We start from the raw sequence: 51,939 nt of genomic DNA on the forward strand, positions 1-51,939 counted from the left end.
CATCGGGAGATACCGCAGCAACCCAGCCCATCGGATGGCCGCCTCGATGGGACGATAGAACACCTTTGATGTTGAAATGTCCTTGTGCATGTCTTCGTCTCCTTTCGGGTGCGCTACATCACCGGCTCCTTTCTTGCCCAAGGGCTGTTGTGTCGTTATGGCCTGCGACGGACGCTTGAGGCGATGCCCTAAGCGAAGGCGGAGGAGGCCATTGGCGTCCGCCGCAGGTGGCCTTGTCTTGCTTGATATGCAAGAATCGATCAGTTGCCGGCCCATCGAGCGATGAGGACGCAAGCTCGATATTGGCGCTCACGGTACCAGCGTCATAGGTGGCGCAAAGCCCATCAAGACCGATTTGGTATGGTCTGATATCCAGACGGTTCAAGACCAGCGAGTTGAAGCGTTCGACGCCCCTACGTCCAGTTGGGGACTGGAAATCAGCGGTTAGTGATGCATCGCTCCACATGCTGATATATCGACAAAGTATCTGCCGCAGTACCAGTGACCCTGCCAGGTTGCCCCAGCACATAGGAGACGGAGATGGCTGAACATTCCCATGAACATCAACATCACACATCCGGTCAGATGGGTAAGCACGGCCGACCATACGCCAAGTTCTGGGTGAACATGGTGTTGGGCCTCGTCGTCATGTACTTCGTAATGTTCAGCATGATCGACGGCGCCAGGGACTTCAGAAACAATCTCAACATGCTCTACATGGCGGTCACTATGTGGGCGCCAATGGGCATCTTCATGCTAGCGACAATGCCCGGCATGTTTCCAAACCGGCGGCTCAATCTCGTGCTGTACGGCTTGTTTGCCGTTCTCACACTCGGTTCTTTTGCCGCTACCCGTGCTCAAACCGGAATCGGCGATCGACAGTTCATCGCGTCTATGGTCCCGCACCATTCGGGAGCGATCCTCATGTGCCGCGAGGCGCAGCTCTCAGATCCGGAACTCGTCAACCTATGCCAAGCGATTTCCGATGGCCAGCGCGCGGAGATCGAGCAGATGAACCGGATTGCTGCACGCCTTCGTTGAGGCTGGCTGCCACTACACTGGCGCCGCGTTGCGCTCCGGCGAAGTTAGCCGCAGCGATGTAAAGATGAGTACTTGCGGTGTTCCGATGCCGGCGGTTGTGTCCTACAGCCGTCCAGGTGCCAGGTAGTCCACGCGACACCACCCCGCGCTGCCTGCGGAGCGAGCGCAAGTCATGATCGTCGCAAGTTGGAGTTCGATAGCGAACCCGCTCAGCAGCTGGACGCATCAGGCGTAACGACGGGTGGATGGATCATCCTTGGACGCTGGTGGAAGTGGTTGGATGAACTTTGTTGCCGAGGGCGAAAAACAAGGCTATAATTGAGTTCTTCGCTGATCACCACAGTGGAGAAAGTGATTGGGAAACAGAGACTTAGCGCTCTAGTGCATGACTCGTCTCCCGCTCCAGATTTTGATGATTCGCCTTGAGTCATCCGTGTCATGGCTGAGTAGCAGAGTGGTTATGCACCGGATTGCAAATCCGTGAACGCCGGTTCGATTCCGACCTCAGCCTCCAATAGAAAAGCCCTGTAAATCGAAGATTTACAGGGCTTTTTCTTTAACTGCCCGCTGCAGGAACTGCGAGCTTCAGCAGCTTGCGCGGGGAGAGTAGGGCTGTATATAGTCCTGCCCTTTCCGGGCTTACCCCGGAAACACTGCAACGCGCTGCCGCCCGGATGGCGAAATCGGTAGACGCAGGAGACTTAAAATCTCTCGCCCTTTGGGCGTGCCGGTTCGAGTCCGGCTCCGGGCACCATTTAAAATCAGGTACTTGCGGAACCACTGGCGCACAAGTGAATTTCCGCAATCCTGAAGTTATTCCGCAATTCCTACCGAGTAGGCTTCACGGCCTTGCCTTTCCGGTCCCGGATGTACTTCTCCGTCATCACCACCGTGGTGTGGCCGAGCTGGTCCCGGGCCTGCAGAATGTCGCTGCTCGATTCAGCCTTGTCGGTACCTGCCTTCGCCCGAAGGTCACGGAACTGGAAGGCTGACTTCTCAACTCCAGCCGCCTCCCTGGCAGAGTCAAAACGTCCCCGCAGCATTGCCGCCGACATTGGCGAGCCATCCTCAGCAACAATCAGACGAGTGGACCTGACCTTGTGGCCGGCTTTCCTCGCCTTGATCCTGTCCAGCAATACTGCCAACTCCCCAACTACCTCAATACGCCGCTTCGCCTTGGTCTTCGCCTGCTTGACCCAGATAAACCCATCCCGCACATCGCGCTCGTCCATCAGGCGCGTATCGGTAACGCGTTGCCCGGTGAGGTAGGCGAGGTCCATCGCATCGCGCAGGCCGATCTCCGCTACGTCATAGACAGCCTTGTATAGTGAGTCTTCGATGTAGACGTCCCGGCCCCCTTGATGCCGGTGCACGGGTTGGCAAGGGCGGTGTAGCCCATGTCACGCGCATAATTTCAGATGTGGCTGAGCAGGGCCTTCTCCCGGTTTGCGCTGACTGGGGCACCCATCCGCCAGTTCAGGTACTGGCGGACGTGCTGTGGCTGGATGGACTCCAGTGGGCCAGGCGGGTCGTCGAAGAACTCCATGAGCTTGGCCAACTGCTGAATGTTCTTTACCTGGCTGCTGGCAGCCTTCTTCGGGATGACGTCGATCTGGTACCGTTCCGCCACGTAGCGGAAGGTGATGACTATTGCTGCGGCCTCGGTCGCCGTCCTGGAGCGCTCAAGCTCGGCGTACTTCATGATCGCCAGGCCATAGTCTTTGCCGAGCGACACTTCCTTCCGGGGCTTTCCGCCCAGGTCGTAGAAGTAGTAGGTAGTGTTGCCGCGTTTGCGTTCACGCAGCCTGGTGATCGCGCCGGGGTACTTCGGTCGTCTTCCCATGTCATCCCGCCTTACGCGGCTTCCAGCCTGTCGGTTCTTGGCGCACCTCGACGGTGCCGGTGATCGCTGATGCCAGCACACAGGGCCAGCCGTTACGCTTGATGGTGTGCCTGATCCCATTGCGCTTCAAGACTAGTGCCTGGCCGGCCTTCGTCCTGGCGCCGGTGAGCTGGCAAACCTCCTCATGCGCGAGGAAAACGATAGGTTCCATGGGCGACTCCTCTCTACGCCGGCTGGCGCCGGCGAAGGTTCAGACAGGTGATAGGGATGCGGCCTGCATACGCCGGCCTGAGAATGTGGTTAGAAACGAGCGTGCGTTAACTCAAGGAGAGGGTTATGGACAACGCTTTGATTGCCATGCTTCGGGTTTGCAAGCTTGTTGTGGCGGTGATGCTGATTCTTTCGGCGTGCTCAACACTTCCGCTTTGGGTCGCCGGACGGCCGTTCCAACAGCCAGCGCTAGTGATCCTTGCGTTCACTACGCCAATAGTCGTACTGATAATCGCTGTCCAAGGCTTTTTACTGAGCAGGTGGTGCTAGTTCTTAACGGGGTCAGGACCCTTCGGCTTGGGGACATCCACCCCGTCCGGGGCATTCCCAGAACCGCCGCCATGATCAGGATCGGGCGTTGGGTAATACGGGCCACCAGGCTTGCCCTGCAGGACCGTTGGTGCATAGTCGTGCGGCTTCAATTGCTTGGGCTGCTTCGGAATATCGATACCGCTTGGAATATGAATTACTGGGCTGTTCGAGGGAGTTAGCTCTGCTGTGTAAGCAAAGCTGGGCAGAAGTGCTAGCACTCCGATGGTCACAGGCTTGAAGAGCTTCATGCTATTCCCCTCGAGTGGGCGGCATATCTTGAGAATGCTAGCCGGGCCATCAGAAGAAAGAATCTCAGTGCGATACCGTCCGTCCGCGGGGGAGTGGATCTTGGAGGGCAGGCCTGCAGCGCAGGCAGTCGCATTTCTCGGATCATTGGCCGGTGCCGCGGCAGAAGGTGGGGCGGGTCATGCTGCAACCTTCCGGCGATACTCCGCTTCCCACTCTCGCTGCCGAGCGATCATCTCCGGCACTGCCGCCAGGTAATCCCGCTTGGTGCGGAAGCGCTTGCGAGGCAGGACCGGGTCAGGAATGCCGTGTTCGTCCCGTGGTCCGCCATCCCAAGCGGTAAAGGTGCTCCAAACCATGCCGGTGAAGGAGACCCAGGTGCATTCCTCTTCCCACTCCGGCTCGTAGTAGCCCTGCATTGAGCCAACCATCGGCGTCCCCTTCAGTGGGTGGCACGGATATTCGAGAACTACCCAGCGCTCCCCGTGCCGAGGCATGTATTTGCGGTCCTTCTCAAACGGATAGATGGTGCTACGGCGCAGAAGGGCCTTACGCTCCCACGCGCCATAGAACCCGTGGTAGTTGTCCCAGCGCACTGCGGGGAACTGCTCGGTATCGATTCCGATGCTCGGGAGGATCGGCGCGATGCGCTTGCACAGCTTCTTCAGGATGCGGGGATTCATGCCGCCACCTTCTGGTGCTGGAGCTCCAGCGCCTGCTGCACCGCACCGACGATGCGGGCCAGGTACTGGCGCTTTGGGTGAGGGACCATGGCGTGCTCGCTGACCGCGTAGTGCCATTCCTCGCCGAACAGCTTGGTCAGCAGCTCGCTGGCTTCGGCGCTGTAAATCAGCTCTTCGCCGGTTTCGAAGTTCGACAGATTGTCCGCCGCGTCGTACAGCTCTCGCGCTTCCTCCTTGTCCAGGGAGAAGCACTCCTACTGAGAGGTGCGCCCGCCGGCAGTCGAGGATGCAGCGGCGGGCGGCAGCCTCTAGGGCCCTTCCGTCGAAGACCTCGCGGTCGATCTCAGCGCCGCGTGCGAGGCAGCCGACCAGGTAGTCGACGCTCGCGCCGGTAACGAATTGGGACACGAAGCCAGGCCCCATGCTTCCCCAATACGCGGACCAGGAGTCGCCGAAGCACTCGATGGTGATCTTGCCGGCGCGGGTGATGTAGTCGGGGTTGTCGGGCAGTTTGACGTTGCGCCCGCCCAAGTCCTCGATAAACACCGTGATGGGGTCCAGGCGGTCGGCGCCGGTGATGGTCAACTTCGTGACCTGGATTGCGTCGACTTTCATGCTGCGCTCCTTGCTGGTTCGGTGATCTGGCTGGCGGTGAATACCTGCATTCCCAGCTTGCTGGCGACGTGACACTCGAGGCGGGCGCCTTCGGAGTTGTGCCAGCCCGGTAGCATGGCGATCGAGTCGCAGGTGATCAGTTGGGCCAGGGCCAAGCGCAGGTAGCCGGACCCGGAGGTGTCGGCTGGTGCGTTGTTCTCGGCGGGGTTCTCGACGTGGTAGCCGAGCTGGCGCAGGCGCGTGGCCTCGGCGTGGAAGGCCGGGTAGTTGAACTCCGGCAGGCCGGTCATGGGGCCGGCGAGGTAGATTCGCTGCATGATCACTCCCACCCGCACAGGTAGGCGGGCTCGGTCAGTTCGGCCATCTCTTCGCGCAGCGTCTTGTCGACCTTTACGACCTTGCCTTCGTCGGTATCAAAGGCTTCGCGCGAATCCAGATAGCGGTCGCCGACCAGTTGCACCTCCTCCGACGTGTACTCGTTGTCTGGATAGCCGCAGTAGTCGCACAGCACCTTGATTGCGCCGGCCTCGTCGTAGGCGGCCACGATGTCGTTGTCGCCTACCTGGCAGGCCTTGAGGGTTTGTTCGGGCATGACGAGTCCTCGCGCCGTGGTGGCGCAGCGAAAGAGGGTGGGATAGGGTGCGACGCACCACATCGAGGAATTCAGGGATGAAAGCAATAACGGTTCTGTTCGGCCTGATGATCATAACTCTGGGGCTATTCGCGGACGATTGGCATATCAAAGGACTGATAGCCCTGTTCGGCTCGTACTTCGTGATCTATGGCCTTCGCGATGTCCCCGCAGTCCGGCGCCGCTTCCCTGACTTCTTCCAAAGAGTCGGGAGTAAGCGCAGCGAGCTGTAGTGGCGCAATGAAATCGAAAGGTGGTATTTCTTCTGCTCTTTCGTGAAGGTGTTTCTGCTGCTTGGGCTGTTCGGCTTCTGCGTGATGTTCATCGATGCGGCCGGCGAGGAAATCAGAAAGAAGATCCCCATTTCGGTCTTCGGCTCCAGGGAGGAGGCTGCTGCCTTCGCGACGAAAGTGGAGTCAGCCCTGAAGGACGAGAGCGTTGGGTTTGAGGAGGCAAAGCGCCTTCAGCTGGAGTATTCAGAGCGGGTTGTGCCGCGCTACAGGCTTCTGTTCTGGGGGCAAGTCGCGGCCTACGCCCTTGTCGTGCTGACGGCGATGCTGCTCTATCTCCGATCCACGCCGAAACGCGCTAACACGGAGTCAGCATGAACGCCAAGGAAATGGCTGAGTCGGACCGGTTGTATGCCGAAGTCAACGCGAAGATCCGAGCCCTGGATGAGTTCGTTGAAAGTAATGACGAGAACTCGCCCGACTTCCTCCCGCAGTTGAAAACTCGCCAGGAAGCGCTTGAGTTAGCTACCCAGCGTTGGCGCGAGGCCTCAAAGCCATCCCGATTCTGGCTCTTCCTGGCGAAGCTCTTCAGGAAGTAGCCCGCCGCGCCGCGAGTGCAGCGGATGGCTACGGATTGGAATAGAGGAGGAACCGGATTAGCCTGTCGCTATCGGTTCATGGTGAGTGGGAAATGGAGCGGTGCGAAGCGTGCTTACTGATGGCAAGCGAACCCAACCAGGCGGCACGTCGCGTGCACGGCATGGTGGTGGACATTTGCGTTGAGCGGGAGCCAATCGGAAAACGATACACCCGAGCTCGTTGCCTTGAGTGCGAGGCGGAATGGCTCAGGGTCGAGCTGACCGCAGCGCCGTGGACGGAGTCCTGGGTAGAAGGCTAGCGGCAGGCGCTATCGTCTAGCCTGTCGAGGCGTTCGGCCTCTTGCCGGCCGAGCCTGTCGAGCTGGCGCGCCACAAATTCGGATGGTGTGAAATCGTGGCGCGGGATAGCGAGGAGGGGCGCCGACCCTTCCGGGCCCAGGTCATGCGCATGCATGATCAGCAGTTGGATCGCCTCGGCCTGTTCCTCGATTCCGTGCCAGCGCATCAGGCACTCCAGCATGGTGCGGGTACCGCGGCGCACCCGGTGGCGCAGCTCCGTCTCGTCCAGGCGCTGGCGCTTCGCAGCGGCTGCCGCTGAGCGTTCTTGCTGAGACTTGGCCATCACTTCATCCCCTTCATGGCGATGCCGTTTTCTCTGGTGATCCTGCGAACGTGCCTGTCGCTGATCTTCAGTAGGACCGAGCAAGCAAGGACTCCCAGGTGCGCATACTCGGAAACCTTGGGCGCCAACTGGTCCCGCTTCGCCCGGCACTCGATCGCCTTCTTCTTGTTGGCGGTCTGCCTGGCATCAGCCGGGGGAATGAACTTGGTGTGGTTCTCGAAGCAGAGCGCCACGAACAGGGTCTGGCTGATGCCCAAGGCCTGGTAGGTTGCCTGCTGGGTGAGCCCGCCGAGCGCGGCCTGTTTGATCTGAGCAATCAGCACCTGCTCTGCCTCGATGGTCATCTTGTGTTTCTTCGGCATCCCACGCTTGCGCTTCAGGGGCCTGGGAGACTGCTTCACCTCGCGCCGCTGGCGGTGGGGCGCTGTACCGGTGAATCCGTCGAGCTGCAGCACTTCTCCACTACCGGCGAGAAAGGCCGCCACGGCTCCCGCCAGGTCGTTCCTGTCCATCAGCCTTCCGCTCCTATGTCATCCCGCTTGCGGATGGTCAGGCGCTCGGCGTAGGCCATGGCCTCACCGTAGGAGCGGCGGAAGCCGGCGGCCTTCTCGGTGGCGGTGTCGATGATGTGGAAGAAGCCGCGACCAGTCGGGCGGATCTGGTAGGCCGGCTTCTCGACCACGATGGTGCGGCGTTCCTCGAAGGCAGCGCGGGCGGCGGCGGACTGGACCAGGAGCTGGGCCAGCTTCGGGTGAATGTTCAGCTGTTGCATGGAGATCACCTCATCGACAAGTTTTCATCCGTTTGAGTGATGTGAAAGTGCCAGTTCCCGCATATGCTTCGGCGGACATTCCCGGGGAGGGGACAAATGATAAAAACTGGTCTGAAAATGCTGGTCGCCTCTGGGCTTGCGACCATTGCAGGAAGCGCGTTTGCGGCTGGGTACAACTGTGATTGCTCGCAGATCGTGGGCTCATGCGCTGCCAGCATCTCTGTGAAGCCGACTGAGTCAACGAAGGGTTCGTATGGTGCCGAGCTGACGATCACGTCATCGTCGCCCATCTGCTCGAAGGTCGATTACTACATCGACAGCACGCCTTACTTCACTGTGCTCAGCCAAGGGAATACGGCGTCCGACAGCACCTATGGGCTCAAGCCGATCTTTCGCGAGAACGTGAAAATTGAGAGCTGCAAAGTCTGCAAGCAGGTCGGAGGAGAGCAAGGCACCAAACCCGGGAAGGCTGATCAGCAGCAGGAAAAGCCTGCCGACGTCGATTACTCCGGTACTTGGTCGCTCACCGGTACCTGCTCGTGGGGTAGCGGTTCTTCCAGCATTACTCTCACCAAGGCTGGTGAGGGACGCTATCGAGTGTCAGGAAGTCTTCCGAATCACTCGATCGATTCAGGGATTGTGGAGGGTACGAGCATTACGGTTCATGGCAGCCACTGGCTGGGGAACACGTCGACGTACTCAGGGACAATTACCGGCCCCACATCCATGCAAGGCACCTTCACCCAAGGAAACACTGCAGAGGTCTGCAACTGGACTGCTCGTAAGTGAAGTGAAAGGCCGGATCGTCCGGCCTTTCCTTCTCACAAACACCGCCGTATGTGAGTGTTTCGCGGCTCGCCCGGCTTGTTGCAGAGCTGCCATGGCTGTCGGTTACATGGCTGCGTCCTCCGTGTAATCTGCTGCGTCTAATTTCGAACTAGGGAACAGTCGATGTCTCAGGCCTTCATCATTGCCTTCAAGGTTCTGCCCAGCGAAAACTCGATCATGCCGCCGGCCATGGGTGCCGCTTACGTCTCTTGCTTTGCCACTGGAGCGACGGCGGAGGTGGCCGCCGAGAAGGCCGTCAATCACCTCGCGAGTGACGGCCTGTACCCTGAGGACTTGGTATCTGCCCACTTGCTCGACATCAGCGATTGGGAGCAGTACAAGGGCGATAAATGGCCGGAGCAGGCTAGCCAGCTGATTTCACAGAAGGCCTTCGAGGAGGCAATGGCCGCCGGCCAGGTCGTTTACGGTCCCTTTGGCGGTTACTCCGGCTAGGGGCCCGCTGCCCACCTTCAATGCAGTGATTCGAGTCAGGCGAGGGAAAGCCGTGAAGAAGCTGGGTCGGCTGATCAACATGCTGTTGGTTGCAGCAATGGGGCTGTGCAGCTCTTACATTCTGATTCGGGTGGCCGCTTACGATGACTCTTGGGTAGCCACGCTTGTCGTGATGGCGCCGATCTTACTTCCGATCACTTTTGCCCCGGCATGGCTGATGTGGAGAGGCGTTCGAGATCGGGACGGTGTCAGTCTGCTGCTGATTTGTGTCTTGGCGGCTATCAAGTTCGCGCTATTATCGGTTCCGCCGGATCGGGAAATGCATCCAGAACAGTCCATGGCGGTCGGAGGATACTGGGCCGTCAGTTTTCTTTTGGCCGGTGTCGTTGCTGCTTACTATTGGTTTCGGCGGGCCCTGAAAAGACATCATGTCCTTCGTGAGCAGGAGCTGATGGAAGCTGCGAGGGAGAAGAAAAATCCGGATGCGCAACGACCTGTAGTTGGTCTATCTGGGGGAGATGTGGAGCTTAACGCTCTCTCACCCATCCCTCGCCGGCGCGCTTGGCGGCATCGAGGCTTTCGAAGTTGTCGGTGTCCGGAGTGAGCCCGCAGCCAGGCTGCCAGCGGCTGAGGACATGCAGCGTTTTCGCGTAGCTGCTGACTGTGGCCCAGCGTTGGGCGCCGGGTGTGCCAAGGCGGCTGATTTGAGGGAAGGGCTGCGTCCTGGCTTGGACGTTGGCTCCGTGCATCGTCATCACGACTCAGCCTCGGTAAGTGCTTCGTCTGCAGCGCGGACCAGGTCGACCAGCCTTTCAACCTGGCTGGCTTTCATGGTCAGGGTGATCACCTCGGCACCTTCGCCGATCGCGGCGCGCACTTGAGGTGGGAAGGACTCCGCAATCGATTTGCAGAGCCTGTGCATGTCGTCGAGTAGCGCGCGCGGCACCTGCGGATCACGGATGGCCTTGGGGGTGACCTTCGACCCGCCGGCTACCTGAACCTGCTTCAGCTTGTCGCCGAGCACCTTGCCGGCCTTCTCGCCGTGCTGGCGCACAGCCTTGACTGCCGTAGTGGCTACCACCTCGCCGGAGGCAACCATGCGTTGCACGTCGGTGTTCGCGTTGCCGATGACCATCACCTGGTTGACGTGCTGGCGGGTGCGGCCCATCTTCTTTGCGATCTGCTCGTTGCTCCAGCCGAAGGCGGCGAGGCGCTTGTAGCCCTCGGCGAGCTCCAACTGGCTGAGCTTGCGCCCCTCCTGGCTGGTGATGATCCGCAGCACGCGCTCGGCGTCGTTGCCGTCGAACGCGGTGATGGCGAGCGGAGGCGGCGCTGCGCCCCGATGTCTGGTCATTTCCTTGCGGGCGCCCCTGCGCGCCCCAGCTACCGGCGTAGCTGTCGCCCATATTCACCCAGCAGGCACCGTCGTCCCGGAGCGCCCGCCGCACTTCGCGGAACACCTCAACCAGCCGCGTGATGAACTCGGCCGGCGTCTCCTCAAGACCGATCTGGCCCTCCACCCCGTAGTCTCGGAGACCGTAATAGGGTGGGCTAGTGATGCAGCAGTGCACCGAGCGCTCAGGCATTGTCCGGATCAGCTCCAGGCTGTCGCCGACCAGAATCTGGTGAGCGGGGTGTCATGGTCTCTCCAGGTCGAGCGCCGCCTCGCTGATGTTTGGGAAACGTCCTATTGCGGCGGCGTTGGCAGGCCGTCAGGGTTCCCGCTCCAACCAAGGAGCGGATTTAGATGCGGATGTGGTGCAGGGCGATGGGGCTTGCTGTTGTGGTGCTCAGCACGAATGGCTGTGCGAGTTCGCTGGGGCATATGTTCGGTCCATGCCCCTATGTGGGGGTTCAGCTGGACGCGAAATCTTGGGATGTCGCCGGCCCCTTGATCTTCCTTGATATGCCGTTTTCTGTGGTGATGGACACGGTGCTTTTGCCTCTAGACCTTGCCTCCGGGAGGAGTTGCAGCGGCTGGTAGAGCGCCGCCGCGCTGTTGTCGTAGACTCGGCGATCTTTTGCGCTGCTTAGGGATGGCGGTGATGCGATTCGTGAAGGTGTTTCTGCTGCTCAGCTTGCTGGTCTTCTGCACAGTGCTGATCGGCGGCGTAGGTGGCGTTCTAATGAAGCAGTTTCCCAGAGCGGTGTTCAGCTCTGACGAGGAGAGGGTCGCCTTCGTGGCGAAACTGGACGCCGGTTTAAAGAATGGCGGAGCTGCAATGGAAGAAGCCAGGCGGCTGAACGAGGATTTCAGCGCCAAGGTCGTATGGCGCCAAAGAGCTGTGTTCTGGGGAGAGATATTTGCCTATGTCCTCGTCGTGTTGACGGCGACGCTGCTGTATCTCCGGTCTACACCCAGAAAGAACTGAGCGCTGCCGCGCCGCGAGTGCAGTGGAAGGGTTGGCTGCTGAAATCTTGACGTAAGAAACCCGGCATATAGCCGGGTCTCGGTTGAGGAGTGTCGAGGGGTTATTCAGGCTTCTGACCGCGCTACTTCTCGACTGGCTTCTGGGGGCTGCCTGTGCCCGGATCCTCTTCCTCTTCTTCGTTATGGCGACGCATCGGATCGTTCGGATTCTGCCGATGCGGATCGTTGGGGCTTTGTTTGCTGGGGTCGTTGGGGTTCTGACCAGCATTTTGGTTTTGTGTCTGGTTCATACATCACCTCTCAAGGAGACCAGGCAGTGGTCTCACTCGGTAGAGGAGTGTGTTGTGCACTCGTTCAACCTTTCGCTGCCGCTGGCGTTGCCATTGGTCGGAGCGGTGTTTCGCGTCGCCGAAGGGACTCATCGCTCGGTAGGTTAGTAGTGGAGTTCCCACGGTCTCAACGAACTTGTCTTCGAAGACATCACCCGTAGGATCAACGGCGGCCTAAATGGCCTGGCCGGCCCTCTTGACTAGAAGTGCACGGCACTGGGTTTGTCTCTACTTCATGGCGTCTCGGTGCTGGCCATCGTCTTCGAACTGCTGGCATTTGAGTTCGGCGCTGGCGAATGCCTGATCGGGTGTTTGGTCGCCGCGGTAGCCGAAGCGCACGAAGTATCTGGCGATCAATCGAGTGTCCGGGTCGAGTTTGCTGCTGCGGGCGTCGACGGCCGAGATTGCTTGTTGCTCGGTACTGCCCTGGTCCCTGTAGGCGGCGCCTGCATGGGCAAACAGACCCACGCCCTTGCAGAAGTCCGATGCCTGGCCACTGGTGGCCAGGGATGCGAGCAGGAACAACGCCGTGAGTCTCAGCATGCGACCTCACCAAGCCTGCGATTGAGTGGCTGCTTGAAGTATGGTGCCTGCTTCGAGCTTCTGCCTGCTCGCCAGCTGTCGATGGCGACTGAAAGTCATCACGCTCTGTCGCAAATTACTGGAAGGACACGGCATCTGAGATAGGCGTGATCGAACCAATGCCTAGCGGTGTGCTGCGGGCGTTGAGACCTTGGGTGTTGTCAGCATCCACGAGGATCGCAGCCTGTCTCTCCCAAGCCATTGCGAAGTGCCGGTCTGATTTGGCGAGCGTACAGGGCATGAAAACCTCGGCCAGGCCCGGGGTTTTCATCATTTCCAGCGTTTCAGGCGCCAACGTTGGCCATCGAGCGCAATTTCGCCCCGGCCTTGACGATGCGGCGCTGGCGCAGCGGCCCGGCAGCTTCATAGAAGTTCTGCAGCGGTACTTCTTCCTTGAAGTGGTCGGCATCGTGTTCCTGCAAGGGACCGTATTCGGTTGCCAGATCCCGTCGAATGCGACTAACCAGGCTGGTGAGCAGTGCTTCGTTGCGTTGTTCTTCCAGGCGCACTACGCGGCAGGCGATGTGTTCGCCGGCTTCCTTGCTCAACGTCATGATCAGATTGCCGTCCGGTCGAGCCGTGAAGCTCACGTCGAAATCGGAGAATACCTGGCAGAGGTATTGGGCGGCAGGCAGGCGGTCGATTGGCATGGTGTCGTCCTCAGCAGTGAATGGGCAGTTCCTTCCCTTTCAATGCAGAGTGCATACCAATTCGGACTAAATTAAAAACTCTTTAAAATCAATCTCTTATGAGCTGATGTCGTCTCGCTTGCCTTGCAGCTTGCATGGAGGGACGCAAATCGCAGGGCATTTTGCACGACGATGATTTCAGTGCGGGAGAGGGTGGTGCCGTGATGACTCGGCTTTGGCCTTGTGCTTCTGCAAGCGAGCCCGGCGCATTGGCACCCGCAGGATGGCCCAGAGGGTAACCAAGGCCAGCAGGAACCAGCCGAAAATCATGAGCGTGACGAACGTGCCTGGATTCATATCGATATCCTCACCCCTCCCTAAGGGTAGTCCACCGCCATCGGTGCGCTGTCCTTTCGGTTGAGCGGCATTTCTCCCTGTAGGTTCCATCCAATGGCTTGTCGGGCTTGCGAGTATCTGTTATCTGTATGGATGTACAGTATTCGAGGAAGCGTCATGCAACAAGCCATTCTGGAAGTCAGCGACGTGGTGCAGCCTGGCGGAGTAATCGCGGCTATGTCGCTTCACACCTACATAGTCCGCGCATGTGGCGAAGGCATGACGCAGGCAGGGATTCACGACTGCGACCTGCTGCTGGTCGACCGTTCCGAGCTGGCGTCGCCCGGTGAAATCGTGGTGGCAGCGCTCAACGGCGAGGCGCTGATACGTCGCCTGGCGATCATCGATGGGTCGTTTGCGTTGCAGGCGGCAAGCGACGGCTATCCGACGCTGAAAGTCGAGGAGGGCGATGAGCTGTCCATCTGGGGCGTGGTGCGTCAGCGGCTTGCCGTTAGCGATGTGGCGCAAGCCGCCTGGGTCTAGGTCTGGCGCGGGATGCTGACCATTTGCCAGTAAGCTGGCGAACTAATTGAGGGCCCTGGTGGTCAGATTGCGAGTGCCATCGGTTTCGCAAGACCTCACAAGAGTCGTGCAGCTTGCAATCCGGGGCATTGTAAGGCGGGCGCAGCCTGATTAGACTGCGCGCAACTCGCACCCCTGTCCCTCTCGAAGGACTCCCATGATCAAGAAATGTCTGTTCCCGGCCGCCGGCTACGGTACCCGCTTCCTCCCGGCCACCAAGGCCATGCCCAAGGAAATGCTGCCGGTGGTGAACAAGCCGCTGATCCAGTATGCCGTTGAAGAGGCACTGGAAGCCGGTCTCGGCGAAATCGGTATCGTCACTGGCCGCGGCAAGCGCTCGCTCGAAGACCACTTCGACATCAGCTACGAGCTGGAGCACCAGATTCGCAACACCGACAAGGAAAAGTACCTGGTCGGTATTCGTCGCCTGATCGACGAGTGCACCTTCTCCTACACCCGTCAGGTTGAAATGAAGGGCCTGGGCCATGCGATCCTGACCGGCCGTCCGCTGATCGGCGACGAGCCCTTCGCTGTCGTACTGGCGGACGACCTGTGCCTGAACCTGGAAGGCGACAGCGTCCTCAAGCAGATGGTCAAGCTGTACAACCAGTTCCGCTGCTCTATCGTGGCGATCCAGGAAGTACCGCCGGAAGAGACCAACAAGTACGGTGTGATCGCCGGCGAGATGATCCGCGACGACATCTACCGCGTGAATACCATGGTCGAGAAGCCCAAGCCCGAAGACGCCCCGTCGAACCTGGCGATCATCGGTCGTTACATCCTGACCCCGGATATCTTCGACCTGATCGAGCAGACCGAGCCGGGCAAGGGCGGTGAAATCCAGATCACCGACGCCCTGATGAAGCAGGCCCAGGACGGTTGCGTACTGGCCTACAAATTCAAGGGCAAGCGCTTCGACTGCGGTAGCGCCGAGGGTTACATCGAGGCGACCAACTTCTGCTACGAGCACCTCTACAAGACTGGCAAGGCCTGGTAACCCCGAGTCTTTCCACTCTGGAAATAGCCACCTGCGGGTGGCTTTTTCTTTTCCGGCCTACATGGAGCGCGGAATCGGCAGGGCTTCCGAGCCTGGGCCCAGTGGTTGGCCGTAGCTGAACTCGACGTAGTTGCCGGCCGGGTCGCGCAGGCCGCAGTAATAACCCACGGGATAGGGTTCCTGCCGGGGTGGCCAGATCAGGCAGCCGGCAGCCTCGGCCTCCTTTGCGATACGGTCGACCGCATCGTGGGAGTCGACGGCGAAACCGAAGTGGCTGTAGTCGTCGACTGCCAGGTGGCGTTCCTGACCGCCAGGCATGATGACGAAGATGAAACGATGCTCGTTGCCTGGTTCCGCCATCCAGACGATGCGCGAGCCCTTGCCTTCACGCTCGTGGATGACCCGCATGCTGCAGAAGCGCTGGTAGAAGTCCACGCAGGCTTCCAGGTCCGGTACATGCAGGGCCAGGTGGGTCAGGGTCGGGTGCATGGCGATTCCTCCTTCAGGGCCGGCACTTGGCAGGATAGGTCAGGCGCCATGAGGTATGCTGGCTCGCATATCCAAGCGGAGAACCATGATGTCTTTCGATTTTGACCTGTTCGTCATCGGTGCGGGTTCGGGCGGTGTGCGTGCCGCGCGCTTCGCTGCCGGCTTTGGCGCCAAGGTGGCTGTGGCGGAAAGCCGCTACCTGGGCGGTACCTGCGTCAACGTCGGTTGCGTGCCGAAGAAGTTGCTGGTGTACGGCGCACATTTCCATGAAGACTTCGAACAGGCTGCCGGGTTCGGCTGGACCCTGGGTGAGGCGAACTTCGACTGGTCGACCCTGATCGCCAACAAGGATCGCGAAATCCACCGGCTCAATGGCATTTATCGCAACCTGCTGGTGAACAGCGGCGTCACGCTGCTGGAGGGCCATGCCAAGCTGCAGGATGCGCATACCGTTGAGGTCGCCGGGCAGCGCTTCCGCGCCAGGCATATCCTCATCGCCACCGGCGGCTGGCCGCAGGTACCGGACATTCCGGGCAAGGAGCACGCGATCACCTCCAATGAGGCCTTCTTCCTCAAGGAGTTGCCGCGTCGAGTGCTGGTGGTCGGCGGTGGCTACATTGCCGTGGAGTTCGCCGGCATCTTCCATGGTCTGGGAGCGCAGACTTCGCTGCTGTATCGCAAGGAGCTGTTCCTGCGCGGCTTCGACCGCAGCGTGCGAGAGCACCTGCGTGACGAACTGACCAGGAAGGGCCTGGACCTGCAATTCAACAGTGACATTGCGCGCATCGAAAAGCAGGCTGACGGCACGTTGGCTGCAACGCTCAAGGATGGCCGTGTGCTGGAAGCGGATTGCGTGTTCTACGCCACTGGCCGTCGCCCGCAACTGGACAATCTCGGGCTGGAAAACGTCTCGGTCGAACTGGATGATCGCGGCTATGTGAAGGTGGATGAGGCTTATCGCACGAGCGAGCCGTCGATCCACGCTATCGGCGATGTGATCGGTCGTGTGCAGCTGACCCCCGTGGCGCTGGCCGAAGGCATGGCGCTGGCGCGCCAGTTGTTCCGCCCGGAGGAGTACCGTCCGGTGGACTACAAGCTGATTCCCACTGCCGTATTCAGCATGCCCAACATCGGCACCGTGGGCTTGACCGAGGATGAGGCCCGCAGCGCCGGGCATCGAGTTAAGTTGTTCGAGAGCCGTTTCCGCCCCATGAAGCTGACACTCACCGAGTGCCAGGAGCGGACCTTGATGAAACTGATCGTCGATGCCGACACCGACAAGGTGCTGGGTTGCCACATGGTTGGCCCGGAAGCAGGGGAAATCCTGCAGGGCATCGCGATTGCGCTGAAGGCCGGGGCGACCAAGCGGGTCTTCGACGAAACCATCGGTATCCACCCGACCGCCGCCGAGGAGTTCGTCACCCTGCGCACGCCGGTTGGTGCCTAGCGGTCGAAAAGAAAAGCCGGTGCATCTGCACCGGCTTTTTCATGGGCGGCTTTCGCCTGGCTGTGCACTCAGTTGGCACGTTCCAGCGAAGCGTGGCCGTCCTCCTGGCGCTGGTGGTAACGCTGGGCGAGCACCGCACAGACCATCAGCTGGATCTGGTGGAACAGCATCAGCGGCAGCAGTATCACGCCCACGGTGCTGCTGGCGAACAGTACCGAGGCCATCGGTACGCCGGTGGCCAGGCTCTTCTTCGAACCGCAGAAGATAATGGTGATCCGATCCTCTAGGGAGAAGCCCAGCCAGCGTCCCAGCAGGTTGGTGGCGACCAGCGCCAGTGCCAGCAGTACACAGCAGGCGACTACCAGGCCGGCCAGCGCGGGCAGCGGCACCTGGTGCCACAGGCCCTGGATGACGGCGGCGCTGAAGGCGGTGTAGACCACCAGCAGGATCGAGCCCTGGTCCACGTAGCGCAGGACCGGCTTGTGCCGCTCCACCCAGGCACCGATCCACGGCCGCAGCAGTTGGCCAGCCAGGAACGGCACCAGCAATTGCAGGGTGATCTTGCCGATGGCGTCCAGCGTCGACATACCGGTATCGCCATGGGCGCCGATCAGCAGCTGTACGAGCAGCGGGGTGACGAACACCCCCAGCAGGCTCGACGCCGATGCGCTGCAGATGGCCGCCGGAATGTTGCCTCTAGCCAGCGAAGTGAAGGCGATGGCGGACTGCACGGTAGCGGGCAGGGCGCAGAGATACAGCATGCCCAGGTACAGGTCCGGGGTAACCAGCGGCGACAGCACTGGCTTGAGTGCCAGGCCGAGCAAGGGGAAGAGGATGAAGGTGCAGGAGAATATCAGCAGGTGCAGGCGCCAGTGCGTGGCGCCGGCAATGATCGCCTGGCGTGACAGCTTGGCGCCGTGGAGGAAGAACAACAGCGCGATGCCCAGGTTGGTAATCCAGCCGAAGATGACGGCAGCGGTGCCTTCGCAGGGCAGCAGGCTGGCAACGGTCACGGTGGCGATCAACGCCAGGGTGAAGTTGTCGGGGAGCAGGCGTGGGCGAGCCATGGGCACATCTCTCATCGTTGTTGTGTGAAGGACCACGAGGGTCAGGTTCGCACTCTAAGCCCGGGAGCATGTGCCGGCTAACGCCAGAAAGTCAGCTTATGTCGCTGAAAGGACAAATGCGTCAGCGCCAACGTGCAGATCGACTGAGCAGACACTGACCATTCCCCGCATCCGCTGCGCTATGACTTCCGCGCGATAGCGCGGCAGCGTGTTCACCCGCAAGGCGATGTCCAGCCAATCCTCGCGACGGGAAGCTTCAACTTCTGCCGGCACATGACCCTGCAGCGCGAACTGGTTGAGCAACCGGCAGAGAATGTCGGCATCGATCTCTGTGCGGATCAGGTAGCGCACGTCGGCGGCTACTTCGGTGGGCACCGGGCGTTCCTGTTGGTCCAGGGGGAATTCGGCGAGATGGAGTACGGGGAGTGTCATGGCAACTGACCGAGGCGGGGAAGTGAGAAATATTCTGCGGTCCATGCGGAGGATTTATTTGCCTGTTTTTAGCCATGAATGCCGTACATGTGCATTAATGATTCTCTGAAGTTACTCATGGTGAATCATTTATGCCTGTTTTGCTGGATGCTCAGGACCGCAAGATCCTTGCCTTGCTGCAGGAGGAGGCCACTCTTTCCACGGCAGAGATCGCCGAACGTATCGGTCTGTCTCAGTCGCCGTGCTGGCGCCGGATTCAGCGGTTGAAGGAAGAAGGGGTGATCCGCAAGCAGGTCACCCTGCTGGATCGCAAGAAGATCGGCCTGAACACCCAGATTTTCGCCCAGGTGAAGCTCAACGCCCACGGGCGTAACCACCTGACGGATTTCGCAAAGGCCATGGAGGCGTTTCCTGAAGTCCTGGAGTGCCACGTCCTGATGGGGGCAGTGGACTTCATGCTGCGCATCGTCACGGAGGATGTGGAGGCTTACGAGCGCTTCTTCTTCGAGCGACTGTCCCAGGTGCCGGGTGTGCAGGAGATCAACTCCATCGTGGCGCTCTCGGAGATCAAGTCCACCACCACATTGCCGTTGCCGCGGGGCTGAAGGGGCGCCGGGAGGCCGGCGCCCTGGCCGGTCAGACGCCGCCGAGGTAATCCATCTTGCCGACTTCCACGCCGTTGTGGCGGAGGATGTCGTAGGCCGTGGCGATGTGGAAATAGAAGTTCGGGTTGACGAAACCCAGCAGGAAATCCGCCCCCTTGAAGCTGACCTCGCGGGTGCGCAGCTTCAGTTCGATGGTGCGGTTTTCCGCGCCCTCGAACTGCTCAGGCTTGAGGGTCTTGAGGAAATCGACAGTCTTCGTGATGCGTGCCTGCAATTGCTCGAAGGTGGTCTCGTCATCGGCATAGCTCGGCACGTCGACGCCGGCCAGGCGGGCACCGGCACCCTTGGCGGAGTCGGAGGCGATCTGCACCTGGCGCGCCAGGGCGAACATGTCCGGAGCCAGGCGGGCGTTGATCAGGACGGATGGATCGATGGACTTGGCTTCGGCATGGGCGGCAGCCTTGGCGAGAATCGCCGAGAGATTGCCGAGCATGCGGATGAACACGGGAACGGAAGCCTGGTAGATCGAGAGGGACATGCTGCGTACTCCAGACAGATAAAGGTGGGGCTCGTCACAGCTGGACGGCTGTCGGAGTCTACTGCTGGCGATGGCGGCTGTCGCCAGGCTTCAGCGCCTGGCTACTTTCGGTGCGGGGCAGCGGTCGGTCTCGATCGGGCCGACATAGGGGTTGCCCCAGCCCATCACACAGCCAACCATCTGGTTGCGCTGGCGCTCCCAGGCTTCCACCGGGTACTGCTTGCTCCAGGAGGTGAACAGTTGGCGGTCCTGCCTGGACAATTTCAGACCGTAGCGGTCGCTCATGTAGAAGTAGGTGCGGGCAATCATGCCGCGGATCTGCGGGCGCGGCATGGCCTTGCGCGCCTTTAAGTCCACCACCATCGGGCAGGCGCCGTACTGCGAAGGCTTCTGCTGCAGCCAGGCAAAGCTGTAGTTGGCGCGATCGCCGTTTACCTCTCCGATGCTCGGCACCAGGTTATGCAGGTCGGCTTCGGCCTTCTGGTACACCCGGTCATTGCGCGAGCAGTTCTTGCGTCCGCCGTTCTGCCAGCACTGGCGCTGATGGCCGATCACCCAGGCGGGGACGATGTGCTCCCATTCGATGCGCGAGGCACGATTGGCGTTCTTGCGCGGGGTGTAGCCGCAGCTCTTCAGATCGACCTTGGTGCCGTTGTAGCGGCAGCCGCAATAGAACTCCACCGACTGGCGAGCATACAGCTTGCGCCCGACCTTCTTCGCCTCCTCGAAGGTGCGCGGGGCGGCGGCGGTGGCAGCGGTGGGAATGGCGAGGATCAGCAGCAGGGTCAGGCAGCGTCCGAACATGAGGCGTTCCTTACGAAAGTCGCTGCATCTTACTGATTGAGAAGGAAATGCCAATCGTGGCAATGGAATGGCAACGCTCGAATACGACGAGCGAGGCGATGGCGCGAAGATTGAGTCCTGCAGCCGCTGGGAATGCCTCGCATCAGAGTCCGCCATCCTCCCGCTTTACTTCATGAAGAGTACGCAAGCTATTGTTTATAAAGTAAATTTTATTCTATAAATCACTTTAGAAAGCGACGCTATCATGATGTTTTGGCGAGCTTTGATCCTGTCGATGATGGCTATTGGCGATGCGCCGTACCTCGATGGCTGATAATCGGCGTATCCACATGAGGTTAGCGTTATAAGCTATTGATTTATAATTGTTTAAATTCAGATATCGATGCTGCTGCACGGCGCAAACAAGGCTTGCTAAGCTGGAGCCTTTCCATCATTCGGGAGATCGTCATGATCAGTCCCAGAATCCTCGCGCTCATTGCCTGTCTTGCTGTGGTGATGCCAGCTTCCGCGCAGAAGTTCGGCGCTCAGGAGACGCCATCGCAAGCTGCGCCTCGCTACTCGAACCCGTCGCAATGGCAGCAATCGCCGCCTGCAGTCCAGCGCATTTACGTCAGTCCTGGTGCCAGCGGCAGTGTGGACAGCTCCTCCAGCTGGCAGCGCTATGACGGTTACGGCGGCGTTCAGGTACCGCGCAGCTACGGTGAGACACGCTCGGGCACGGTTATCATCGACCAGGGCAGCGGCGGCATCCGCCAGAGCATCGAGTATCCCAACGGCGCGGTTTATCCGCGCGGCAATGGCTATTACCAGCAGCAATAGGCTGGATCAGTCGATCAGGTCGTCGCGGGTCAGGCGGGATTTGCGCAGGCCGCCGTGGCTGTAGAACAGCCCGGTGTCGCCGCGCCAGTGGAAGAGTGTGGCGAGAAAGGCGGAGCTGACCCGGCCCACATCCCAGCTACGGAGTTTGCGGTAGGCCCAGAGCCAGCTGTCGTCGGAGGAAGAGTCGCTCATGGAATCGTCCTTGATTCGGCAAGCGGGAAAAGTGCATGGGACATTAGTGCGCCCGCCAGGCCTTCGCAAGTCGCTGCTCCCGCAACCGCGTCCTGCGAAATAATGGCCCGAGCGCTCAGGCTATGCTGGCTGCCTTCGACTCCTCGACGTACTCCTTCAGCCAGCGCAGGACTTCCACGGCATCCCAGCGGCTGGGATCGAACATGGCGTAGGCCTGGCCCTGGTAGCCCACCACATCCAGCGGGCGGTGATAGCCGGCGCGCTGCATCAGAGCCTCGATTTCCGCAAAGCAGACATTGAAGTGGGTGCGGCTGAAGGGCGTCTTGCCCTCTGTGACCAACCCCTCAAGCAGCAGTTCCGAAACGGCCTCGCTGACTTCCTCGATGGCCATGTGATTCACGGTGTATTTCAGCTGATGGATACTCACCATCGCTTGCTCCTCAATGGGTTTCAGGCCCATGCCCGGTGGTTCGAGGTAATCGACGTAGCCAATGGACTGTGGCCTTTCGTCGAGGTTTAAAAAATTTTCGCAAAATACTGTATGCATGAACAGTATTTTCTCCTAGTATCCCTCTCGCGGTCAGACAGAAAACCTGAAGTGCCCGCCGCCTCTGGGCTGGCGGGCATTCCTCGAACGACAGGAGCGATGGCGATGCTGCAGAAACTGATGCTTTGCGCAGGTGTGGCGATGCTGGCGGGTTGTGCCCAGCCCCAGGCGGACGTACCGCGCGCCAATGGCGCCTACCTCATCATCGAGGGCAAGGAGGCCTGGGCCGTACTGGTGGCCGACGGCAAGCGCATCGAAGAGCGCGGCACAGTGCGCGACGCCATTCGTCTGCCGAAGCAGCGTTCGGCGATCGCTGCCAGCTACGTGATCGACACGCCCAACTGCGGGCGCTTGCAGTGGCTGACCGAGGGCGAGGGCGACTCGACCGTGCGCCTGTCCTCGCGCGGTGAAGCGGATGATCTGTCGAGCTGCCAGATCAGTGACGGGCTCAGCCGTGTCTGGACCGCACTGGATTATTCGAGCTGAGCTCCAGCCACTGAAGAATGCGATCTCCAACAAAATGTTTCGAGTGCCCCTCGCTTCACATTTTTTTCACACCCGCGGGCAGAGGATGAAAGTCAGCTAAGGGATTAGCTCCCCATCGAAAAGCCCGCTTGATTGCGGGCTTTTTATTGCCTGTCGACCAAGGACGGCTCGCCTGCATGACGCTGCACGGCTAAGGTGACACTCCACGGAAAGGTCGGAGATAGAGATGCAGCGGGTTCTTGCGGAACGACTTTGGACAGCCCTGGGCGGCCAGGCCGAGCGCCTGAGCCATCTGGCCTTTCGTAGTGAGGGCTCACTGCCTTCGGCCTTCTTCGTTACGGAATTGGCCGCCGCCAGCATCGCCAGCGCCGGCCTGGCGTTGGGCGAATGGCTGGAGCCAGACTCCGCTGCCGCCACTTCGCTGGTCGTGGACCGCCGGCTGGCGTCCTTCTGGTTCTCCACCTCCTTGCGCGCGCAAGACTGGACGCCAGCCGATTTGTGGGATGCCATCGCCGGCAACTATCGCACCCGTGACGGCTGGATTCGCCTGCATACCAATGCGCCGCATCATCGAACGGCCGCCCTGCGCGTATTGGCAGCCGAAAATGATCGTGAGCGGGTCGCTGCCGCCGTGGCCAACTGGGATGCGAGCGAGCTGGAACTAGCGATCGTGAACGAGGGTGGCTGCGCCGCCCAGATGCGCTCCTGGGATGCCTGGAAACAGCATCCGCAAGGTATCGCGGTAGCCCGTGAGCCGCTGGTATTGCGTGATATCCAATTGGTCAGCGCAGCGCCCCTGGATATCGAGATCGACCGCGAGCGTCCGCTCGCCGGCTTGCGCGTACTTGACCTGACTCGCGTGCTGGCCGGGCCGGTCGCCACCCGATTTCTCGCCGGCTTCGGAGCCGAAGTCCTGCGCATCGACCCACCGGACTGGGATGAACCCGGCGTGGTGCCGGAAGTCACCCTGGGCAAGCATTGTGCGCGCCTGGATCTCCGTCAGCCGGCAGACCGTGAACGCTTCCAGGCGTTGCTCGCCAGCGCCGATGTTCTGGTCCACGGCTATCGGGCCGATGCCCTGGATCGCCTGGGGTTCGGCACTGACGTGCGGCGGACCATCGCCCCCGGGCTGGTGGACGTCAGCCTGAATGCCTATGGCTGGTCCGGTCCCTGGAGTGAAAGGCGCGGTTTCGACAGCCTGGTGCAAATGAGCAGTGGTATCGCCGAAGCAGGGCGCGTCTGGCAGGGCGGCGACACGCCTGTGCCATTGCCCGTGCAGGCGCTCGATCACGCTACCGGTTACCTGATCGCGGCGGCCGCTTTGCGCGGCCTGGCCGAGCGCCGGCGTAGCGGCCGGGGCAGCCGCTGGCGGCTATCGCTGGCACGCACGGCGCAATGCCTGCTGGAGGCGGGAGTTTCGTCGGTAGGCTCCCTGGGGCTGGCGGCGGAGACTGCGGCCGATCTGGCTCCCGGTATCGAGACGACGCCCTGGGGCCTTGCGCGGCGTTTGCGCCCACCGTTGCACATCGCCGGCTCGCCGCTCTACTGGGAATTACCGGCCTGCGAGCTGGGCTCGCAACCGGCCGCCTGGCAGCCGGTCAGCCCCGACTGACCTGAAACGCCTCGCCGGTGGCGAAGAAGGCGCCGCCCGCCTGATAGTGGATGGTGCGCAGCTGGTCGTCGGAGAAATGCCAGCGGCCATTGGAGAAGGCGCGCTCATCGGCGTAGGCGGCAACCACCTCGGCGATGAACAGGTCGTACTTCTCCTGGTTGTGCGGCTCGCTGATCACCTTGCACTCCAGATAGGCCACGCAACCATCGACGATCGGCGCCGCGATCTGCTTCGCCCGCGAGGTGCGGATATCCAACTGCTCGAACTTGTTGCCTTCGCCGCCGTTGCTCGAGCCCACTGCCAGGGTCAGTTCGGCCTGCTGGCGTGTCGGCAACTGGATGACAAAGGCGCCCGAGCCTTCCACCAGGTGGCGCGACCAGGTGTTGCGGTCCAGCACCAGCATCAGCTTGGGCGGATCGAAGTCCAGTGGCATGACCCAGGCGGCGGCCATGACATTGGCGACGCCTTCGTACTCGCTGGTGACCAAGGTGCTGGGACCGTGGTTGAGCAGCAGGTAGGCCTTGTTCAGCGGCACGTCTTTCAGGTGGTTCATTCAGGGGTCCTCAGGGCCGGTTCAGAGCAGCAGGCCGTCGACGGGTTGCAGCGCTTCGGGCAGATCGGTGTCGCCGAGAATTTCCAGTACGGCGATTTCCACGTTGCGGCTCATGGCGTCCAGCGGCAGGTCGTTGGGTTGGGTGTCGAACGGGTCGGCGATCTGGTCGCCGAGGGCGTCCAGGCCGAAGAAGGTGTAGGCCAGCACGCACACCGCCAGCGGGGTGAACCAGCCGATGCTGTCCACCAGGCAGAAGGGCAGCAGGAAGCAGTAGACATGCACGATACGGTGCAGCATCAGGATGTAGGGGTAGGGGATCGGCGTGTTGCGGATGCGCTCGCAGCCGCCCAGCACATACGACAGCCGGGTCATCTGCTGGTCGATGGCAGCCAGGGTGATGTCGCTGGCGCCGCTGGCGCGGCCACGCTCGGCGAAGCGCTGGCCGAGGCTGGCGAGCAGGGCGTTGGTCGGGCTGCGACTGGCGGCCAGGGCGACGGCTTCCTCGCCCAGAAGGCGGCGCACATCGTCGCTTTGCGGGGTGTCACGCAGTTGATCGCGCAACGCGTAGCTGAACGCGATCAACGGATTGCACAGTTGGCGGCGGCTATCGGCATCGAGGTCTGGCAGCAGCGAGCGGGTCTGCCGCGCCAGGTTGCGCGTGACGATCAGCAGTTCACCCCAGAGCGTGCGGGCCTCCCAGAAGCGCTGGTAGGCGACGTTGTTGCGAAAGCCGAGAAAGATCGCCAGCGTCAGGCCCCAGAGGGTGAAGGGCGTAGAGGTGATGATCACCTTGTAGTGGTAGAGCGTGCCGTGGGTGGCAACTACCAGTGAGCTGAGCAGCACCGTGTAGAGCACCTTGCGCCAGATCGCCGGGATGATCGATCCCTTGAGCGAGAACAGCAGGACCCAGAGTGTCGGGGTTTGCGGGCGGAGGATCATGCGGCGGCATCCGGTGGGGCGGAGCGCGCATGATAGCGGAGATAGGCGGGTTGCTGGGGGCGGTGTAGGAGCGGACTCCGTCCGCGATAGGTCCGCATCACGCCGGAGACCATCGCGGACGAAGTCCGCTCCTACGCAGGGTTTCAGTTCTGCTCGTACAGCTTGACGATCGCAGAGAAGTCCAGTTGGCCGTTGCCCTGGTTGCTGAAGGTCTGGAACAGCTGTTGGGCCAGCGCGCCGAGCAGTACTGGCTGGCGCACCTGGCGGGCGGCCTCGCTGGCCAGCCCCAGGTCCTTGAGCATCAGGTCGGTGCCGAAACCGCCGCTGTAACCGCGCGCTGCCGGGGCGCCGGTGAGCGGATTGTTCACTTCCGAACTCCAGCAGCGGCCGCTGGAGGTATTGATGATGCCGGCCAGCACCTCTGCGTCCATGCCCAGCTTCACGCCCAGCGACATGGCTTCCGCTACGCCGATCATGGAGATGCCCAGCAGCAGGTTGTTCGCCACCTTGGCCACCTGGCCGTTGCCGGCGCCGCCGCAGTGCACGAGGTTCTTGCCCATGGCTGCCAGTACCGGGCGGGCGCGCTCGAAATCGGCCGGCTCGCCGCCGACCATGAAGGTCAGGGTGCCTGCGGCAGCGCCAGCGGTGCCGCCGGAAACCGGCGCATCCAGCATCGGATTGCCGTGGGCGATGGCGGCGGCGGAGACCTCGCGGGCATTCAGCGGGTCGATGGTGGACGAATCGATCAGCAGTACACCGGGCTGCACATTGGCCAGCAGGCCGTTGTCGCCGAGGAACACCTGCTTCACGTGCGCTGCGGCGGGCAACATGGTGATGATGACTTCGACGTCGTCGTGCGCCACCTCGGCGGGGGATGCCAGAGCGCGGGCGCCGAGGGCGACCGCCGCCTCCACGGCCTTGGCGGAAAGATCGAAGACGCTCAGGTCGAAGCCAGCCTTGAGCAGGTTGGCGGCCATGGGGCCGCCCATGTTGCCGAGTCCGATGAAACCGATGCGCATGGGGATTTCCTCTTCTTCTTGTGCGGGAGCGCCCAGTCGAGCGGGCGCCAAAAGGGTGCCCGCCCGCGTGGTGCCTGGTCCGGCCAGCATCCTTGCTGAAATCCGGGGCGGCTCGGGGCAGGCGGGCGGGCAGGCGTTTCTAAGGGATCACTTGAGGTTGATGGTGGTGTTCACTGCACCGCCAACCTCATTCTCGTCGAACCAGCGCTCGGTGACGGTCTTGGTCTGGGTGTAGAACTGCACCACCTGCTTGCCGTACGGGCCGAGGTCGCCGAGCTTGGAGCCGCGCGAGCCGGTGAAGGAGAACAGCGGCACCGGCACCGGGATCGGCACGTTGATGCCCACCTGGCCGACGTCGATTTCCTCCTTGAAGTGCCGCGCGGCAGCACCGGAACGAGTGAACAGCGCGGTACCGTTGCCGTTGGGGTTGGCGTTGATCAGCTCGATGGCCTCGTCGAAGGTCTGCACCGACACCACGCAGAGCACCGGGCCGAAGATTTCCTCGCGGTAGATGCTCATCTGCGGGGTGACACCGGAAAACACGGTCGGGCCGACGAAGTTGCCCTTGGCGTAGCCGGCCACCTGCGGGTTGCGGCCGTCCAGCTCCAGCTTGGCGCCTTCCTGGGTGCCGCGCTCGATCAGGCCGCTGACGCGGTCCAGCGCCGCGCAGGACACCAGCGGGCCGACGTCGGTGTTGGCCTCGGTGCCGCCGCTGACCTTGAGGGTCTGCGCCTTGGCTACCAGGTCCGGAATCCACTCGTTGGCTTCACCCACCAGGATCGCCACCGACACCGCCATGCAGCGCTGCCCGGCGGCGCCGAAAGCTGCACCGGCAATGGCGTTGAGGGTCTGCTCCTTGTTGGCGTCGGGCAGCACCACGGCGTGGTTCTTCGCCCCCATCATGCACTGCACGCGCTTGCCGGCCAGCGAGGCGCGGTTGTAGACGTGGGTACCGACGCGAGTCGAGCCGACGAAGGAAACGGCCTTGATGTCCGGGTGGTCGCAGATGGCATTCACCACGTCCGGGCCGCCGTGGATCACGTTGAGCACGCCGGGCGGTACGCCGGCCTCATGGGCCAGTTCGACCAGGCGCATGGTCACCATCGGGTCCTGCTCGGAAGGCTTGAGGACGAAGGTGTTGCCGGTGGCGATGGCCATCGGGAACATCCACAGCGGAATCATCGCCGGGAAGTTGAAGGGCGTGATGCCGGCGCACACGCCGATGGGCTGCAGGATGGTGAAGGTATCCACGCCGCCGGCCACGTTGTTGGCCAACTCGCCCAGTTGCAGGTTGCCGATCCCCGCTGCGTGCTCGACCACTTCCAGGCCGCGGAACACGTCGCCCTCGGCGTCGGGCAGGGTCTTGCCCTGTTCGGCGGTGAGGATCGCCGCGAGTTCCTTCATATTCTCGCGAATCAGTTGCTGGTACTTGAGGAAGATGCGCGCGCGGGCGCCGATGGGCGTCTTCTTCCAGGTCTTGAACGCGGCCTTGGCGCTGGCCACCGCGCGCTCGACTTCCTCGGGCGTGGCGAACGGCACGCGGGCGAGGACTTCCTGGGTGGCGGGGTTGATCACCTCGCGCCATTCGGAGGTGGTGGACTCGACGGGCTTGCCGTCGAGGAAGAGTTTGACGGTCGGGACGGCAGTTGCGGTCATCGGGGTTCTCCCAGCCTGAAGGCCTTGTTCTTGTGTGGTTCGATCCTAGCAGTGCATTTTTGATGTGCTCAATGAGGTGATGTGCAAGTATGGTCTGCATTTTTGCAGATAGAGAGCGCATACAGGAGCGCGCATGGACTGGGACAACCTGCGGTTTTTCCTCGAGCTATCCCGTGCTGGCAAGCTCACCGTCGCCGCGCGGCGCCTGGGCGTGGACCACACCACGGTTGCCCGCCGCCTGCAGGCGTTGGAAAAAAGCATCGGCGCACAATTGCTGGTGCGTGAGCCTGCCGGCTATCGGTTGACCGAGGCGGGTCACGGCCTGTTGCCCCAGGCCGAAGCGATGGAAAGTGCGTGCAAGGTGATCGAGAAACGCCTCGCCGGGGCCGAGGACAATCTCTCCGGCAAGGTGCGTATCGGCGCCACCGAGGGCTATGGCTCGACATTGCTGACCTCGCAGCTGGTGGAGCTGAACCAGCGTCACCCGCACCTCGGCCTCGACCTCCTGGCGGTGCCGCGCGCGCTGCAGCTGTCGCGCCACGAGGCAGACATCGTCATCACCCTGGAGCGCCCCGGCCGAGGGCCCTACATCATTACCCGACTCACCGACTACGTGCTGCGTCTCTATGCCTCGAAGGATTATCTGGCCGAACGCGGGCCGATCCGCAATCGCGACGACCTGCGCGAACATGCCCTGGTCGGCTACGTCGATGACCTGCTGTACAGCAAGGAGCTGCAGTATCTCGACGAGATCGGCCGGCCGCTGCACATGGCGCTGCGCTGTACCAGCATCCTCGCCCAGCAGCGCGCGGTGGCGCAGGGGGCCGGGTTGGCGATCCTGCCGGCGTTCGCGGCAAGCGAAGACCTCTCGTTGCAGCCGGTGCTGGCCGGGGAAATCGAGTTCGTGCGCACCTTCTGGATGCTGATGCCGGCCGAACTCAAGGACATCGCACGGATGCGCACGACCTGGGATTTCCTCCGGGAAAAGGCCGAGGGCAGCCAGGACAGATTGATGGGCCGCGCCGTGTAAGCGCTGGTAGGCAGTATCAACAGTGACAGGGGCTCGCCGGGACAGCGCGGGCACGTTTCAGGAGAGGGAAGAATGGCCGTCATCATTCCGCTGTCGGCGGAGCTGCAACAACAACTGGAAGACCTGCAGCAGCAGGCGCTGGCGCTACTTCGACTGGCGCCAGAGCTGCCACCCCATGAGGTGGTCGCGGTGATCACCGAGTACGTGCGCGATGCCAAGGCGCAGCGGCGCGAAGTGGACGACGACGCGGTGTTCGCCCTGGGTGCCCTGCTGGGCCGACAGTTCGTGCTCGGGTTGGGGTGGCACTGGGGCGACGTCACCTGGGATGACGATCCCGACACCGCGGCCATCGGCGTACTCAACCCGGATGATTCGCTGTTCAACAACCCGATCGGCTGGGTGAGCCAGGCGCTGGCCAGCGAGGGCGGCGTGGCGTTCATGCTCAGCTACAACATGATCCAGGCCAATCAGACTCCGGTCTTCGAGCCGGGAAGCGCGACCGGGCTGTACTGAAAATGCCGCAAGGGGCTGGCCATGGCCGGCCCCTTGCGGCTGCTGGTTGCTGCGGAACGGCGCAAAGCTTCCGTGCGCCGCCATGTTCAGCGCGTCACGCGCGCTTGAGCACCAGGGTGAGGATGTCGTAGCTGGCCACCAGCTCGCCGAGCTGGTTGGTCACTTCCACGTCCCAGGCCACCACGCCCTGTGGCTCGCCCTTGGGGCTCTTCTTGCCCTGGTCGATCTTGCGCTTGCAGGTCAGCCGCGCCTGGATGGTGTCGCCGATGCCCACCGGGTTGATGAAGCGCAGGGTGTCCAGGCCGTAGTTGGCCAGCACCGGGCCGACGCCGGGCGAGACGAACAGGCCGGCGGCTGCCGAGAGCACGAAGTAGCCGTGGGCGATGCGCTTGCCGAACTGCGAGTCCTTGGCTGCCAGCTCGTCGAAGTGCATGTAGAAGTGGTCGCCCGACAGGCAGCCGAAGTTGACCAGGTCGGCCTCGGTGACGGTGCGGCGGTGGGTCAGCAGCGATTCGCCGATCTTCAGCTCGTCGAAGTAGCGGCGGAACGGGTGCACCTCGGTCTCGTAGACCTTGGCGCCGCGCACGTACTCGCCGGTAACGGCCATCAGCATGGTCGGCGAGCCCTGTACGGCGGTGCGCTGCAGGTAGTGCTTCACCGCGCGCACGCCGCCCAGTTCTTCACCACCACCGGCGCGACCCGGGCCGCCGTGCTTGAGTACCGGCAGCGGCGAACCGTGGCCGGTGGATTCGGCGGCGGACTCGCGGTCGAGGATGTGCAGGCGGCCGTGCAGGGCGCCCATCACCGGGACGACTGTCGCGGCGACCTGCGGATCACGGGTGATCAGGCTCGCCACCAGGCTACCCTTGCCGCGCGCGGCCAGGGTGACGGCTTCGTCGACGTCGTCGTAGGCCATCAGGGTGGTCACCGGGCCGAACGCCTCGATGTCGTGGGCGCCGCCTTCGGCGTGCGGGTCGCGGCTGCGCAGCAGGGTCGGAGCGAAGAACGCGCCTTCGCTGACGCCATCGCCACGCGGGGTGAAGCCATCTTTGGCACCGAAGAGCAGTTCGCTGGATTTCAGCAGGGCTTCCACGCGCTCGGCGACGTCGGCCTGCTGCGCGTGGGAGGCCAGGGCGCCCATCTTCACGCCTTCCACTGAGGGATCGCCAACCACGACCTTGGCCAGGCGCTCGCGCAGGCGTTCGGCCACGGCATCGATGTGTTTGGCGGGCACGATGGCGCGGCGGATGGCGGTGCATTTCTGCCCGGCCTTGACGGTCATCTCTCGGGCCACTTCCTTGACGAAGAGGTCGAATTCCTCGTCGTCGGGGGTGACGTCCGGAGCGAGGATGGCGCAGTTCAGCGAGTCGGCCTCGGCGTTGAACGGCACCGAGTTGCGGATCAGGATCGGATTGACGCGCAGCTTGGCGGCGGTGTCGGCGGAGCCGGTGAAGGTGACGATGTCCTGGCCTTGCAGACGGTCCAGCAGGTCGCCGGTGCCGCCGATGATCAGTTGCAGGCTGCCGGCCGGGAGCAGGCCGGATTCATGCATCACACGCACGGCGGCTTCGGTGATGTAGCTGGTGGCGGTGGCCGGTTTGACGATGCAGGGCATGCCGGCGAGGAAACTCGGCGCGAACTTCTCCAGCATCCCCCAGATGGGGAAGTTGAAGGCGTTGATGTGCACCGCGATGCCGCCGCGCGGCACCAGGATGTGGCTGCCGGCGAACTTGCCGGTCTTGCCCAGCGGCATGGCCGGGCCTTCGTGGACCACGTTGCCCGAGGGCAGCTCGCGGCCGCCGACGCCGGCGTAGGCGAACAGGGTGCCGGCGCCGCCTTCGATGTCGATCCAGCTGTCGGCGCGGGTGGCGCCGCTGTGGCGGGAAATCTCGTAGAGCTGTTCCTTGCGCTCGGTCAGGTACAGCGCCAGGGCTTTCAGGCGCTGGGCGCGCTGCTGGAAGTCCATGGACATCAGTTCTTTCAGGCCTTGCTCACGGGCGTGGGCGACGGCTTCGGCGAAGTCCAGCGTCTCTTCGTGGGTGCGCGCCACGGTCTGGCCATTGAGCGCGCTACGCAGCGCCTGGGCGCCGTGCTGGCCGACCCAGCGGCCGCCGATGAAACTTTGCAGGATAGGCTCTTGGGCCATGGTTGTTGTCCTCCGGATCGCTACGCAAGGGGGCCGGCTGCTGCCGGTGACCGCCGCGCCGGGTGGGCGTCGGCGGCGCATTCTTCATTGGCGGGACGATGCCGCCGGATTAGGGGCGCCAGGGGCCTTGTGGGCCGCTGGCGGTGAAACGTGAACGACTCTTCGTGGGGCGTGGCCGATCGCGGACGGAGTCCGCTCCTACGGGGGGATCGGCCTTGGGTAGGAGCGGACTCCGTCCGCGATCGATTTCGCCGCCACGCTGGCGTCGATCGGTTCGCGAGCAAGCTCGCTCCTACAAAGAGCTGGATCAGAGCTGGTCGAAATCGAGGACCACCTTGTCGCTGAGCGGATACGCCTGGCAGCTCAGCACGTAGCCCGCCGCCACCTCGTAGTCCTCCAGCGCGAAGTTGCTGTCCATTTCCACCTCGCCGGACACCACCTTGCACTTGCAGGTCGAGCACACGCCGGCCTTGCACGAGTACGGCAGTTCGGCGCCCTGGGCGTTGCCGGCGTCGAGCACGCTGACGCTGTTGCGGGCCAGCTCGAAGGACAGCTCGCGGCCGTCGCTGATCACGGTGATCTGGCTCTTGGCGCTGTCGACAGCAGCGGCAGCCTGGCGCGCTTCGCGCTTGCTCTCGCTGCCGGCGGCGGCGAACAGCTCGAAATGGATGCGCTCGGCCGGCATGCCGTTGCCCTTGAGCTGGTCGCGCACCGTCTCGGTCATCGCCTGCGGGCCGCAGATGAAGGCGGCGTCCAGGCTCTTCACGTCGAGCCAGCGGCTGAACAGCTGGCCGCACTTGTCAGCGTCGATACGGCCGTTGTAGAGGTCGACGTCCTGCTGCTCGCGGCTGAACACGAAGATCAGGTTGAGGCGTTGCAGGTAGCGGTTCTTCAGGTCTTCGAGCTGCTCACGGAACATCGCGGCGTTGCTGGAGCGGTTGCCGTAGAGCAGGGTGACGCGGCTGTGCGGCTCGGTTTCCAGGGTCGTCTTGACGATCGAGAGGATCGGCGTGATGCCGCTGCCGGCGGCGACCGCCAGGTAGTTGCCATGGCGCGCAGGGTCCAGTTCGACATTGAAGTGGCCAGCTGGCGGCATGACCTCCAGGCTGGCGCCGACCTTCAGCGCCTCATTGGCGTAGGCGGAGAAGCGCCCGCCCGGTACGCGCTTGATCGCCACGCGCAGCTCGCCGTCATTCACGCCGCTGCAGATCGAGTAGGAGCGGCGCACTTCCTCGCCGTCGAGCTGGGTGCGCATGACCAGGTGCTGGCCGTGCTGGAAGCGGAAGCTGTCGGCCAGCTCCGCCGGGACGTCGAAGGCGATGGACACGGCATCGCGGGTTTCGGCGCGCACTTCCTTGATTGTAAGGCTGTGGAATTTGCTCATTGTTGTTCTCCTGCGGTTCTACCGCACGGAGGGCGAATACAAACGTCGCGAGCGAAGGTCGGACGAGGCGGAAGCGGCTTCGGAAGCGCAGTTCACATTGGTGAGTGAGCATTTCGAAGTCGTCTCCAGCGACGCATGGCCGAGCGCAGCAGTTTGTCTTCGTCCTCCTAGATGCACTTGAAGTAATCGAACGGTTCGCGGCAGTCGATGCAGCGGTACAGCGCCTTGCAGGCGGTGGAGCCGAACTGGCTGAGCTGCTCGGTGTGCAGGCTGCCGCACTGCGGGCAGCGCACTTCCGGGGTCTCGCCAAGCAGGCTGCGCTTGCTGGTGCTGCCGGCCGGCGGGGCGATGCCGTAGTCGCGCAGCGCCTGGCGGCCGCTGTCGCTGATCCAGTCGGTGGTCCAGGCCGGGCTCAGCCGGCGCTCCAGTTGCGGCGCAGCGAAGCCGGCGTGCTCCAGGGCGTGCTGGATGTCCTGCTCGATGACTTCGGTGGCCGGGCAGCCGGAGTAGGTGGGGGTGACCACCACGTGCAGGTGCCCGTCCTGCCAGTCGAGCCCGCGCACGATGCCCAGCTCGACCACGCTGACCACCGGCACCTCCGGGTCCATTACCGCGCCGAGCACGTTCCAGGCACGGCTGAGGTCATCAGCCGTGCCGGCGCGCGCGCCGCGATCGCTGGTAATCAGCTCACCAGGTTGCATCGGGGTAGGCCCGCTGGAGGAACTGCATCTCGGCCAGGAGAATGCCCAGGTGCTCGGTGTGCAGGCCACGGCGGCCGCTGAGGTAGAAGTTCACCGCAGGCTCCGGCAGCGGCAGGGTCGCGACGGCGAAGATGTCGGCAACCTTGGCTTTCCACGCGGCGGCCAGCTCTTGCGGGTTCGGCGCGACACCTTCGGCGGACAGGCGTTGTTCCACTTCGTCGGCGTTGCACAGCTCGACGGTGAAACGCCACACCTGCGGGATCGCCGCGAGCATGCGCGCATGGCTCTCGTCGGTACCGTCACCCAGACGCTGCATCCACTCGGAGGAGCGGCGCAGGTGGTAGGTGACTTCCTTCAGGCCCTTGGCGGCGATGGCGGCGATGCGCTCGTCGCTGGAGCTGCTCAGGGCGTGCAGCACATGGAAGTGCCAGGCGTCATAGAGGAACTGCTTGGCGATGGTCACGGCGAAATCGCCGTTGGGCTGCTCGACCAGCAGGAGGTTGCGGAAGGCGCGCTCGTCGCGGCGGAACGCCAGGTGGTCGGCGTCGCGGCCGTCGTCCAGCAGTTCTACGGCGTACTCGTACCAGTTGCGCGCCTGGCCCACCAGGTCGAGGCCGACGTTCATCAGCGCCAGCTCTTCTTCCAGGGCCGGGGCGTGGCCGCACCATTCGCACAGGCGCTGGCCCTGGATCAGGGCGCTGTCGGCGAGGCGCAGCAGGTATTCGATCTTGTCAGAGTTCGGGTTCATCGCACGCGATCTCACATGTGGCCGACTTCGGGCGGCAGCTCGTAGAAGCTGGCGTGGCGGTAGACCTTGTCCTGCGCCGGGTCGAACAGCGGGTCCTTCTCGTCGGGGGAGGAGGCGGTGATCAGCGCGGAGGGCACGACCCACAGGCTTACGCCTTCGTTGCGGCGGGTGTACAGCTCGCGGGCGTTCTCGATGGCCATGGCGGCGTCGGCGGCATGGACGCTGCCGACATGCTTGTGGTTCAGGCCGTGCTTGCTACGGACGAACACTTCAAAAAGGGTCCATTCGGACATGGCTTCTGTCTCCTCGCGACTCAGGCTGCGTCTTTCTTCTGTTGTTGTTTGCGGGCGTAGGCGACCGCGGCTTCGCGGACCCAGGCGCCGTCTTCGATGGCTTTGCGGCGGGTGGCAACGCGCTCGGTGTTGCACGGGCCGTTGCCCTTGAGCACTTCGTAGAATTCTTCCCACTGGATGTCGCCGAAGTCGTAGTGGCCGCGTTCCTCGTTCCACTTCAGGTCCGGGTCCGGGGCGGTGCAGCCGAGCAGTTCGAGTTGCGGCACGGTCTGGTCAACGAAGCGCTGGCGCAGTTCGTCGTTGCTCTGCCGCTTGATCTTCCAGGCCATGGACTGGGCGCTGTTGGGGGAGTCGGCGTCGCTGGGGCCGAACATCATCAGCGCCGGCCACCAGAGGCGGTTGATCGCGTCCTGGACCATGTCCTTCTGCGCCTGGTTGCCGTGGCGCATCATGGTCAGGAGAATTTCGTAGCCCTGCCGCTGGTGGAAGCTCTCTTCCTTGCAGATGCGGATCATCGCGCGCGAGTAGGGGCCGTAGGAGGTGCGCTGGAGCACCACCTGGTTGACGATCGCCGCGCCATCCACCAGCCAGCCCACCGCGCCCATGTCGGCCCAGTTCAGCGTCGGGTAGTTGAAGATGCTCGAGTACTTGGCCTTGCCGCTGTGCAGCTTGGCGATCTCGGCGTCGCGGTCGGCGCCCAGGGTTTCCATCGCGCTGTAGAGGTAGAGGCCGTGGCCGGCTTCGTCCTGGATCTTCGCCATCAGCTGCAGCTTGCGCTTCAAGGTCGGCGCGCGGGTCACCCAGTTGCCCTCGGGCAGCATGCCGACGATTTCGGAGTGGGCGTGCTGGGAAATCTGCCGGATCAGCGTCTGGCGGTAGGCGTCGGGCATCCAGTTCTTCGCCTCGATCTTGATCTCGGCATCGATCTTTTCCTGGAAGGCGCGTTCTTCCGGCGACATCTCGTCCAGCGCCTTGATGCGCTTCACGCCGGTCTCAACCAGTTGTGCGTACATGCTGTGTCTCCAGCCTTTTGTCTTGTTCGTGGGGCGGCCTTGGCCATGGCTGTAGTTTTAAATGATACAGAAATGAATGTCTAACAATAAATGATGTGTCGTAAATGGATTGTGTATCGCTTTGGCGGGATTTTGGGGGCAGGTGGGCGCGCAAAGGAGCACGTTTCACCGAAATAATTCGGTAAAAAGTGAGCATTTTGCAGGGGTTTATCGGAATTCTGCGGCGTATTTGCCTGGGCGTGAATGGCGCCTGCCATTCACCGGAAAGATGACAAAGTGATACGCAAATGTATTTTTATGAATGAATCATATGTGGTGGTTAGGAGGGGTTGTAGGAGCGAGCTTGCTCGCGAACCATGCTTGCCGATGACCAGGCGTCGAGCGGTTCGCGAGCAAGCTCGCTCCTACAGTAAAGCCACGGGGATCAGGCCTGGACGATCACCTGGAAGCCGCCAAAGATCATGCGTTGCCCGTCGAAGGGCATGTCGTTGAAGTCGGTCTTCATCCGCGCGTCCTCCATGAACTTCTTCATGCCTTCGTCCCGCGCCTGCTTGCTGGGCCAGGTGATCCAGGAGAACACCACGGTTTCGTCCTCCTTGCGCTTCACCGCCATGGGGAAGGAGGTCACCTTGCCCTCGGGCACGTCATCGCCCCAGCACTCGACCACGCTCAGTGCGCCATGCTCCCTGAACAGCGCCGCCGCCTTACGCGCCACTTCGATGTAGCGCTCACGGCTGGCGGTGGGCACCGGTACGAGGAAACCATCGACATAGGTCATCGCTCTTCTCCTGCGACTGGGTAGGCGGCCGGATGCCGCCTGCCTTTGAGGAATAGTCGAAGGAGGGGCAGATAGATCGACAGGGATGGCGGGTGGGCGACGGATGGTTGTCGTGTTGCGGGAACGGTGGGCTAGGGCGTTCCCTCACCCTAACCCTCTCCCAGAGGGAGAGGGGACCGTTCGGCGTGAAGAGGAATACTGAGCCAGCCGGCATCTGCGAACTACTCCCTCTCCCTCTGGGAGAGGGTTGGGGTGAGGGGTGATTGCGCGCGCCGAGGTTCTAAATCACTCCTTCGGAAGATAAAAAGCCCCGCCGAAGCGGGGCTTTCAGTCACGCCGGCCAATCAGCCCTTGGGCCGATTGTCATACACGTGGCAGGCCTTGCCTTCCGAGCGCTTGAGGCTGTGGCTCGGCTGCACCAGCACGCGGGCGCTGACGCCGATGTGGGTCTTGATCTGCTTGCCCAGTTCGCTACCGATGGACTTCTGTTCGTCCGCCGACAGGCCCTGCTGGTCGTGGCGGAGTTCGACGTGGACATCGATGCAGTCGAGGTTGCCGTTGCGGTGCAGGTGGATCTCGTAGCACTCGGCGAGCTGCTTGATCTTCAGCACCTGCTCCTCGACCTGAGTCGGGAACACGTTGACGCCACGGATGATCAGCATGTCGTCGCTGCGCCCGGTGATCTTGTCGATGCGCCGCATCGGCCGTGCGGTGCCCGGCAGCAGGCGGGTCAGGTCGCGGGTGCGGTAGCGGATCATCGGCAGGGCTTCCTTCGACAGCGAGGTGAACACCAGCTCGCCGTACTGGCCGTCCGGCAATACCGCGCCAGTCACCGGGTCGATGATCTCGGGGTAGAAGTGGTCTTCCCAGACGGTCGGGCCGTCCTTGGTCTCGGCGCATTCCATGGCCACGCCCGGGCCCATGATTTCCGAAAGGCCGTAGATGTCCAGGGCGGTGATGCCCATGCGTTCTTCCACGGCGCGGCGCAGTTCGGCGGTCCACGGCTCGGCGCCGAAGATGCCAAGGCGCAGCTTGAGGCTGTGCGGGTCGACGCCCTGGCGCTCGATCTCGTCGGCGATGTTGAGCATGTAGGACGGCGTGACCATGATGATGTCCGGCTGGAAGTCGCGGATCAGCTGGACCTGCTTCTCGGTCTGGCCGCCGGACATCGGGATCACGGTGCAGCCCAGACGCTCGGCGCCGTAGTGCGCGCCCAGGCCGCCGGTGAACAGGCCGTAGCCGTAGGACACATGCACCTTGTCACCCTTGCGGCCGCCGGCGGCGCGGATGGAGCGCGCGACCACGTTGGCCCAGGTGTCGATATCGTTCTGCGTGTAGCCGACCACGGTGGGTTTGCCGGTGGTGCCGCTGGAGGCGTGCAGGCGCACGATCTCGTTCTGCGGCACGGCGAACATGCCGTAGGGGTAGTTGTCGCGCAGGTCGTTCTTGCCGGTGAAGGGGAACCTGGCGAGATCGTCCAGGGAGGTCAGGTCGTCCGGGTGCACGCCAGCCTCGGCGAAGCGCTTCTGGTACAGCGGGACGTTGTCGTGGGCGTGCTTGAGGCTCCAGCGCAGGCGCTCCAGCTGGTGCTGGCGCAGCTCGTCGACACTGGCGGTCTCCATCGGGTCAAGCAGGGCACGTTCGGCATCATGGTACATGTTCATGGGTTCACTCGATTTGTTCTTGTACGCCAGCCCGTAAGCGGGCTGCGAGTGTCATGGGAGCAGCATAACGCCCCCGTTCGCGGAAGGATTCGAACCCCTGCCAGAGACGTTGCTCTGTCTGCCAGCCGGTGCACTTGGCGACTGGCGGTGCGGGGTCCGAAGCTCCCTGTGGATCAGATTCGTTCGATGATCAGGGCGATGCCCTGGCCGACACCGATGCACATGGTGCACAGGGCGTAGCGGCCACCGCGTTCCTCCAGTTCATGCAGGGCGGTGGTGACCAGGCGTGCACCGCTCATGCCCAGCGGATGGCCGAGGGCGATGGCGCCACCGTTGGGGTTCACCCGTGCGTCGTCATCCTTCAGGCCCAGCTCGCGCAGCACGGCAAGGCCCTGGGCGGCGAAGGCTTCGTTGAGTTCGATCACGTCCATGTCGTTCAGCGACAGGCCGGCCAGCTCCAGCACCTTGCGGGTCGCCGGCACCGGGCCGATGCCCATGATCCGCGGCTCGACACCAGCGGTAGCCATGGCGACCACCCGGGCGCGGGCCTTCAGGCCGTGACGCGCGGCGGCGGCCGGGGAGGCCATCAGCAGTGCACAGGCACCGTCGTTGACGCCCGAGGCGTTGCCGGCAGTGACGCTGCCGTCTTCGCGGAACGGCGTGCCGAGCTTGGCCAGTTGCTCCAGGGTGGTATCGCCGCGCGGGTGTTCGTCCTGCTCGACCACCTTGGCCGGGCCTTTGCGCTGGGGAATCTCCACCGGGACGATTTCCTTCGCCAGGCGGCCGTTGGCCTGGGCGGCGGCGGCCTTGTGCTGGCTGCGCAGGGCGAAGGCATCCTGGTCTTCGCGGCTGATGTTGAACTGCTCGGCGACGTTCTCGGCGGTTTCCGGCATGGAGTCGATGCCGAACTGCTTTTTCATCAGCTTGTTGACGAAGCGCCAGCCGATGGTGGTGTCAAAGATTTCCGCAGTGCGGCCGAAGGCCTGCTCGGACTTGCCCATCACGAACGGTGCGCGGGACATGGATTCCACGCCGCCGGCCAGCATCAGCCCGGCCTCGCCGCAGCGCAGGGCGCGGGCAGCGCTGCCCACGGCGTCAAGGCCGGAGCCGCACAGGCGGTTGAGTGTGGTGCCGGGCACGCTGACCGGCAGGCCAGCCAGTAGCGAGGCCATATGGGCGACGTTGCGGTTGTCCTCGCCAGCCTGGTTGGCGCAGCCGAAGATCACGTCGTCGATGGCGCTCCAGTCCAGCTCCGGGTGGCGCTGCATCAGGGCCTTCATCGGAATCGCCGCGAGGTCGTCGGCGCGCACGCCGGACAGGGCGCCGGCGTAGCGACCAATCGGTGTGCGCACGGCGTCGATGATCAGGGCGTCAGTGAGGTCTGTCATGCGGAGGTCTCCTGCGCCAGCACGGTGCCGCGCACTTTGTAGGATTTGCCATGGAACAGGGCGATCAGCTGGCCCTGGGAATTCTCGATGCGCACGTCGTAGTTGCCGGTGCGGCCGCTGCGGCTCTGCTCGCAGGCGCTGGCGATCAGCTCGTCGCCTTCACGGGCTGGCGCCACGTAATCGATGCTGCAGCCGATGGCGACGGTGGCGTCGTTGTAGCTGTTGCAGGCGAAGGCGAAGGCCGAGTCGGCCAGGGCGAACAGGTAGCCGCCGTGGCAGGTGCCGTGGCCCTGGATCATGTCCTCGCGCACGCGCATCGACAGCTTGGCGCTTCCCGGGCCTGCATCCAGCAGCTGGATGCCCATGCGGCGGGTGGCCTGGTCGCGCTCGTACATGGCTTCGGCGCAGTCGCGGGCCAGACGGGTGGCGTCAGTCATGAAAGGTTCTCCCCTCGGCATGCAGGCGGCGCAGCAGCAGGGACGGGCGATAGCGGTCCTCGCCGTAGGCGGCCTGCAGGTTGTCGAGCACGCACAGCACGTTGCCGATGCCGATCTGCCCGGCCCAGGCCAGCGGGCCCTGCGGGTAGTTCACCCCGGCGCGCATGGCGAGGTCGATGTCAGCGGCGCTGCCGACGCCTTGCAGCACGGCGTTGGCGCCTTCGTTGGCGAGCATCGCCACGGTGCGCAGCACGGCGAGACCGGGTGTGTCACTCAGGCGGCTGGTGGCGATGCCGGCCTTGGCCAGCAGGGCGACGACCTGCTCCAGTGCTTCGGGTGTGGTATCTGCCGAGCAGGAAATGCCCAGGCGCGAGGCCTTGGCGTAATCCAGCGCGAGGTCGATCAGCACCAGATTGCGCAGGCCGTCCTGCCTGGCGCGCTGGCTGGCGAGGCGGCCATCGGACAGCGCGATCACTGCATCACCGACACGCAGCAGGCCATTGCCGGCGCGCTGGACGATCTCGATGCCCGCATCTTTCAGGCGCTGCACCAGCGGCTGGGCGACGCCCAGGTCGCCCTCCAGCACGCAGGCGCTGACATGCGCGGCACTGCTCAGGCTGGCCGGCTGCGGGCGCTCGGCACCTTCGGCGTAGTCATAGAAGCCGCGACCGCTCTTGCGGCCGAGACGACCGGCGTCCACCAGCTCCTTCTGGATCAGCGAGGGCTGGAAGCGGAAGTCGCCGTAGTAGGCGGCGAATACCGAGCAGGTGACGGCGTAGTTGACGTCGTGGCCGATCAGGTCGGTCAGCTCGAAGGCGCCCATGCGGAAGCCGCCGGCATCACGCATCAGCGCATCCAGCGTCGCGCAGTCGGCGGCGCCTTCCTGCAGCAGGCGCAGGCTTTCGGCGTAGAAGGGGCGCGCTACGCGGTTGACGATGAAGCCGGGAGTCGACCTGGTGTGCACCGGTTTCTTGCCCCAGGCCAGCGAGGTGGCATACAGGCTGTCGGCCAGCTCAGGATCGGTGGCGAGGCCGGAGACGACTTCCACCAGTGCCATCAGCGGCGCCGGGTTGAAGAAGTGCATGCCGACCACCTGCTGCGGGCGTTTGAGGCCGGCGGCGAGGCTGGTGATGGACAGCGAGGAGGTGTTGCTGGCGAGGATGCAATCTTCTGCGCACAGCGCTTCCAACTGCTGGAACAGGCCGCGCTTGACCTCCAGGTTCTCGACGATGGCTTCGATCACCAGCTTCGAGTCTGCCAGCGCCTCGATGGCTTCCACCGGCTGCAGGCGGGCGACGATGGCGTGGCGCTCCTCGGCGCCGAGCTTGCCTTTCTCCACCAGCCGGCCGAGCTGGCGGTCAATGCCGTCGATGGCCTGGGCGGCGGCGCCGGGGCGGTTGTCATAAAGCTTCACCGGATGACCGGCCTGGGCGGCAACCTGAGCGATACCCGCGCCCATGGCGCCGGCGCCGATCACCGCGACTTTTGCGTCTTTCGAAAGTGCGCTCATCGATCAGCGGCCCTTGAAGCTGGGGGTGCGTTTGTCCATGAAGGCGGCCACGCCCTCGCGGTAGTCCTCGCTGCGCCCGGCCAGGCGCTGCAGATCGCGCTCCAGCTCCAGCTGCTCGTCGAAGCTGTTGTTCAGGCTGGCGTTGAGGCTGCGCTTGATCAGCGCCAGGCCATAGGTCGGCTGGGTGGCCAGATGGCGGGCGAGCTTGAGGGCTTCCTCGCGCAGGTTGGCGTCGTCCACCACCTGGTAGATCAGCCCCCACTGCTCGGCCTGCTCGGCGCTCAGGCGATTGCCCAGCAGCGCAAGGGCCTTGGCGCGGGCCATGCCGACCAGGCGCGGCAGCGTCCAGGTGCCGCCGGAATCGGGGATCAGGCCGATCTTGCAGAAGGCCTGGATAAAGCTGGCCGAACGCGCCGCCAGCACCAGGTCGCAGGCCAGCGGGATGTTCGCGCCAGCGCCTGCGGCCACGCCGTTCACCGCGCAGATGACCGGCAGCGGCAGGTCGCGCAGGGTGCGGATCAGCGGGTTGTAGAACTGCTCGATGGACTGGCCCAGGTCAGGCGCTTCCGCGCCGGGTGCGACGTTGCGGTCGGACAGGTCCTGGCCGGCGCAGAAGCCGCGGCCTTCGCCGGTCAGCAGCAGCACGCGGGCTTCCGGGTTCTGCCGGACCTGCTTGAGCGCCTCACGCACTTCGCCGTGCATGGCGGCGTTGAAGCTGTTCAGTTGCTCCGGGCGGTTCAGGCTGAGGAGGGCGACGCCGTCCTCGATGGAAAACAGGATGTGCTCGAAGTTCATGGGCGGGCTCGCTCCGTCAATACGCAGGCTTTTGCCAGAAAAGAAAGGGGGGTGCGCTCAGCGGTCCTGGTTCTATTGGCCAAGGAAGGCTGGCTTGCGCTTTTCCTGGAAGGCACGGATGCCTTCGTCGCGGTCGGCGGTGCCGGCCAGCAGGGTGAAGGCGTGGCGTTCGAAGCGCAGGCCGGTGGCAAGATCGGTGTCCTGCGCCTTGAGCAGCGCTTCCTTGGCCAGGCGCACGGCAAGCGGCGCCTTGGCAGCGATGAGCTTGGCGATCTGCAGGGCGCGCTCGACGGTGAATTCGGGTTGGGTGACTTCGCTGACCAGGCCGGCGCGTTGGGCGTGGCGCGCGTCGATGGCTTCACCGGTGAGGACCATCTGCATGGCCAGCGGCTTACCCACGGCGCGCAGCAGGCGCTGGGTGCCGCCGGCACCGGGCATGATGCCGAGGTTGATTTCCGGCTGGCCGAAGCGGGCGTCTTCGCCAGCAATCAGGATGTCGGCGTGCATGGCCAGCTCGCAGCCGCCGCCCAGGGCGAAGCCGTTGACGGCAGCGATCAGCGGTTTGGAGAAGGCGGCGATGCGCTGCCAGTAGCCGACGCGGGGGTCGTTGAGGATGCCGACCAGGTCGCGCTCGGCCATCTCCTTGATGTCGGCGCCGGCGGCGAAGGCCTTGCGGCTGCCAGTGAGCACCACGGCGCGGGTTTCGCTGTCCTGCTCGGCGGCGTCGAGTTCGGCGGCCAGTTCACCGAGCAGTTCGGTGTTCAGGGCATTCAGCGCCTCGGGGCGCTGCAGGGTGATCAGGCGGACGCCCGCTTCAGGCATCTGAACGGCAAGGGTGCGAGGCATGACATCGTCCTCAGGCTGCACGCACGGCTTCGTGGCCGGCTGGTATTGGAATTATGGGAGGCAGGCGTTGCCCGTCTCCGGCCTTTCCGCAGTATAGGCCTAAAGCGATACAGAAAAACAACTACGAAAGTTGTATCGCGTGTCTAAAATGTTTCTACCGTTGCCAATGGGCAGATGACACTGCTGGTCTTCTGCAAACACGTATTCTGCGTATTTGCTGGTTTATCAAGGGTTTTTGAGTGGCTTTCGATCCTCCTCAAAAGCGATACGACAGATTTAGATTGGTCGGTTTGATTTGATGTGATACAAGATTTGCAAAAGAACAAATCGCTTTGCGCAGTGATGCCGTAAAGCTGGAGAACCCGATGCCTTGCTACAGCCTCGAAGGCGTGCGCCCCGTCGTACACCCGACCGCCTATGTCCATCCCACCGCCGTGCTGATCGGCGACGTTATCGTCGGCCCTGGCTGTTACGTCGGTCCTCTGGCGGCACTGCGCGGTGATTTCGGGCGGATCGTCCTCGAAGAGGGTGCGAACCTTCAGGACACCTGCGTCATGCACGGCTTCCCGGACAGCGACACCGTCGTCGAGCGCAACGGCCACATTGGCCATGGCGCCGTCCTGCACGGCTGCCGGATCGGCGAGGACGCCCTGGTGGGCATGAATGCCGTGGTGATGGATTACGCCCGGATCGGTGCTCGCTCCATCGTTTCAGCCGCCGCCTTCGTCAAGGCCAAGTTTGAGTGCGCTCCGCAAAGCCTGGTGATGGGCGCGCCGGCCAGCGTCAAGCGCAGCCTCAGCGACGAAGAGATCGCCTGGAAGCGCCGTGGCACCGAGGAATACCAGGCGTTGGCCAGGCGCTGCATCGAAAGCCTGGTGGAATGCCAGCCGCTGGCAGAGATAGAAGAAGAGCGCCCGCGCCTGGGCGATTCCGGTTTTCGACCCAAGACAGGGAAGGGCGCATGAGTACTGGGGTTCGCTCCAATGGTCAGGCGGTGCGGCGGGCAGGTATAGTCGCCGCTCCTCCGACTGCGCAACGTGCCATGACCGCTCTAGCACCGCTGAATCAGCTGATCAATCGCTTCCAGGAACAGACGCCGATCCGCGCCAGTTCGCTGATCATCACCCTGTACGGCGATGCCATCGAACCCCACGGCGGTACCGTCTGGCTGGGTAGCCTGATCAATCTGCTGGAGCCGTTCGGCATCAACGAGCGGCTGATCCGCACCTCGATCTTCCGCCTGACCAAGGAAGACTGGCTGACCGCCGAGAAGGTCGGCCGGCGCAGTTACTACAGCCTGACCGGCACCGGCCGGCGTCGCTTCGAAAAGGCTTTCAAGCGCGTCTACAGCTCCAGCCTGCCGGCCTGGGACGGCTCCTGGACCCTGGTGATGCTCTCGCAGATCGCTGCCGACAAGCGCAAGCAGGTCCGCGAGGAGCTGGAATGGCAGGGCTTCGGCGCGATCTCGCCGACCGTCATGGCCTGCCCGCGCGCCGACCGCAGCGACGTCATGGCGACCCTGCAGGACCTCGAAGTCGCCGACGACTGCATCGTCTTCGAAACCCGCGCCCAGGACGTGCTGGCTTCCCGCGCCATGCGCATGCAGGTGCGCGAGAGCTGGAAGATCGACGAACTCGGCGAGCACTACAGCGAATTCATCCAGCTGTTCCGCCCGCTCTGGCAGGCACTGCGCGAGCAGGACCAGCTGCGCCCGGAAGACTGCTTCCTGGCACGCACCCTTTTGATCCACGAATACCGCCGGCTGCTGCTGCGCGACCCACAACTGCCCGACGAACTGCTGCCGGGTGACTGGGAAGGCCGCGCTGCGCGACAGCTGTGCCGCAACATCTATCGACTGATCCACGCCAAGGCCGAGGACTGGCTGAACCGCAACCTGGAGACCGCCGACGGTCCGCTACCGGATGTCGGCGAGAGCTTCTACAAGCGTTTCGGCGGATTGAACTGACAGGAGTTGGCGTGAAAAATGCCTCCCGCTCTGCAACGCTGCGGTTGCAGGACGGGGACACCGACGCAGAGTCTTCCCGAGAAGACCGGCGACGGACAATGACGACAGGCCCATGAGGCCTTCGCTGAATAACAACAAACAATGCGTGTGAGGCTTTGCAGGTCATGAATTCTTCATCGACATTGAGGGATGACGCTTTCGAGGCGTGGCTGGGACAGGTCAACCGGGCGTGCGGTCGTTTCGATGCGCGCACCCTCGGCCCCCAGTTCCATGGACGGTTGCGCGAGTACCAGGGCGGGGCGATCAAGCTTTCCGTGGTCGACATGGCCCAGGTGCACCTGTACCGGACCAGCAAGGAGGTCGGCTCCAGCGCCGGCGGCCACTACTATGCGGTGTTCCAGCTGGAAGGGCGTTCGCGCCTGGAGCAGGGCGACAACCGCGTGGAGCTGTCGCGTGGCGACATCAGCCTGATCGACGCCAGCCGGCCCAGCGACATGACCTACCTGGAGGAGTCCCGGCAGCTCTCGCTGATCCTGCCGCGCCAGGTGATCGAGCGCGGCCTGCGCATGTCCGAAGTCACCTGCGCCTCGAAGATCCCCGCCAGCTCGCCGATCGCCGTGCTCGCCAATCGACTGATCGTAGAGACCAGCCAGCAGGAAAGCCTCGGCATGCTGGAAAGCGAAGCGACCCTGGACGCCCTGGTGACGCTGCTGCGTCCGGCGCTGGCCAGCCACGACGCCGAGCAGGACAACCACGAGCGCATGTTCCGCAAGGCCACCGCCTTCATCGACCAGCACATCGGCGCCGAGGAGCTCTGCCCCGAGCTGATCGCCCGTGAAGTGGGCATCTCGGTGCGCGGCCTGTACCGCATGTTCGCCAAGAAGGGCCTGGTGGTGGCGCAGTACATCAAGAACCGTCGCCTGGACTTCTGCGCCGAAACCCTGCGCAACGCCCAGTTCGAGCAGAAGCTGTCGGCGCTGGGCTATGCCTGGGGCTTCTCCGATTCGAGCTACTTCTCCACGGCGTTCAAGGGTCGCTTCGGCGTATCGCCGGGCGAGTATCGCAAGCGTTACGCCAATTGAACCAGTCGGTGGACGGCGATACCTGGCGGCCTTGTGCCGCCTATTGATGGGTATCGCTACGCTCCAGGCCATCCTACGTTGAGGCTCGCAGCTCCCGACTGACTCCTTTGTAGGATGGGTGGAGCGCAGCGATACCCATGCTGCCTGCATCCGGCTCATACGCCAGCCGGGTTCGCGAGCAATGACTGGGCGTCCCCCTCGGTCCTACGAAGAGCGGCTGTGGCCTATCCGGGGAACGTAGGAGCGAGCTTGCTCGCGAACGCTTTCCCGCCATGACCGTGGTCACCTGAGCGCCACCTTGGCACTCCCGCCAACACGTCTGGCACAGAGGAAAAGACCCGCCTCTGCGCCGCTGGCAACAATCACCGTCGATGACGCGCGCCATCCGGCCGCAAGCTGTACTCGAAGGTGATTTCCCGATGTCCCGCAACAAGCTCCGATTCGGTGCCCTCGGCCTGCTGCTGGCCGGCGCGCTGCTGCAACCGATCCTGGCGTTCGCCGGCGACTGCCCGGCGAACGATGCGCAGAAAGGCGAAACCGTCTTCGCCCGCGACTGCTCGATCTGCCACACCGCCAAGGCTGACGGCCCCGGCATGATGGGCCCCAACCTGCATGGCGTGGTCGGCCGCATGGCCGGCTCGCTCGCCGGCTTCAGCTATTCCCAGGCCATGAAAGGCAAGGGCGCGGCCTGGTCGCGCGACAACCTCGACGCCTTCGTCAGCCAGCCCCAGGCCGCCGTGCCGGGAACCTACATGCCCTTCGCAGGCCTGGCCGATGCGGCCGAGCGGCGGGCGCTCACCTGCTGGCTGAGCCAGCAGCACTGATATTCCAGGAGAGACCATGAACGTCACACAGACTCTGCCCAAGGTCACGGCCTTCCTGCAGCGCAAGCATGGCTGCTTCATCGACGGCGCCTGGGTGGTGCCCGAGGGCGCGCGTACCGACGTGCTCAACCCGGCCACCGGCCAGGCCATTTCCAGCGTTGCCGACATCGGCACCGACCTGCTCGACCAAGCGGTGAAGTCTGCCCGCGCTTCGTTCAAGTCGCGCGTCTGGGCTGACCTGCGCCCGGCCGACCGCGAGCGCATCCTGCTGCGCTTCGCCGACCTGGTGGAAGCCAACGGTGAAGAACTGGCCCAACTGGAAACCCTCAGCCAGGGCAAATCGATCAACATCGCGCGCATGCTGGACGTGGGCGCCACCGTCGAGTTCATGCGCTACATGGCCGGCTGGGCGACCAAGATCGAAGGCCAGACGCTGAACGTCTCCATTCCGCTGCCGCCCGGCGCCAAGTTCACCGCCTACACCCGCCGCGAGCCGGTGGGCGTGGTGGCTGGCATCGTGCCGTGGAACTTCCCGCTGATGATCGCCGTGTGGAAGTTGATCCCGGCACTGGCCACCGGTAACAGCGTGGTGATCAAGCCCGCCTCGGAAACCCCGCTGACCGCCCTGCGCCTGGCTGAACTGGCCTTCGAAGCCGGGGTGCCGGCTGGTGTGTTCAACCTGGTGACCGGCGACGGCCCGCGTATCGGTGGCGGCCTGGCCAGCCACAAGCTGGTGAACAAGGTGTCCTTCACCGGTTCCACCGCGGTGGGTCGCAGCGTCGGCCTGGCCGCCGTGCAGAACATGACCCGCTTCGCCCTGGAACTGGGCGGCAAGAACCCGATGATCGTCCTCGCCGACGCCAACATCGACAACGCCGTGCAGGGTGCGCTGCTGGGCGGCCTGCTGAACAACGGCCAGGTCTGCGCTGCGGCTTCGCGCTTCTACGTACATCGTTCGCGCTACGACGAGTTCGTCGAAAAGCTGGCTGCTGCCGTCGCCGGCATGAGCCTGGGCGAGGGCATGGACCCGTCCGCGCAGATCAACCCGCTGGTGTCTGCCAAGCAGCAGCGCAGCGTGCTGGAGCACATTGCCCGCGCCGGCGAGCAGGGTGCGCGCATCGTCTGTGGCGGTGAGCAGATCGCTGGCAATGGCTTCTACGTGCAGCCCACCGTGCTGGCGGACGTGACCATGCAGATGGCCGTGGCCCGTGACGAAGTCTTCGGCCCTGTTCTGGCGGTGCTGCCGTTCGACGATGAAGAGCAGGCCATCGAGATGGCCAACGACAGCGAATACGGCCTGGGCGCGAGCCTGTGGACCAACGACCTGAGCAAGGCGATGAACCTGGTGCCGCGCATCGAGTCCGGCACCGTGTGGGTCAACGCCCACGTGCTGCTCGACCCGAGCATGCCCTTCGGCGGCGTCAAGCAGTCGGGCATGGGCCGCGAGTTCGGCCGCGCGGTGGTCGAGGCCTATACCGAGATCAAGTCGGTGTGCATCGCGCACTGATTGATAGTGAGAGCAACACCCTCGTTTAGCAGCGGGCCTTCGGGCCCGTTTTTTTTTGCGCGCCATTCAGGTGTGGCAAGCCTGTAGGAGCGAGCTCGCTCGCGATCAACCGGCGGCACTGCTGCAGGGCGGTTCGCGAGCAAGGACTAGGCGTCCCCCTCGGTCCTACGAAGAGCCAGTTCACAGCGGAGATCGGGATGACGATTCGTAGGATGGGTGGAGCGCAGCGATACCCATGCTGAGTGCGCACCAAATCGATGGGTATCGCTGCGCTCCACGCCATCCTACGCAGAGCGGTATGAGGCGTAGGGCGAATAACCTGGAACAGGTTATCCGCCGGCCCCTCGGCGGATAACGCTGGCGCGTTATGCGCCCTACGGTCCTACGAAGAGCCTTGCGCAGTGGCGGGATATGGCGGTGCGTAGGATGGGTGGAGCGCAGCGATACCCATGCTGACGGCGCAGGGAATTGATGGGTATCGCTTCGCTCCGAGCCATCCTACGCAGAGCGGAATGAAACGTAGGGCGAATAACCTGGAACAGGTTATCCGCCGGCTACTCGGCGGATAACGCTGGCGCGTTATGCACCCTACGGTCCTACGAAGTGCCTTGCGCAGTGTCGGGATGTGGCGGTGCGTAGGATGGGTGGAGCGCAGCGATACCCATGCTGACGGCGCAGGGAATTGATGGGTATCGCTTCGCTCCACGCCATCCTACGCAGAGCGGTATGAGGCGTAGGGCGAATCACCTGGAACAGGTTATTCGCCGGCTACTCGGCGGATAACGCTGGCGCGTTATGCGCCCTACGGTCCGCGGGAATCGCATTAGTGCGCTGGCAGAATCCGCCCGCGGCACTCGCCGAAACCGATGGACGCATGTCCGTCTCGGCGGCAGCGCGCGCGCAGGATGATTTCGTCGCCGTCTTCGAGGAAGCGTCGTTCCTCGCCATTGCCCAGCACCAGCGCCTGCTTGCCGCCGCCGGTGAGCTCCAGCAGGCTGCCGAAGCTGTCCGCGGTTTCGCCGGAGAGCGTGCCGGAGCCGAACAGGTCGCCCGGTTGCAGGCGGCAGCCGTTGACGCTGTGGTGCGCGACCATCTGTGCGACGGTCCAGTACATGTTCAGTGTGTTGCTCAGCGCGATGCGTTCCGCCGGCTGGTGCTCGCGGCGCATGCGCGCGGTGTGCAGCAGCACTTCCAGTTCGATATCCAGCGCGCCGCGCTGCTGGTCGCCTTCGTCATACAGGTACGGCAGCGGCTGTGGGTCGCCTTCCGGGCGGGCCGGCTGGGCGATGCGGAAGGGTTCCAGCGCCTCGGCGGTGACCACCCAGGGCGACACCGTGGTGGCGAAGCTCTTCGACAGGAACGGCCCCAGCGGCTGGTATTCCCAGGCCTGAACATCACGCGCGGACCAGTCGTTGAGCAGGCAGAAACCGGCGATATGGCCGGAAGCGGCATTGATCGGGATGGCCTTGCCCTGGTCGTTGCCCTGGCCGATCCAGATGCCCAGCTCCAGCTCCAGGTCCATCCGTGCGCAGGGCCCGAACACCGGCACATCCACGCCGGCGGGCAGGGTCTGGCCATTGGGGCGGCGCACTTCGGTGCCGGAGGGCACGACGGTGGAGGCGCGACCGTGATAACCGATGGGCACGTACTTGTAGTTGGGCAGCAGCGGGTTGTCCGGGCGGAACAGCTTGCCGACGTTCTGCGCATGGTGGATGCCGACGTAGAAGTCGGTGTAGTCGCCGACCTTGGCCGGCAGGTGCATGCGGCAGGCAGCCTGGGGCTTGAGCAGCGCGGCGCCGAGGTGCTCCATGCGCTTCTGTTCGCCGCTGCCTTCGCTGAGCAGGTGGATCAGCGCCTCGCGCAGGGTGCGGCGCGCGGTACCGCCGAGGGCGAAGAAGGCGTTCAGGCTGTCGCCGCTGGCCACCAGCGCGGCCTGGTGCGCGGCGCCGTGGAAGAGGCCGGTTTCACAGGCGGTCTTCAGGTCGAAGATGTAGTCGCCAATGGCGACGCCGCCGCGGGGCGAGTCACCCGGCGGGCTGAAAACGCCCAGCGGCAGGTTCTGCAGCGGGAAGTCCGGGTGGCCGTTGGCCGATTCGATCCAGCTTTGCGCGGTGGAAAGTACGCTCATGTTACTGCTCCGGGGAAGGGTCGAAGGTCTTCTGCATGCCGCTCCAGCAGCTGTCGTAATCACGTTGCAGCTGCGGGCAGTCGAGGGCGAAGCGGCTGGGGCGCAGCACGCGGCCGGTCTCGAACATGAAGGCCATGGTCTGGTCGATCTTGTGCGGTTTGAGGTCGGCGGCGATGGCCTGCCGGGTGCTGGCGTTGTCCGGGCCGTGGGCGCTCATGCAGTTGTGCAGCGAGGCGCCGCCGGGGACGAAGCCGTCGGCCTTGGCGTCGTATACGCCCTGGATCAGGCCCATGAATTCGTTCATCAGGTTGCGGTGGAACCACGGCGGTCGGAAGGTGTTCTCGGCCACCATCCAGCGCGGCGGGAAGATCACGAAGTCCATGTTGGCCATGCCGTGGGTGTCGCTGGGCGAGGTGAGCACGGTGAAGATCGACGGGTCCGGGTGGTCGTAGCTCACCGTGCCGAGGGTGTTGAAGCGGCGCAGGTCGTACTTGTAGGGCACGTTGTTGCCATGCCAGGCGACCACGTCCAGCGGCGAGTGGTCGAGCTGGGTGGCCCAGAGTTCGCCGAGGAATTTCTGCACCAGTTGCACCGGGCCTTCCAGGTCTTCGTAATGGGCCACCGGGGCGAGGAAGTCACGGGGGTTGGCCAGGCCGTTGCTGCCGATGGGGCCAAGGTCGGGCAGGCGCAGCGCGGCGCCGTGGTTCTCGGCGATATAGCCGGCGGCCGAGGCCTCAAGCAGTTCGACGCGCAGGCGCATGCCGCGGGGGATCACGGCGATTTCCAGCGGCTCGACGTCGAGCACGCCCAGCTCGGTGACCAGGCGCAGGCGGCCGGCCTGGGGCACGATCAGCAGCTCGCCATCGGCGTTGAAGAACACCCGGCGCATGGACAGGTTGGCGCGGTAGGCGTACAGGCTGACGCCGCTGCAGGCATCCGCCTCGGCGTTGGCGGCCATGCATAGCAGGCCGTCGACGAAGTCGGTAGGCTCCTGCGGGATTTCAAAGCTG

61 protein-coding genes, 2 tRNA genes and 3 pseudogenes (2 of these 66 running past the window's edge) are annotated in these 51,939 nt (G+C 63.5%); 25 read left to right on the forward strand and 41 right to left on the reverse strand.

The features are described 5' to 3' along the window. A protein-coding gene (locus tag N5C91_RS09780) for a hypothetical protein (protein ID WP_003098991.1) crosses the window boundary here: on the reverse strand, positions 1–90 show its 5' end (the start). The gene continues 657 nt to the left of window position 1, outside the view; only the first 90 of its 747 coding nucleotides appear in the window; the start codon lies at positions 88–90; its stop codon lies beyond the left edge, outside the window. A 450-nt stretch (positions 91–540) separates the two neighbouring features. Here N5C91_RS09780 and N5C91_RS09785 point away from each other — a divergent pair, with 450 nt between their 5' ends. From N5C91_RS09785 to N5C91_RS09795, 3 genes are all read left to right on the forward strand, one after another. Beyond that, positions 541–1,041 carry a DUF305 domain-containing protein gene (locus N5C91_RS09785; RefSeq protein WP_003098996.1) on the forward strand — a complete coding sequence of 167 codons (501 nt, stop codon included), beginning with the start codon at positions 541–543 and terminating at the stop codon, positions 1,039–1,041. A gap of 440 nt (positions 1,042–1,481) precedes the next feature. Continuing rightward, a tRNA-Cys gene (locus N5C91_RS09790) sits at positions 1,482–1,555 on the forward strand. A 154-nt stretch (positions 1,556–1,709) separates the two neighbouring features. Beyond that, positions 1,710–1,795, forward strand: a tRNA-Leu gene (locus N5C91_RS09795). A 73-nt stretch (positions 1,796–1,868) separates the two neighbouring features. Here the strand turns inward: N5C91_RS09795 and N5C91_RS09800 are convergent. From N5C91_RS09800 to N5C91_RS09825, 6 genes and pseudogenes are all read right to left on the reverse strand, one after another. Next, positions 1,869–2,884 (reverse strand): annotated as a pseudogene (locus N5C91_RS09800) (tyrosine-type recombinase/integrase). 1 nt (position 2,885) lies between these two features. Next, entirely contained in the window at positions 2,886–3,095 is a 210-nt protein-coding gene (locus N5C91_RS09805) for a DUF4224 domain-containing protein (protein ID WP_279829287.1), read from the reverse strand. Positions 3,096–3,420: 325 nt separating this feature from the next. Then, positions 3,421–3,714 (reverse strand): hypothetical protein, encoded by a 294-nt coding sequence (locus N5C91_RS09810; protein WP_279829289.1) that lies wholly within the window; start codon positions 3,712–3,714, stop codon positions 3,421–3,423. A gap of 177 nt (positions 3,715–3,891) precedes the next feature. Continuing rightward, on the reverse strand, positions 3,892–4,395 hold the full coding sequence (locus N5C91_RS09815; RefSeq protein WP_279829290.1) for a hypothetical protein: 504 nt from the start codon (positions 4,393–4,395) through the stop codon (positions 3,892–3,894). Positions 4,396–5,006: 611 nt separating this feature from the next. Further along, positions 5,007–5,327, reverse strand: a complete 321-nt coding sequence (locus N5C91_RS09820; protein WP_279829292.1) for a DUF4406 domain-containing protein — start codon at positions 5,325–5,327, stop codon at positions 5,007–5,009. Between the two features lie 2 nt (positions 5,328–5,329). Beyond that, the gene (locus N5C91_RS09825) at positions 5,330–5,602 is read right to left on the reverse strand and encodes a hypothetical protein (RefSeq protein ID WP_279829293.1); all 273 of its coding nucleotides are present in this window, start codon (positions 5,600–5,602) and stop codon (positions 5,330–5,332) included. Between the two features lie 77 nt (positions 5,603–5,679). Here N5C91_RS09825 and N5C91_RS09830 point away from each other — a divergent pair, with 77 nt between their 5' ends. Genes N5C91_RS09830 through N5C91_RS09840 form a run of 3 tightly spaced genes read left to right on the forward strand, consistent with a single transcriptional unit; the run spans position 5,680 to position 6,470 of the window. Continuing rightward, complete coding sequence (locus N5C91_RS09830) at positions 5,680–5,874, forward strand: hypothetical protein (RefSeq protein ID WP_279829294.1); 195 nt, start codon at positions 5,680–5,682, stop codon at positions 5,872–5,874. A 42-nt stretch (positions 5,875–5,916) separates the two neighbouring features. Next, positions 5,917–6,249, forward strand: coding sequence for a hypothetical protein (locus tag N5C91_RS09835; protein ID WP_279829295.1), 333 nt, complete (start codon positions 5,917–5,919; stop codon positions 6,247–6,249). Next, a complete protein-coding gene (locus N5C91_RS09840) occupies positions 6,246–6,470 on the forward strand; it encodes a hypothetical protein (RefSeq protein ID WP_279829296.1) in 225 nt (74 codons plus the stop codon). The genes N5C91_RS09835 and N5C91_RS09840 overlap by 4 nt, the downstream gene beginning before the upstream one ends. A 295-nt stretch (positions 6,471–6,765) precedes the next feature. Here the strand turns inward: N5C91_RS09840 and N5C91_RS09845 are convergent, their stop codons facing one another. The 3 genes from N5C91_RS09845 to N5C91_RS09855 are packed head-to-tail and all read right to left on the reverse strand — an operon-like array spanning position 6,766 to position 7,864. Beyond that, positions 6,766–7,092 carry a hypothetical protein gene (locus N5C91_RS09845; protein ID WP_279829298.1) on the reverse strand — a complete coding sequence of 109 codons (327 nt, stop codon included), beginning with the start codon at positions 7,090–7,092 and terminating at the stop codon, positions 6,766–6,768. Next, positions 7,092–7,604 carry a hypothetical protein gene (locus N5C91_RS09850; RefSeq protein WP_279829299.1) on the reverse strand — a complete coding sequence of 171 codons (513 nt, stop codon included), beginning with the start codon at positions 7,602–7,604 and terminating at the stop codon, positions 7,092–7,094. The genes N5C91_RS09845 and N5C91_RS09850 overlap by 1 nt, the downstream gene beginning before the upstream one ends. Next, entirely contained in the window at positions 7,604–7,864 is a 261-nt protein-coding gene (locus N5C91_RS09855; protein WP_279829300.1) for a hypothetical protein, read from the reverse strand. Before N5C91_RS09855 ends, N5C91_RS09850 begins: the two co-directional genes overlap by 1 nt. Positions 7,865–7,960: 96 nt before the next feature. Between N5C91_RS09855 and N5C91_RS09860 the strand changes: the two genes are divergently transcribed. The 3 genes from N5C91_RS09860 (at position 7,961) to N5C91_RS09870 (ending at position 9,749) form a co-directional block, all read left to right on the forward strand. Further along, positions 7,961–8,653 (forward strand): hypothetical protein, encoded by a 693-nt coding sequence (locus tag N5C91_RS09860; protein WP_279829301.1) that lies wholly within the window; start codon positions 7,961–7,963, stop codon positions 8,651–8,653. 162 nt (positions 8,654–8,815) lie between these two features. Next, a complete protein-coding gene (locus N5C91_RS09865) occupies positions 8,816–9,145 on the forward strand; it encodes a hypothetical protein (protein ID WP_279829302.1) in 330 nt (109 codons plus the stop codon). Positions 9,146–9,197: 52 nt separating this feature from the next. Then, positions 9,198–9,749 carry a hypothetical protein gene (locus N5C91_RS09870; protein WP_279829304.1) on the forward strand — a complete coding sequence of 184 codons (552 nt, stop codon included), beginning with the start codon at positions 9,198–9,200 and terminating at the stop codon, positions 9,747–9,749. A 150-nt stretch (positions 9,750–9,899) separates the two neighbouring features. Here the strand turns inward: N5C91_RS09870 and N5C91_RS09875 are convergent, their stop codons facing one another. Together N5C91_RS09875 and N5C91_RS09880 are read right to left on the reverse strand one after the other, a co-directional pair. Continuing rightward, positions 9,900–10,499, reverse strand: a complete 600-nt coding sequence (locus N5C91_RS09875; RefSeq protein WP_279829572.1) for a hypothetical protein — start codon at positions 10,497–10,499, stop codon at positions 9,900–9,902. 34 nt (positions 10,500–10,533) lie between these two features. Next, positions 10,534–10,731, reverse strand: a pseudogene (locus N5C91_RS09880) (DNA methyltransferase); the annotation flags it as partial. A 459-nt stretch (positions 10,732–11,190) separates the two neighbouring features. Between N5C91_RS09880 and N5C91_RS09885 the strand changes: the two are divergent. After that, positions 11,191–11,517: a hypothetical protein gene (locus N5C91_RS09885; protein WP_279829306.1), complete on the forward strand. Its 327-nt coding sequence runs from the start codon at positions 11,191–11,193 to the stop codon at positions 11,515–11,517. 121 nt (positions 11,518–11,638) lie between these two features. On the opposite strand, the gene N5C91_RS09890 is transcribed toward N5C91_RS09885, so the two are convergent. Further along, the gene (locus N5C91_RS09890) at positions 11,639–11,806 is read right to left on the reverse strand and encodes a hypothetical protein (RefSeq protein WP_236202117.1); all 168 of its coding nucleotides are present in this window, start codon (positions 11,804–11,806) and stop codon (positions 11,639–11,641) included. 150 nt (positions 11,807–11,956) lie between these two features. On the opposite strand from N5C91_RS09890, the pseudogene N5C91_RS09895 reads away from it, so the two are divergent. Then, a pseudogene (locus tag N5C91_RS09895) lies at positions 11,957–12,049 on the forward strand (glycoside hydrolase family 19 protein); the annotation flags it as partial. A 24-nt stretch (positions 12,050–12,073) separates the two neighbouring features. Here N5C91_RS09895 and N5C91_RS09900 read toward each other — a convergent pair. Continuing rightward, on the reverse strand, positions 12,074–12,388 hold the full coding sequence (locus tag N5C91_RS09900) for a hypothetical protein (RefSeq protein WP_279829308.1): 315 nt from the start codon (positions 12,386–12,388) through the stop codon (positions 12,074–12,076). A gap of 323 nt (positions 12,389–12,711) precedes the next feature. Continuing rightward, a complete protein-coding gene (locus N5C91_RS09905; RefSeq protein WP_279829310.1) occupies positions 12,712–13,077 on the reverse strand; it encodes a DUF3509 domain-containing protein in 366 nt (121 codons plus the stop codon). Between the two features lie 492 nt (positions 13,078–13,569). On the opposite strand from N5C91_RS09905, the gene N5C91_RS09910 reads away from it, so the two are divergent. Continuing rightward, the gene (locus tag N5C91_RS09910; RefSeq protein WP_236202119.1) at positions 13,570–13,935 is read left to right on the forward strand and encodes a S24 family peptidase; all 366 of its coding nucleotides are present in this window, start codon (positions 13,570–13,572) and stop codon (positions 13,933–13,935) included. A gap of 196 nt (positions 13,936–14,131) precedes the next feature. After that, positions 14,132–14,971: a UTP--glucose-1-phosphate uridylyltransferase GalU gene (gene galU, locus N5C91_RS09915; protein WP_024767166.1), complete on the forward strand. Its 840-nt coding sequence runs from the start codon at positions 14,132–14,134 to the stop codon at positions 14,969–14,971. A 57-nt stretch (positions 14,972–15,028) separates the two neighbouring features. Here the strand turns inward: galU and N5C91_RS09920 are convergent, their stop codons facing one another. Continuing rightward, complete coding sequence (locus tag N5C91_RS09920; protein WP_279829314.1) at positions 15,029–15,460, reverse strand: VOC family protein; 432 nt, start codon at positions 15,458–15,460, stop codon at positions 15,029–15,031. An 88-nt stretch (positions 15,461–15,548) separates the two neighbouring features. On the opposite strand from N5C91_RS09920, the gene gorA reads away from it, so the two are divergent. Beyond that, complete coding sequence (gene gorA / locus N5C91_RS09925; protein WP_279829316.1) at positions 15,549–16,907, forward strand: glutathione-disulfide reductase; 1,359 nt, start codon at positions 15,549–15,551, stop codon at positions 16,905–16,907. A 68-nt stretch (positions 16,908–16,975) separates the two neighbouring features. On the opposite strand, the gene N5C91_RS09930 is transcribed toward gorA, so the two are convergent. Both N5C91_RS09930 and N5C91_RS09935 read right to left on the reverse strand, forming a co-directional pair. Beyond that, positions 16,976–17,974 carry a bile acid:sodium symporter gene (locus tag N5C91_RS09930; protein WP_279829318.1) on the reverse strand — a complete coding sequence of 333 codons (999 nt, stop codon included), beginning with the start codon at positions 17,972–17,974 and terminating at the stop codon, positions 16,976–16,978. Between the two features lie 96 nt (positions 17,975–18,070). Further along, positions 18,071–18,349 carry a hypothetical protein gene (locus tag N5C91_RS09935; RefSeq protein ID WP_279829320.1) on the reverse strand — a complete coding sequence of 93 codons (279 nt, stop codon included), beginning with the start codon at positions 18,347–18,349 and terminating at the stop codon, positions 18,071–18,073. Positions 18,350–18,537: 188 nt separating this feature from the next. On the opposite strand from N5C91_RS09935, the gene N5C91_RS09940 reads away from it, so the two are divergent. Further along, positions 18,538–19,011: an Lrp/AsnC family transcriptional regulator gene (locus N5C91_RS09940; RefSeq protein ID WP_279829322.1), complete on the forward strand. Its 474-nt coding sequence runs from the start codon at positions 18,538–18,540 to the stop codon at positions 19,009–19,011. 31 nt (positions 19,012–19,042) lie between these two features. Here N5C91_RS09940 and N5C91_RS09945 read toward each other — a convergent pair whose 3' ends face one another. After that, positions 19,043–19,549: a DUF1993 family protein gene (locus N5C91_RS09945; protein WP_279829323.1), complete on the reverse strand. Its 507-nt coding sequence runs from the start codon at positions 19,547–19,549 to the stop codon at positions 19,043–19,045. 90 nt (positions 19,550–19,639) lie between these two features. Continuing rightward, positions 19,640–20,353 (reverse strand): endonuclease I family protein, encoded by a 714-nt coding sequence (locus tag N5C91_RS09950; protein WP_279829324.1) that lies wholly within the window; start codon positions 20,351–20,353, stop codon positions 19,640–19,642. 447 nt (positions 20,354–20,800) lie between these two features. Here N5C91_RS09950 and N5C91_RS09955 point away from each other — a divergent pair, with 447 nt between their 5' ends. Continuing rightward, positions 20,801–21,172: a hypothetical protein gene (locus N5C91_RS09955; protein ID WP_236174873.1), complete on the forward strand. Its 372-nt coding sequence runs from the start codon at positions 20,801–20,803 to the stop codon at positions 21,170–21,172. 6 nt (positions 21,173–21,178) lie between these two features. Here the strand turns inward: N5C91_RS09955 and N5C91_RS09960 are convergent, their stop codons facing one another. Together N5C91_RS09960 and N5C91_RS09965 are read right to left on the reverse strand one after the other, a co-directional pair. Beyond that, on the reverse strand, positions 21,179–21,364 hold the full coding sequence (locus N5C91_RS09960; RefSeq protein WP_045217600.1) for a hypothetical protein: 186 nt from the start codon (positions 21,362–21,364) through the stop codon (positions 21,179–21,181). Between the two features lie 115 nt (positions 21,365–21,479). Further along, positions 21,480–21,794, reverse strand: coding sequence for a transcriptional regulator (locus N5C91_RS09965; protein WP_236174947.1), 315 nt, complete (start codon positions 21,792–21,794; stop codon positions 21,480–21,482). Between the two features lie 222 nt (positions 21,795–22,016). On the opposite strand from N5C91_RS09965, the gene N5C91_RS09970 reads away from it, so the two are divergent. Together N5C91_RS09970 and N5C91_RS09975 are read left to right on the forward strand one after the other, a co-directional pair. Beyond that, a complete protein-coding gene (locus tag N5C91_RS09970; RefSeq protein ID WP_236174874.1) occupies positions 22,017–22,397 on the forward strand; it encodes a hypothetical protein in 381 nt (126 codons plus the stop codon). A gap of 226 nt (positions 22,398–22,623) precedes the next feature. Continuing rightward, on the forward strand, positions 22,624–24,009 hold the full coding sequence (locus N5C91_RS09975; protein ID WP_279829327.1) for a CoA transferase: 1,386 nt from the start codon (positions 22,624–22,626) through the stop codon (positions 24,007–24,009). Here the strand turns inward: N5C91_RS09975 and N5C91_RS09980 are convergent. The 4 genes from N5C91_RS09980 to N5C91_RS09995 form a co-directional block, all read right to left on the reverse strand. After that, positions 23,996–24,562 (reverse strand): flavin reductase family protein, encoded by a 567-nt coding sequence (locus N5C91_RS09980; protein WP_279829329.1) that lies wholly within the window; start codon positions 24,560–24,562, stop codon positions 23,996–23,998. The two genes, N5C91_RS09975 and N5C91_RS09980, sit on opposite strands and share 14 nt — an antisense overlap. A 21-nt stretch (positions 24,563–24,583) precedes the next feature. Further along, the gene (locus N5C91_RS09985) at positions 24,584–25,501 is read right to left on the reverse strand and encodes a bestrophin family ion channel (RefSeq protein WP_236202127.1); all 918 of its coding nucleotides are present in this window, start codon (positions 25,499–25,501) and stop codon (positions 24,584–24,586) included. 143 nt (positions 25,502–25,644) lie between these two features. Next, entirely contained in the window at positions 25,645–26,520 is an 876-nt protein-coding gene (gene mmsB / locus N5C91_RS09990; protein WP_279829331.1) for a 3-hydroxyisobutyrate dehydrogenase, read from the reverse strand. 147 nt (positions 26,521–26,667) lie between these two features. Beyond that, complete coding sequence (locus N5C91_RS09995; protein WP_279829334.1) at positions 26,668–28,176, reverse strand: CoA-acylating methylmalonate-semialdehyde dehydrogenase; 1,509 nt, start codon at positions 28,174–28,176, stop codon at positions 26,668–26,670. A 133-nt stretch (positions 28,177–28,309) separates the two neighbouring features. On the opposite strand from N5C91_RS09995, the gene N5C91_RS10000 reads away from it, so the two are divergent. Both N5C91_RS10000 and N5C91_RS10005 read left to right on the forward strand, forming a co-directional pair. Next, entirely contained in the window at positions 28,310–29,206 is an 897-nt protein-coding gene (locus tag N5C91_RS10000) for a LysR family transcriptional regulator (protein WP_236174880.1), read from the forward strand. Between the two features lie 72 nt (positions 29,207–29,278). After that, positions 29,279–29,719: a hypothetical protein gene (locus N5C91_RS10005; RefSeq protein ID WP_279829336.1), complete on the forward strand. Its 441-nt coding sequence runs from the start codon at positions 29,279–29,281 to the stop codon at positions 29,717–29,719. Between the two features lie 94 nt (positions 29,720–29,813). Here N5C91_RS10005 and paaZ read toward each other — a convergent pair whose 3' ends face one another. From paaZ to paaF, 13 genes are all read right to left on the reverse strand, one after another. Next, positions 29,814–31,865 (reverse strand): phenylacetic acid degradation bifunctional protein PaaZ, encoded by a 2,052-nt coding sequence (gene paaZ, locus N5C91_RS10010; RefSeq protein ID WP_279829338.1) that lies wholly within the window; start codon positions 31,863–31,865, stop codon positions 29,814–29,816. A 307-nt stretch (positions 31,866–32,172) separates the two neighbouring features. Next, on the reverse strand, positions 32,173–33,249 hold the full coding sequence (paaE, locus tag N5C91_RS10015; protein ID WP_236202131.1) for a 1,2-phenylacetyl-CoA epoxidase subunit PaaE: 1,077 nt from the start codon (positions 33,247–33,249) through the stop codon (positions 32,173–32,175). A gap of 167 nt (positions 33,250–33,416) precedes the next feature. Then, positions 33,417–33,950 carry a 1,2-phenylacetyl-CoA epoxidase subunit PaaD gene (gene paaD, locus N5C91_RS10020; RefSeq protein ID WP_054907023.1) on the reverse strand — a complete coding sequence of 178 codons (534 nt, stop codon included), beginning with the start codon at positions 33,948–33,950 and terminating at the stop codon, positions 33,417–33,419. Next, a complete protein-coding gene (paaC, locus tag N5C91_RS10025; protein ID WP_279829344.1) occupies positions 33,937–34,698 on the reverse strand; it encodes a 1,2-phenylacetyl-CoA epoxidase subunit PaaC in 762 nt (253 codons plus the stop codon). Before paaC ends, paaD begins: the two co-directional genes overlap by 14 nt. Positions 34,699–34,709: 11 nt before the next feature. Next, positions 34,710–34,991 (reverse strand): 1,2-phenylacetyl-CoA epoxidase subunit PaaB, encoded by a 282-nt coding sequence (gene paaB, locus N5C91_RS10030; protein WP_024764426.1) that lies wholly within the window; start codon positions 34,989–34,991, stop codon positions 34,710–34,712. 20 nt (positions 34,992–35,011) lie between these two features. Beyond that, complete coding sequence (gene paaA / locus N5C91_RS10035; protein ID WP_054907021.1) at positions 35,012–36,004, reverse strand: 1,2-phenylacetyl-CoA epoxidase subunit PaaA; 993 nt, start codon at positions 36,002–36,004, stop codon at positions 35,012–35,014. 424 nt (positions 36,005–36,428) lie between these two features. Next, the gene (locus N5C91_RS10040; protein WP_236174886.1) at positions 36,429–36,782 is read right to left on the reverse strand and encodes a DUF1428 domain-containing protein; all 354 of its coding nucleotides are present in this window, start codon (positions 36,780–36,782) and stop codon (positions 36,429–36,431) included. Positions 36,783–37,126: 344 nt separating this feature from the next. Next, a complete protein-coding gene (gene paaK, locus N5C91_RS10045) occupies positions 37,127–38,446 on the reverse strand; it encodes a phenylacetate--CoA ligase PaaK (protein ID WP_236174887.1) in 1,320 nt (439 codons plus the stop codon). Positions 38,447–38,619: 173 nt separating this feature from the next. Further along, a complete protein-coding gene (gene pcaF, locus N5C91_RS10050) occupies positions 38,620–39,834 on the reverse strand; it encodes a 3-oxoadipyl-CoA thiolase (RefSeq protein ID WP_279829350.1) in 1,215 nt (404 codons plus the stop codon). Continuing rightward, complete coding sequence (gene paaI, locus N5C91_RS10055) at positions 39,831–40,271, reverse strand: hydroxyphenylacetyl-CoA thioesterase PaaI (RefSeq protein WP_236174889.1); 441 nt, start codon at positions 40,269–40,271, stop codon at positions 39,831–39,833. The genes pcaF and paaI overlap by 4 nt, the downstream gene beginning before the upstream one ends. Beyond that, entirely contained in the window at positions 40,264–41,781 is a 1,518-nt protein-coding gene (gene paaH, locus N5C91_RS10060) for a 3-hydroxyacyl-CoA dehydrogenase PaaH (RefSeq protein ID WP_279829353.1), read from the reverse strand. Before paaH ends, paaI begins: the two co-directional genes overlap by 8 nt. Before the next feature lie 3 nt (positions 41,782–41,784). Beyond that, entirely contained in the window at positions 41,785–42,576 is a 792-nt protein-coding gene (gene paaG / locus N5C91_RS10065; RefSeq protein ID WP_236174891.1) for a 2-(1,2-epoxy-1,2-dihydrophenyl)acetyl-CoA isomerase PaaG, read from the reverse strand. A gap of 72 nt (positions 42,577–42,648) precedes the next feature. After that, on the reverse strand, positions 42,649–43,422 hold the full coding sequence (paaF, locus tag N5C91_RS10070; protein WP_236174892.1) for a 2,3-dehydroadipyl-CoA hydratase PaaF: 774 nt from the start codon (positions 43,420–43,422) through the stop codon (positions 42,649–42,651). 365 nt (positions 43,423–43,787) lie between these two features. Here paaF and paaY point away from each other — a divergent pair, with 365 nt between their 5' ends. The 5 genes from paaY to N5C91_RS10095 all read left to right on the forward strand — a co-directional run bounded on the left by paaY (position 43,788) and on the right by N5C91_RS10095 (position 48,801). After that, positions 43,788–44,387, forward strand: coding sequence for a phenylacetic acid degradation protein PaaY (gene paaY / locus N5C91_RS10075; RefSeq protein WP_236174893.1), 600 nt, complete (start codon positions 43,788–43,790; stop codon positions 44,385–44,387). A gap of 77 nt (positions 44,388–44,464) precedes the next feature. Then, positions 44,465–45,388 carry a phenylacetic acid degradation operon negative regulatory protein PaaX gene (gene paaX, locus N5C91_RS10080; protein WP_054907013.1) on the forward strand — a complete coding sequence of 308 codons (924 nt, stop codon included), beginning with the start codon at positions 44,465–44,467 and terminating at the stop codon, positions 45,386–45,388. A 164-nt stretch (positions 45,389–45,552) separates the two neighbouring features. Further along, entirely contained in the window at positions 45,553–46,470 is a 918-nt protein-coding gene (gene feaR, locus N5C91_RS10085) for a transcriptional regulator FeaR (protein WP_054907012.1), read from the forward strand. Between the two features lie 419 nt (positions 46,471–46,889). Beyond that, complete coding sequence (locus tag N5C91_RS10090) at positions 46,890–47,294, forward strand: c-type cytochrome (protein ID WP_279829356.1); 405 nt, start codon at positions 46,890–46,892, stop codon at positions 47,292–47,294. Between the two features lie 16 nt (positions 47,295–47,310). Continuing rightward, positions 47,311–48,801 (forward strand): aldehyde dehydrogenase family protein, encoded by a 1,491-nt coding sequence (locus tag N5C91_RS10095; RefSeq protein WP_279829358.1) that lies wholly within the window; start codon positions 47,311–47,313, stop codon positions 48,799–48,801. A gap of 823 nt (positions 48,802–49,624) precedes the next feature. On the opposite strand, the gene fahA is transcribed toward N5C91_RS10095, so the two are convergent. Together fahA and hmgA are read right to left on the reverse strand one after the other, a co-directional pair. After that, positions 49,625–50,929 carry a fumarylacetoacetase gene (gene fahA / locus N5C91_RS10100; RefSeq protein WP_279829360.1) on the reverse strand — a complete coding sequence of 435 codons (1,305 nt, stop codon included), beginning with the start codon at positions 50,927–50,929 and terminating at the stop codon, positions 49,625–49,627. Position 50,930: 1 nt separating this feature from the next. After that, positions 50,931–51,939, reverse strand: the 3' portion of a protein-coding gene (gene hmgA, locus N5C91_RS10105) for a homogentisate 1,2-dioxygenase (protein WP_279829362.1). The gene runs 284 nt beyond the window's last position; only the last 1,009 of its 1,293 coding nucleotides appear in the window; the start codon falls outside the window, past its right edge — the gene reads right to left on this strand; it ends in the stop codon at positions 50,931–50,933.

Source organism: Pseudomonas sp. GD03903 (assembly GCF_029840045.1).
GTDB lineage: Bacteria > Pseudomonadota > Gammaproteobacteria > Pseudomonadales > Pseudomonadaceae > Pseudomonas > Pseudomonas pseudonitroreducens.

What these genes read in the sequence shown, in the direction of transcription:
- N5C91_RS09980 (WP_279829329.1), bottom strand. Translation starts at nt 24,562, where the DNA reads ATGAACCACCTGAAAGACGTGCCGCTGAACAAGGCCTACCTGCTGCTC.
- N5C91_RS09860 (WP_279829301.1), top strand. Translation starts at nt 7,961, where the DNA reads ATGATAAAAACTGGTCTGAAAATGCTGGTCGCCTCTGGGCTTGCGACC.
- paaF (WP_236174892.1), bottom strand. Translation starts at nt 43,422, where the DNA reads ATGCCTCGCACCCTTGCCGTTCAGATGCCTGAAGCGGGCGTCCGCCTG.
- N5C91_RS09885 (WP_279829306.1), top strand. Translation starts at nt 11,191, where the DNA reads ATGCGATTCGTGAAGGTGTTTCTGCTGCTCAGCTTGCTGGTCTTCTGC.
- N5C91_RS09805 (WP_279829287.1), bottom strand. Translation starts at nt 3,095, where the DNA reads ATGGAACCTATCGTTTTCCTCGCGCATGAGGAGGTTTGCCAGCTCACC.
- N5C91_RS09785 (WP_003098996.1), top strand. Translation starts at nt 541, where the DNA reads ATGGCTGAACATTCCCATGAACATCAACATCACACATCCGGTCAGATG.
- paaI (WP_236174889.1), bottom strand. Translation starts at nt 40,271, where the DNA reads ATGACTGACGCCACCCGTCTGGCCCGCGACTGCGCCGAAGCCATGTAC.
- paaX (WP_054907013.1), top strand. Translation starts at nt 44,465, where the DNA reads ATGACCGCTCTAGCACCGCTGAATCAGCTGATCAATCGCTTCCAGGAA.
- paaB (WP_024764426.1), bottom strand. Translation starts at nt 34,991, where the DNA reads ATGTCCGAATGGACCCTTTTTGAAGTGTTCGTCCGTAGCAAGCACGGC.
- paaH (WP_279829353.1), bottom strand. Translation starts at nt 41,781, where the DNA reads ATGAGCGCACTTTCGAAAGACGCAAAAGTCGCGGTGATCGGCGCCGGC.
- N5C91_RS09940 (WP_279829322.1), top strand. Translation starts at nt 18,538, where the DNA reads ATGCCTGTTTTGCTGGATGCTCAGGACCGCAAGATCCTTGCCTTGCTG.
- N5C91_RS09820 (WP_279829292.1), bottom strand. Translation starts at nt 5,327, where the DNA reads ATGCAGCGAATCTACCTCGCCGGCCCCATGACCGGCCTGCCGGAGTTC.
- paaD (WP_054907023.1), bottom strand. Translation starts at nt 33,950, where the DNA reads ATGCAACCTGGTGAGCTGATTACCAGCGATCGCGGCGCGCGCGCCGGC.
- mmsB (WP_279829331.1), bottom strand. Translation starts at nt 26,520, where the DNA reads ATGCGCATCGGTTTCATCGGACTCGGCAACATGGGCGGCCCCATGGCC.
- N5C91_RS10000 (WP_236174880.1), top strand. Translation starts at nt 28,310, where the DNA reads ATGGACTGGGACAACCTGCGGTTTTTCCTCGAGCTATCCCGTGCTGGC.
- N5C91_RS09995 (WP_279829334.1), bottom strand. Translation starts at nt 28,176, where the DNA reads ATGACCGCAACTGCCGTCCCGACCGTCAAACTCTTCCTCGACGGCAAG.
- pcaF (WP_279829350.1), bottom strand. Translation starts at nt 39,834, where the DNA reads ATGACAGACCTCACTGACGCCCTGATCATCGACGCCGTGCGCACACCG.
- N5C91_RS09890 (WP_236202117.1), bottom strand. Translation starts at nt 11,806, where the DNA reads ATGAACCAGACACAAAACCAAAATGCTGGTCAGAACCCCAACGACCCC.
- N5C91_RS09960 (WP_045217600.1), bottom strand. Translation starts at nt 21,364, where the DNA reads ATGAGCGACTCTTCCTCCGACGACAGCTGGCTCTGGGCCTACCGCAAA.
- N5C91_RS09865 (WP_279829302.1), top strand. Translation starts at nt 8,816, where the DNA reads ATGTCTCAGGCCTTCATCATTGCCTTCAAGGTTCTGCCCAGCGAAAAC.
- paaY (WP_236174893.1), top strand. Translation starts at nt 43,788, where the DNA reads ATGCCTTGCTACAGCCTCGAAGGCGTGCGCCCCGTCGTACACCCGACC.
- N5C91_RS09905 (WP_279829310.1), bottom strand. Translation starts at nt 13,077, where the DNA reads ATGCCAATCGACCGCCTGCCTGCCGCCCAATACCTCTGCCAGGTATTC.
- N5C91_RS09920 (WP_279829314.1), bottom strand. Translation starts at nt 15,460, where the DNA reads ATGCACCCGACCCTGACCCACCTGGCCCTGCATGTACCGGACCTGGAA.
- gorA (WP_279829316.1), top strand. Translation starts at nt 15,549, where the DNA reads ATGTCTTTCGATTTTGACCTGTTCGTCATCGGTGCGGGTTCGGGCGGT.
- N5C91_RS09845 (WP_279829298.1), bottom strand. Translation starts at nt 7,092, where the DNA reads ATGGCCAAGTCTCAGCAAGAACGCTCAGCGGCAGCCGCTGCGAAGCGC.
- N5C91_RS10005 (WP_279829336.1), top strand. Translation starts at nt 29,279, where the DNA reads ATGGCCGTCATCATTCCGCTGTCGGCGGAGCTGCAACAACAACTGGAA.
- paaE (WP_236202131.1), bottom strand. Translation starts at nt 33,249, where the DNA reads ATGAGCAAATTCCACAGCCTTACAATCAAGGAAGTGCGCGCCGAAACC.
- N5C91_RS10095 (WP_279829358.1), top strand. Translation starts at nt 47,311, where the DNA reads ATGAACGTCACACAGACTCTGCCCAAGGTCACGGCCTTCCTGCAGCGC.
- N5C91_RS09840 (WP_279829296.1), top strand. Translation starts at nt 6,246, where the DNA reads ATGAACGCCAAGGAAATGGCTGAGTCGGACCGGTTGTATGCCGAAGTC.
- N5C91_RS09900 (WP_279829308.1), bottom strand. Translation starts at nt 12,388, where the DNA reads ATGCTGAGACTCACGGCGTTGTTCCTGCTCGCATCCCTGGCCACCAGT.
- paaZ (WP_279829338.1), bottom strand. Translation starts at nt 31,865, where the DNA reads ATGGCCCAAGAGCCTATCCTGCAAAGTTTCATCGGCGGCCGCTGGGTC.
- N5C91_RS09825 (WP_279829293.1), bottom strand. Translation starts at nt 5,602, where the DNA reads ATGCCCGAACAAACCCTCAAGGCCTGCCAGGTAGGCGACAACGACATC.
- N5C91_RS09875 (WP_279829572.1), bottom strand. Translation starts at nt 10,499, where the DNA reads ATGACCAGACATCGGGGCGCAGCGCCGCCTCCGCTCGCCATCACCGCG.
- paaA (WP_054907021.1), bottom strand. Translation starts at nt 36,004, where the DNA reads ATGTACGCACAACTGGTTGAGACCGGCGTGAAGCGCATCAAGGCGCTG.
- N5C91_RS09950 (WP_279829324.1), bottom strand. Translation starts at nt 20,353, where the DNA reads ATGTTCGGACGCTGCCTGACCCTGCTGCTGATCCTCGCCATTCCCACC.
- N5C91_RS09965 (WP_236174947.1), bottom strand. Translation starts at nt 21,794, where the DNA reads ATGGTGAGTATCCATCAGCTGAAATACACCGTGAATCACATGGCCATC.
- N5C91_RS09910 (WP_236202119.1), top strand. Translation starts at nt 13,570, where the DNA reads ATGCAACAAGCCATTCTGGAAGTCAGCGACGTGGTGCAGCCTGGCGGA.
- N5C91_RS09945 (WP_279829323.1), bottom strand. Translation starts at nt 19,549, where the DNA reads ATGTCCCTCTCGATCTACCAGGCTTCCGTTCCCGTGTTCATCCGCATG.
- paaG (WP_236174891.1), bottom strand. Translation starts at nt 42,576, where the DNA reads ATGAACTTCGAGCACATCCTGTTTTCCATCGAGGACGGCGTCGCCCTC.
- N5C91_RS09970 (WP_236174874.1), top strand. Translation starts at nt 22,017, where the DNA reads ATGCTGCAGAAACTGATGCTTTGCGCAGGTGTGGCGATGCTGGCGGGT.
- N5C91_RS09955 (WP_236174873.1), top strand. Translation starts at nt 20,801, where the DNA reads ATGATCAGTCCCAGAATCCTCGCGCTCATTGCCTGTCTTGCTGTGGTG.
- galU (WP_024767166.1), top strand. Translation starts at nt 14,132, where the DNA reads ATGATCAAGAAATGTCTGTTCCCGGCCGCCGGCTACGGTACCCGCTTC.
- N5C91_RS09975 (WP_279829327.1), top strand. Translation starts at nt 22,624, where the DNA reads ATGCAGCGGGTTCTTGCGGAACGACTTTGGACAGCCCTGGGCGGCCAG.
- N5C91_RS09930 (WP_279829318.1), bottom strand. Translation starts at nt 17,974, where the DNA reads ATGGCTCGCCCACGCCTGCTCCCCGACAACTTCACCCTGGCGTTGATC.
- paaK (WP_236174887.1), bottom strand. Translation starts at nt 38,446, where the DNA reads ATGAACATGTACCATGATGCCGAACGTGCCCTGCTTGACCCGATGGAG.
- feaR (WP_054907012.1), top strand. Translation starts at nt 45,553, where the DNA reads ATGAATTCTTCATCGACATTGAGGGATGACGCTTTCGAGGCGTGGCTG.
- paaC (WP_279829344.1), bottom strand. Translation starts at nt 34,698, where the DNA reads ATGAACCCGAACTCTGACAAGATCGAATACCTGCTGCGCCTCGCCGAC.
- N5C91_RS10090 (WP_279829356.1), top strand. Translation starts at nt 46,890, where the DNA reads ATGTCCCGCAACAAGCTCCGATTCGGTGCCCTCGGCCTGCTGCTGGCC.
- N5C91_RS09850 (WP_279829299.1), bottom strand. Translation starts at nt 7,604, where the DNA reads ATGGACAGGAACGACCTGGCGGGAGCCGTGGCGGCCTTTCTCGCCGGT.
- N5C91_RS10040 (WP_236174886.1), bottom strand. Translation starts at nt 36,782, where the DNA reads ATGACCTATGTCGATGGTTTCCTCGTACCGGTGCCCACCGCCAGCCGT.
- N5C91_RS09855 (WP_279829300.1), bottom strand. Translation starts at nt 7,864, where the DNA reads ATGCAACAGCTGAACATTCACCCGAAGCTGGCCCAGCTCCTGGTCCAG.
- fahA (WP_279829360.1), bottom strand. Translation starts at nt 50,929, where the DNA reads ATGAGCGTACTTTCCACCGCGCAAAGCTGGATCGAATCGGCCAACGGC.
- N5C91_RS09985 (WP_236202127.1), bottom strand. Translation starts at nt 25,501, where the DNA reads ATGATCCTCCGCCCGCAAACCCCGACACTCTGGGTCCTGCTGTTCTCG.
- N5C91_RS09810 (WP_279829289.1), bottom strand. Translation starts at nt 3,714, where the DNA reads ATGAAGCTCTTCAAGCCTGTGACCATCGGAGTGCTAGCACTTCTGCCC.
- N5C91_RS09815 (WP_279829290.1), bottom strand. Translation starts at nt 4,395, where the DNA reads ATGAATCCCCGCATCCTGAAGAAGCTGTGCAAGCGCATCGCGCCGATC.
- N5C91_RS09830 (WP_279829294.1), top strand. Translation starts at nt 5,680, where the DNA reads ATGAAAGCAATAACGGTTCTGTTCGGCCTGATGATCATAACTCTGGGG.